The sequence below is a fragment of the Coriobacteriia bacterium genome (assembly GCA_013334745.1).
GTDB lineage: Bacteria > Actinomycetota > Coriobacteriia > Anaerosomatales > JAAXUF01 > JAAXWY01.
Genome location: JAAXWY010000010.1, coordinates 1 through 55,745, shown reverse-complemented (window position 1 = coordinate 55,745; position 55,745 = coordinate 1). Strand labels below are relative to the sequence as shown.

General features: G+C 64.0%; 67 protein-coding genes and 5 tRNA genes. 71 read left to right on the top strand and 1 reads right to left on the bottom strand.

Annotation, left to right across the window (positions count from 1 at the left end; genetic code table 11):
* Positions 1-148 precede the first annotated feature (148 nt).
* The 15 genes from greA to HGB10_04480 all read left to right on the top strand — a co-directional run bounded on the left by greA (position 149) and on the right by HGB10_04480 (position 15,596).
* A complete protein-coding gene (greA, locus tag HGB10_04550; GenBank protein ID NTU71072.1) occupies positions 149-619 on the top strand; it encodes a transcription elongation factor GreA in 471 nt (156 codons plus the stop codon).
* 4 nt (positions 620-623) lie between these two features.
* Positions 624-2,150, top strand: coding sequence for a lysine--tRNA ligase (lysS, locus tag HGB10_04545; protein ID NTU71071.1), 1,527 nt, complete (start codon positions 624-626; stop codon positions 2,148-2,150).
* A 206-nt stretch (positions 2,151-2,356) separates the two neighbouring features.
* A complete protein-coding gene (locus HGB10_04540; protein ID NTU71070.1) occupies positions 2,357-4,924 on the top strand; it encodes an ATP-dependent Clp protease ATP-binding subunit in 2,568 nt (855 codons plus the stop codon).
* A gap of 3 nt (positions 4,925-4,927) precedes the next feature.
* Positions 4,928-6,289, top strand: a complete 1,362-nt coding sequence (gene radA / locus HGB10_04535; GenBank protein NTU71069.1) for a DNA repair protein RadA — start codon at positions 4,928-4,930, stop codon at positions 6,287-6,289.
* A gap of 91 nt (positions 6,290-6,380) precedes the next feature.
* A complete protein-coding gene (gene disA, locus HGB10_04530) occupies positions 6,381-7,442 on the top strand; it encodes a DNA integrity scanning protein DisA (GenBank protein NTU71068.1) in 1,062 nt (353 codons plus the stop codon).
* A 90-nt stretch (positions 7,443-7,532) separates the two neighbouring features.
* Positions 7,533-8,642: a TRAM domain-containing protein gene (locus HGB10_04525; GenBank protein ID NTU71067.1), complete on the top strand. Its 1,110-nt coding sequence runs from the start codon at positions 7,533-7,535 to the stop codon at positions 8,640-8,642.
* Complete coding sequence (ispD, locus tag HGB10_04520) at positions 8,639-9,355, top strand: 2-C-methyl-D-erythritol 4-phosphate cytidylyltransferase (protein NTU71066.1); 717 nt, start codon at positions 8,639-8,641, stop codon at positions 9,353-9,355. Before HGB10_04525 ends, ispD begins: the two co-directional genes overlap by 4 nt.
* 2 nt (positions 9,356-9,357) lie before the next feature.
* Positions 9,358-9,834, top strand: a complete 477-nt coding sequence (locus HGB10_04515) for a 2-C-methyl-D-erythritol 2,4-cyclodiphosphate synthase (protein ID NTU71065.1) — start codon at positions 9,358-9,360, stop codon at positions 9,832-9,834.
* Between the two features lie 92 nt (positions 9,835-9,926).
* Positions 9,927-10,655, top strand: coding sequence for a serine O-acetyltransferase (cysE, locus tag HGB10_04510; GenBank protein NTU71064.1), 729 nt, complete (start codon positions 9,927-9,929; stop codon positions 10,653-10,655).
* A 50-nt stretch (positions 10,656-10,705) separates the two neighbouring features.
* Positions 10,706-12,196 (top strand): cysteine--tRNA ligase, encoded by a 1,491-nt coding sequence (locus HGB10_04505; protein ID NTU71063.1) that lies wholly within the window; start codon positions 10,706-10,708, stop codon positions 12,194-12,196.
* Entirely contained in the window at positions 12,193-12,942 is a 750-nt protein-coding gene (gene rlmB, locus HGB10_04500) for a 23S rRNA (guanosine(2251)-2'-O)-methyltransferase RlmB (protein ID NTU71062.1), read from the top strand. The genes HGB10_04505 and rlmB overlap by 4 nt, the downstream gene beginning before the upstream one ends.
* Positions 12,909-13,454 (top strand): NYN domain-containing protein, encoded by a 546-nt coding sequence (locus tag HGB10_04495; protein NTU71061.1) that lies wholly within the window; start codon positions 12,909-12,911, stop codon positions 13,452-13,454. The genes rlmB and HGB10_04495 overlap by 34 nt, the downstream gene beginning before the upstream one ends.
* Positions 13,455-13,633: 179 nt before the next feature.
* Positions 13,634-14,287, top strand: coding sequence for an RNA polymerase sporulation sigma factor SigH (gene sigH, locus HGB10_04490; protein ID NTU71060.1), 654 nt, complete (start codon positions 13,634-13,636; stop codon positions 14,285-14,287).
* Positions 14,288-14,416: 129 nt separating this feature from the next.
* Entirely contained in the window at positions 14,417-15,496 is a 1,080-nt protein-coding gene (locus HGB10_04485) for an acyltransferase (GenBank protein ID NTU71059.1), read from the top strand.
* Positions 15,497-15,521: 25 nt separating this feature from the next.
* A tRNA-Thr gene (locus tag HGB10_04480) sits at positions 15,522-15,596 on the top strand.
* Positions 15,597-15,654: 58 nt separating this feature from the next.
* Here HGB10_04480 and HGB10_04475 read toward each other — a convergent pair.
* A complete protein-coding gene (locus tag HGB10_04475) occupies positions 15,655-17,223 on the bottom strand; it encodes an adenylate/guanylate cyclase domain-containing protein (protein NTU71058.1) in 1,569 nt (522 codons plus the stop codon).
* 139 nt (positions 17,224-17,362) lie between these two features.
* Between HGB10_04475 and HGB10_04470 the strand changes: the two genes are divergently transcribed.
* From HGB10_04470 to rpsI, 56 genes are all read left to right on the top strand, one after another.
* Positions 17,363-17,776, top strand: coding sequence for a cyclic nucleotide-binding domain-containing protein (locus HGB10_04470; GenBank protein ID NTU71057.1), 414 nt, complete (start codon positions 17,363-17,365; stop codon positions 17,774-17,776).
* Position 17,777: 1 nt separating this feature from the next.
* Positions 17,778-18,410 carry a hypothetical protein gene (locus HGB10_04465; GenBank protein NTU71056.1) on the top strand — a complete coding sequence of 211 codons (633 nt, stop codon included), beginning with the start codon at positions 17,778-17,780 and terminating at the stop codon, positions 18,408-18,410.
* A gap of 133 nt (positions 18,411-18,543) precedes the next feature.
* Positions 18,544-18,628: transfer RNA gene (locus tag HGB10_04460), tRNA-Tyr, on the top strand.
* A 37-nt stretch (positions 18,629-18,665) separates the two neighbouring features.
* A tRNA-Thr gene (locus HGB10_04455) sits at positions 18,666-18,741 on the top strand.
* 38 nt (positions 18,742-18,779) lie between these two features.
* Positions 18,780-18,856: transfer RNA gene (locus HGB10_04450), tRNA-Met, on the top strand.
* 144 nt (positions 18,857-19,000) lie between these two features.
* Positions 19,001-20,188: an elongation factor Tu gene (gene tuf, locus HGB10_04445; protein ID NTU71055.1), complete on the top strand. Its 1,188-nt coding sequence runs from the start codon at positions 19,001-19,003 to the stop codon at positions 20,186-20,188.
* A 165-nt stretch (positions 20,189-20,353) separates the two neighbouring features.
* Positions 20,354-20,503, top strand: coding sequence for a 50S ribosomal protein L33 (gene rpmG / locus HGB10_04440; GenBank protein NTU71054.1), 150 nt, complete (start codon positions 20,354-20,356; stop codon positions 20,501-20,503).
* A gap of 28 nt (positions 20,504-20,531) precedes the next feature.
* Positions 20,532-20,607: transfer RNA gene (locus HGB10_04435), tRNA-Trp, on the top strand.
* Positions 20,608-20,683: 76 nt separating this feature from the next.
* On the top strand, positions 20,684-20,965 hold the full coding sequence (secE, locus tag HGB10_04430) for a preprotein translocase subunit SecE (protein ID NTU71053.1): 282 nt from the start codon (positions 20,684-20,686) through the stop codon (positions 20,963-20,965).
* 4 nt (positions 20,966-20,969) lie between these two features.
* Entirely contained in the window at positions 20,970-21,500 is a 531-nt protein-coding gene (gene nusG / locus HGB10_04425; GenBank protein NTU71052.1) for a transcription termination/antitermination protein NusG, read from the top strand.
* Positions 21,501-21,638: 138 nt separating this feature from the next.
* Complete coding sequence (gene rplK, locus HGB10_04420; protein ID NTU71051.1) at positions 21,639-22,064, top strand: 50S ribosomal protein L11; 426 nt, start codon at positions 21,639-21,641, stop codon at positions 22,062-22,064.
* Positions 22,065-22,144: 80 nt separating this feature from the next.
* A complete protein-coding gene (rplA, locus tag HGB10_04415; protein ID NTU71050.1) occupies positions 22,145-22,858 on the top strand; it encodes a 50S ribosomal protein L1 in 714 nt (237 codons plus the stop codon).
* A 333-nt stretch (positions 22,859-23,191) separates the two neighbouring features.
* Positions 23,192-23,713, top strand: coding sequence for a 50S ribosomal protein L10 (locus HGB10_04410; protein NTU71049.1), 522 nt, complete (start codon positions 23,192-23,194; stop codon positions 23,711-23,713).
* A 79-nt stretch (positions 23,714-23,792) separates the two neighbouring features.
* Entirely contained in the window at positions 23,793-24,173 is a 381-nt protein-coding gene (rplL, locus tag HGB10_04405; GenBank protein ID NTU71048.1) for a 50S ribosomal protein L7/L12, read from the top strand.
* A gap of 209 nt (positions 24,174-24,382) precedes the next feature.
* The gene (locus HGB10_04400) at positions 24,383-27,907 is read left to right on the top strand and encodes a DNA-directed RNA polymerase subunit beta (GenBank protein NTU71047.1); all 3,525 of its coding nucleotides are present in this window, start codon (positions 24,383-24,385) and stop codon (positions 27,905-27,907) included.
* Positions 27,908-27,910: 3 nt separating this feature from the next.
* Positions 27,911-32,158: a DNA-directed RNA polymerase subunit beta' gene (locus HGB10_04395; GenBank protein ID NTU71046.1), complete on the top strand. Its 4,248-nt coding sequence runs from the start codon at positions 27,911-27,913 to the stop codon at positions 32,156-32,158.
* Positions 32,159-32,387: 229 nt separating this feature from the next.
* Complete coding sequence (locus HGB10_04390; GenBank protein ID NTU71045.1) at positions 32,388-32,759, top strand: 30S ribosomal protein S12; 372 nt, start codon at positions 32,388-32,390, stop codon at positions 32,757-32,759.
* A 95-nt stretch (positions 32,760-32,854) separates the two neighbouring features.
* Entirely contained in the window at positions 32,855-33,325 is a 471-nt protein-coding gene (gene rpsG, locus HGB10_04385) for a 30S ribosomal protein S7 (protein NTU71044.1), read from the top strand.
* A gap of 45 nt (positions 33,326-33,370) precedes the next feature.
* Positions 33,371-35,458, top strand: coding sequence for an elongation factor G (fusA, locus tag HGB10_04380; protein NTU71043.1), 2,088 nt, complete (start codon positions 33,371-33,373; stop codon positions 35,456-35,458).
* Between the two features lie 65 nt (positions 35,459-35,523).
* On the top strand, positions 35,524-35,832 hold the full coding sequence (gene rpsJ, locus HGB10_04375; protein ID NTU71042.1) for a 30S ribosomal protein S10: 309 nt from the start codon (positions 35,524-35,526) through the stop codon (positions 35,830-35,832).
* Positions 35,833-35,953: 121 nt separating this feature from the next.
* The gene (gene rplC, locus HGB10_04370; protein NTU71041.1) at positions 35,954-36,574 is read left to right on the top strand and encodes a 50S ribosomal protein L3; all 621 of its coding nucleotides are present in this window, start codon (positions 35,954-35,956) and stop codon (positions 36,572-36,574) included.
* A 37-nt stretch (positions 36,575-36,611) separates the two neighbouring features.
* Positions 36,612-37,235 carry a 50S ribosomal protein L4 gene (gene rplD, locus HGB10_04365; protein ID NTU71040.1) on the top strand — a complete coding sequence of 208 codons (624 nt, stop codon included), beginning with the start codon at positions 36,612-36,614 and terminating at the stop codon, positions 37,233-37,235.
* 1 nt (position 37,236) lies between these two features.
* Complete coding sequence (rplW, locus tag HGB10_04360) at positions 37,237-37,524, top strand: 50S ribosomal protein L23 (GenBank protein NTU71039.1); 288 nt, start codon at positions 37,237-37,239, stop codon at positions 37,522-37,524.
* 146 nt (positions 37,525-37,670) lie between these two features.
* Positions 37,671-38,501 carry a 50S ribosomal protein L2 gene (rplB, locus tag HGB10_04355; protein ID NTU71038.1) on the top strand — a complete coding sequence of 277 codons (831 nt, stop codon included), beginning with the start codon at positions 37,671-37,673 and terminating at the stop codon, positions 38,499-38,501.
* A gap of 18 nt (positions 38,502-38,519) precedes the next feature.
* Positions 38,520-38,798 carry a 30S ribosomal protein S19 gene (gene rpsS / locus HGB10_04350; protein NTU71037.1) on the top strand — a complete coding sequence of 93 codons (279 nt, stop codon included), beginning with the start codon at positions 38,520-38,522 and terminating at the stop codon, positions 38,796-38,798.
* A gap of 5 nt (positions 38,799-38,803) precedes the next feature.
* Entirely contained in the window at positions 38,804-39,145 is a 342-nt protein-coding gene (gene rplV / locus HGB10_04345) for a 50S ribosomal protein L22 (GenBank protein ID NTU71036.1), read from the top strand.
* 7 nt (positions 39,146-39,152) lie between these two features.
* Positions 39,153-39,848 carry a 30S ribosomal protein S3 gene (gene rpsC / locus HGB10_04340; GenBank protein NTU71035.1) on the top strand — a complete coding sequence of 232 codons (696 nt, stop codon included), beginning with the start codon at positions 39,153-39,155 and terminating at the stop codon, positions 39,846-39,848.
* A 6-nt stretch (positions 39,849-39,854) separates the two neighbouring features.
* Positions 39,855-40,280 carry a 50S ribosomal protein L16 gene (rplP, locus tag HGB10_04335; protein ID NTU71034.1) on the top strand — a complete coding sequence of 142 codons (426 nt, stop codon included), beginning with the start codon at positions 39,855-39,857 and terminating at the stop codon, positions 40,278-40,280.
* On the top strand, positions 40,281-40,496 hold the full coding sequence (gene rpmC / locus HGB10_04330) for a 50S ribosomal protein L29 (protein NTU71033.1): 216 nt from the start codon (positions 40,281-40,283) through the stop codon (positions 40,494-40,496).
* Between the two features lie 18 nt (positions 40,497-40,514).
* A complete protein-coding gene (gene rpsQ, locus HGB10_04325) occupies positions 40,515-40,775 on the top strand; it encodes a 30S ribosomal protein S17 (GenBank protein ID NTU71032.1) in 261 nt (86 codons plus the stop codon).
* 103 nt (positions 40,776-40,878) lie between these two features.
* Positions 40,879-41,247, top strand: coding sequence for a 50S ribosomal protein L14 (gene rplN, locus HGB10_04320; GenBank protein NTU71031.1), 369 nt, complete (start codon positions 40,879-40,881; stop codon positions 41,245-41,247).
* A 23-nt stretch (positions 41,248-41,270) separates the two neighbouring features.
* On the top strand, positions 41,271-41,582 hold the full coding sequence (locus HGB10_04315; protein ID NTU71030.1) for a 50S ribosomal protein L24: 312 nt from the start codon (positions 41,271-41,273) through the stop codon (positions 41,580-41,582).
* A 79-nt stretch (positions 41,583-41,661) separates the two neighbouring features.
* Complete coding sequence (gene rplE, locus HGB10_04310) at positions 41,662-42,204, top strand: 50S ribosomal protein L5 (GenBank protein ID NTU71029.1); 543 nt, start codon at positions 41,662-41,664, stop codon at positions 42,202-42,204.
* Between the two features lie 48 nt (positions 42,205-42,252).
* Entirely contained in the window at positions 42,253-42,438 is a 186-nt protein-coding gene (locus HGB10_04305; GenBank protein ID NTU71028.1) for a type Z 30S ribosomal protein S14, read from the top strand.
* A 102-nt stretch (positions 42,439-42,540) separates the two neighbouring features.
* Positions 42,541-42,939: a 30S ribosomal protein S8 gene (gene rpsH, locus HGB10_04300; GenBank protein NTU71027.1), complete on the top strand. Its 399-nt coding sequence runs from the start codon at positions 42,541-42,543 to the stop codon at positions 42,937-42,939.
* Between the two features lie 31 nt (positions 42,940-42,970).
* Complete coding sequence (gene rplF / locus HGB10_04295) at positions 42,971-43,507, top strand: 50S ribosomal protein L6 (GenBank protein ID NTU71026.1); 537 nt, start codon at positions 42,971-42,973, stop codon at positions 43,505-43,507.
* Positions 43,508-43,561: 54 nt separating this feature from the next.
* Complete coding sequence (locus HGB10_04290) at positions 43,562-43,930, top strand: 50S ribosomal protein L18 (protein ID NTU71025.1); 369 nt, start codon at positions 43,562-43,564, stop codon at positions 43,928-43,930.
* An 11-nt stretch (positions 43,931-43,941) separates the two neighbouring features.
* Positions 43,942-44,454, top strand: a complete 513-nt coding sequence (rpsE, locus tag HGB10_04285; GenBank protein NTU71024.1) for a 30S ribosomal protein S5 — start codon at positions 43,942-43,944, stop codon at positions 44,452-44,454.
* A 2-nt stretch (positions 44,455-44,456) separates the two neighbouring features.
* Positions 44,457-44,651 carry a 50S ribosomal protein L30 gene (gene rpmD / locus HGB10_04280; protein ID NTU71023.1) on the top strand — a complete coding sequence of 65 codons (195 nt, stop codon included), beginning with the start codon at positions 44,457-44,459 and terminating at the stop codon, positions 44,649-44,651.
* A gap of 153 nt (positions 44,652-44,804) precedes the next feature.
* A complete protein-coding gene (rplO, locus tag HGB10_04275) occupies positions 44,805-45,254 on the top strand; it encodes a 50S ribosomal protein L15 (GenBank protein ID NTU71022.1) in 450 nt (149 codons plus the stop codon).
* A complete protein-coding gene (gene secY, locus HGB10_04270; protein NTU71021.1) occupies positions 45,248-46,513 on the top strand; it encodes a preprotein translocase subunit SecY in 1,266 nt (421 codons plus the stop codon). The genes rplO and secY overlap by 7 nt, the downstream gene beginning before the upstream one ends.
* Before the next feature lie 22 nt (positions 46,514-46,535).
* Positions 46,536-47,180, top strand: coding sequence for an adenylate kinase (locus HGB10_04265; protein NTU71020.1), 645 nt, complete (start codon positions 46,536-46,538; stop codon positions 47,178-47,180).
* A gap of 7 nt (positions 47,181-47,187) precedes the next feature.
* Positions 47,188-47,937, top strand: a complete 750-nt coding sequence (map, locus tag HGB10_04260) for a type I methionyl aminopeptidase (protein NTU71019.1) — start codon at positions 47,188-47,190, stop codon at positions 47,935-47,937.
* Positions 47,938-48,041: 104 nt separating this feature from the next.
* The gene (gene infA / locus HGB10_04255; GenBank protein NTU71018.1) at positions 48,042-48,263 is read left to right on the top strand and encodes a translation initiation factor IF-1; all 222 of its coding nucleotides are present in this window, start codon (positions 48,042-48,044) and stop codon (positions 48,261-48,263) included.
* Between the two features lie 118 nt (positions 48,264-48,381).
* Entirely contained in the window at positions 48,382-48,495 is a 114-nt protein-coding gene (rpmJ, locus tag HGB10_04250; protein NTU71017.1) for a 50S ribosomal protein L36, read from the top strand.
* Between the two features lie 12 nt (positions 48,496-48,507).
* Positions 48,508-48,882 carry a 30S ribosomal protein S13 gene (gene rpsM, locus HGB10_04245; GenBank protein ID NTU71016.1) on the top strand — a complete coding sequence of 125 codons (375 nt, stop codon included), beginning with the start codon at positions 48,508-48,510 and terminating at the stop codon, positions 48,880-48,882.
* Between the two features lie 3 nt (positions 48,883-48,885).
* Positions 48,886-49,287, top strand: coding sequence for a 30S ribosomal protein S11 (gene rpsK, locus HGB10_04240; GenBank protein ID NTU71015.1), 402 nt, complete (start codon positions 48,886-48,888; stop codon positions 49,285-49,287).
* A gap of 19 nt (positions 49,288-49,306) precedes the next feature.
* The gene (rpsD, locus tag HGB10_04235; protein NTU71014.1) at positions 49,307-49,933 is read left to right on the top strand and encodes a 30S ribosomal protein S4; all 627 of its coding nucleotides are present in this window, start codon (positions 49,307-49,309) and stop codon (positions 49,931-49,933) included.
* A gap of 28 nt (positions 49,934-49,961) precedes the next feature.
* Positions 49,962-50,900, top strand: coding sequence for a DNA-directed RNA polymerase subunit alpha (locus tag HGB10_04230; protein ID NTU71013.1), 939 nt, complete (start codon positions 49,962-49,964; stop codon positions 50,898-50,900).
* Between the two features lie 16 nt (positions 50,901-50,916).
* Complete coding sequence (gene rplQ, locus HGB10_04225) at positions 50,917-51,285, top strand: 50S ribosomal protein L17 (GenBank protein ID NTU71012.1); 369 nt, start codon at positions 50,917-50,919, stop codon at positions 51,283-51,285.
* Between the two features lie 112 nt (positions 51,286-51,397).
* On the top strand, positions 51,398-52,216 hold the full coding sequence (locus HGB10_04220) for an energy-coupling factor transporter ATPase (GenBank protein ID NTU71011.1): 819 nt from the start codon (positions 51,398-51,400) through the stop codon (positions 52,214-52,216).
* Entirely contained in the window at positions 52,207-53,040 is an 834-nt protein-coding gene (locus tag HGB10_04215) for an ATP-binding cassette domain-containing protein (GenBank protein NTU71010.1), read from the top strand. Before HGB10_04220 ends, HGB10_04215 begins: the two co-directional genes overlap by 10 nt.
* Entirely contained in the window at positions 53,040-53,831 is a 792-nt protein-coding gene (locus HGB10_04210; protein NTU71009.1) for an energy-coupling factor transporter transmembrane protein EcfT, read from the top strand. The genes HGB10_04215 and HGB10_04210 overlap by 1 nt, the downstream gene beginning before the upstream one ends.
* A 7-nt stretch (positions 53,832-53,838) precedes the next feature.
* Positions 53,839-54,660, top strand: coding sequence for a tRNA pseudouridine(38-40) synthase TruA (gene truA / locus HGB10_04205; GenBank protein NTU71008.1), 822 nt, complete (start codon positions 53,839-53,841; stop codon positions 54,658-54,660).
* A 174-nt stretch (positions 54,661-54,834) separates the two neighbouring features.
* On the top strand, positions 54,835-55,269 hold the full coding sequence (rplM, locus tag HGB10_04200; protein ID NTU71007.1) for a 50S ribosomal protein L13: 435 nt from the start codon (positions 54,835-54,837) through the stop codon (positions 55,267-55,269).
* A gap of 3 nt (positions 55,270-55,272) precedes the next feature.
* Entirely contained in the window at positions 55,273-55,671 is a 399-nt protein-coding gene (gene rpsI, locus HGB10_04195) for a 30S ribosomal protein S9 (protein ID NTU71006.1), read from the top strand.
* Positions 55,672-55,745: the final 74 nt, after the last annotated feature.

The following is a 55,745-nucleotide window of genomic DNA, read 5'->3' as shown; positions in this document are numbered from 1 at the left end:
CGTCGCCGGGGGTCTCCCTTGCGGCGCCGTCGCATTCATATATACTTTCGTGGACATTCGACGGGCTGTCCGCATCCGCGGGGCAGCCCGCGCGTTACGACAGGACCCGCCCATTACCATCTGGCGGGCACGATTGGGAGTCTCTCGCATGAACAAAGAGGTTGCTCTTACCCCCGAAGGCCAGGCCAAGCTCGAAGAGGAGCTCCGTCATCTCGAGACGGTTCGCCGCCGCGAGGTTGGTGAGCGCATCAAGGAGGCCAAGGAGTTCGGGGACATCTCCGAGAACTCTGAGTACGACGACGCCAAGAACGAGCAGGCGTGGGTCGAAAGCCGGATCATCGAGGTCACTCAGATTCTGGCTCGAGCGACGATCATCGATGCGCCCAAGAAGAACGACAAGGTCAACCTGGGCAGCAAGGTCAAGCTCCGTGACGCGTCCGGTGACGAGCACACGTATCAGGTCGTCGGTTCGGCTGAGGCCGATCCCGCGGACAACAAGATCAGCAACGAGTCGCCTGTCGGTGCCGCCATCCTCGGCCACAAGAAGGGCGAGGTCGTGAAAGTGACCACTCCTTCGGGCAAGGTCATCGATTTCACCGTTGTCTCGATCACGCACTAGTTCGATGGGTGACGAGGAGCGCACGGACGCAACCTCACCTGCGGGCGAGGCGGCCGAGATCATCGAGGACGATCCATTCGTCGTACGCCGAGCAAAGCTCGATGCGTTGCGGGCGTCCGGCGCACAGCCCTACGCCGATCACTGGGATGTCACCGCGAGAGCCGCTGAAATCGAAGCCGCGCATGCGGAGCTTGCGGACGGCGCAGAGACCGAGATCGTCGTCAGCGTGGCCGGCCGACTTGTAGCCAAGCGCGATCAGGGCAAGATCGTCTTCCTCGTCATTCGCGACGCAACCGGCGACCTGCAGCTCTTCACCCGCGTGAACCTTGTCGGTGATGAAGCGTTCGAGGCCATCAAGGATCTCGACCTCGGCGACTGGATCGGTGCCGTCGGCACCGTCATGCGGACACGCCGCGGCGAGTTGTCCGTGGCCCCGACTCAGGTCACGCTTCTTTCGAAGTCGCTCCGGCCTCTTCCCGAGAAGTACCATGGCCTCTCGGACACCGAAACCCGTTACCGCCAGCGCTACGTCGACCTCATCGCGAACCCCGGGGTGCGCGAGGTGTTCACCACCCGGTTCCGCATCATCGGAGCCATCCGCCGCTACATGGACGCGCAGGGCTACCTCGAGGTCGAGACGCCCATGCTGCACGCGATTCCCGGCGGTGCCACGGCCAAGCCGTTCGTGACCCACCACAACGCGCTCGACATGCCGTTGTATCTGCGCATCGCCCCTGAGCTGTACCTGAAGCGGCTGCTCGTAGGCGGCTTTGAGCGCGTCTACGAGATCAACCGTTCCTTCCGCAACGAGGGCATGAGCGTGCGCCACAACCCCGAGTTCACGATGCTCGAGGCGTACCAGGCGTACGGCAACATGGCATCGATGATGGACCTGACGGAGGGAATCATCACCAGCGCCGCAAGCGAGGTGCTCGGCACGCTCGACGTGGAGTATCAGGGCACCACCGTGTCGCTTGCGTCCCCCTGGCGCCGCGCCACGATGACTGAGCTGACCACTGCCGCCGCAGGCGAAGACGTAAGCTTCGCGCGCTCGATCGAGGAGTTGTGTGCGCTGTGCGACAAGCACGAAGTCCCGTTCGAGAAGAGCTTCGGCAAGGGCAAGCTCATCACCGAGCTGTTCGAGAAGCTCGTCGAGCACACGCTCATGGAGCCGACCTTCGTGACCATGTACCCCGCCGAGACGTCGCCCTTGGCGCGACGCAACGACGACGATCCCGAGCTCACCGACCGCTTCGAGCTGATCATCACAGGTCGCGAGTTCGCAAACGCGTTTTCGGAGCTGGTCGACCCGATCGATCAGCGCGGACGGTTCGAGGCACAGGCGGCCGCCAAGGACGCGGGCGACGACGAAGCCATGTGGGTCGACGAGGACTACCTCCGTGCGCAGGAGTACGGTATGCCACCGGCTGGCGGCATGGGTCTCGGTATCGACCGGCTCGTGATGCTGCTTACCGATTCCGCATCCATCCGGGACGTGCTGCTCTTCCCCCACATGCGGCCTGAGGCCTGAGTCCCGCTCTCGCATCAATCGCTCGATGCCCGTCGAATCCCCTTGAATTCGGGGAAATCTAAGTCCGAGTGACTCAGATTCGTGGCACTCTCCTTGCTATTGTTCGTGCACCTGCCGATTCATGTCGGTGCGGCGGGTATACTCCGTCTACAGGTTCATCGAATTCGCGGTTCCTCAGAGAACCGCTGCGATAGGGAGGCGCTCTCATGTTCGAGCGATTCACAGAAAAGGCGCGAAGGGTTGTCGTGTACGCCCAAGAAGAGGCGCGCATGCTCAACCAGAACTACATCGGGACCGAGCACTTGCTGCTCGGGCTGATTCGCGAGCAGGACGGCATCGCCGCCAAGGCGCTCGAGTCGCTCAACATCTCACTCGAGGACGTTCACGCGCAGGTTGAAGATCTCATCGGACGCGGCACGTTCGTTCCGACCGGGCATATCCCGTTCACGCCTCGCGCCAAGAAGGTGCTTGAGCTCTCGCTGCGCGAGGCGTTGCAGCTCGGGCACAACTACATCGGCACAGAGCACATCCTTCTTGGGCTTATCCGTGAAGGCGAGGGTGTCGCTGCGCAGGTGCTGCTCAACCTCGGCGCCGATCTCGACAAGGTCCGCTCGGCGGTCATCCAGCTGCTCTCGGGGCACTACGGCAAGGGTGCCGAGAGTTCCGAGGAGCGTCGCGGTGGGGGTGGAAACGGCTCGTCGATTCTCGATGAGTACGGACGCAATCTCACCCGTCAGGCCCGCGACGGCAAGCTTGACCCCGTGATCGGTCGCGCCAATGAGATCGAGCGCGTCATGCAGATCCTTTCGCGGCGCACGAAGAACAACCCGGTGCTCATCGGTGAACCCGGCGTCGGCAAGACGGCCGTGGCCGAGGGTCTCGCCCAGCGCATCTCCAACGACGAGGTGCCCGAGACCATCAAGGACAAGCAGCTCTACACGCTCGACCTCGCGGCACTCGTTGCCGGGAGCAAGTACCGCGGTGAGTTCGAGGATCGACTCAAGAAGGTCATGAAGGAGATTCGCGAGCGCGGTGACATCATCCTCTTCGTGGATGAGATGCACACACTCGTCGGCGCCGGAGCCGCAGAGGGCGCTATCGATGCAGCGAGCATCATCAAGCCTGCGCTCGCGCGAGGCGAGCTGCAGACGATCGGTGCGACCACGCTCGATGAGTTCCGCAAGTACGTCGAGAAGGATCCCGCACTTGAGCGCCGCTTCCAGCCTATCCAGGTCGGCGAGCCCAGCGTTGAAGAGACCGTCGAGATCCTCAAAGGACTCCGAGATCGCTACGAGGCGCATCACCGCGTCACCATCACAGATGAGGCCATCGAGGCGGCTGCGACACTCGCTGACCGCTACATCTCAGACCGCTTCCTCCCGGACAAGGCCATCGACCTTGTCGACGAGGCTGGCGCCAAGATGCGCATCAAGATGATGACGGCACCTCCGGGCGTCAAGGAGGTCGACGACCGACTGAGGTCTGTTCGCGCCGAGAAGGAAGCCGCGATCGAGGCGCAGGAGTTCGAGAAGGCCGCGAGCATGCGCGACACCGAGAAGCAGATTCTCGCCGAGAAGCGCGAGCTCGAGGAAGAGTGGATGAAGCCGGACAACCGGCGCACGGTCGTCGTTGGCGAGCGCGAGATCGCCGAGGTCGTGTCGATGTGGACCGGCGTCCCGGTCACAGCGCTGACCGAGGAAGAGACCGCCAAGCTTCTGCGGATGGAAACCGTGCTGCACGAGCGGATCGTCGGCCAGGACGAAGCCGTCACCGCCGTCAGCAAAGCTATCCGACGCGCACGCGCCGGCCTCAAGGATCCCAAGCGCCCCTCGGGCTCGTTCATCTTCCTGGGCCCGTCCGGAGTTGGTAAGACCGAGCTCTCCAAGGCCCTCGCAAGCTTCCTGTTCGGCAGCGAGGACTCGCTTATCAGCCTCGACATGTCCGAGTACATGGAGAAGCACACCGTGTCTCGCCTGATCGGTTCGCCTCCGGGCTACGTCGGGTTCGATGAAGGCGGTCAGCTCACAGAGGCCGTCCGTCGCAAGCCGTACTCCGTCATCCTCTTCGACGAGATCGAGAAGGCGCACCCCGACGTGTTCAACGTGCTTCTGCAGGTCCTCGAGGAGGGTCGCCTCACCGATGCTCAGGGTCGCAAGGTCGACTTCAAGAACGCGATCGTGATCATGACCAGCAACATCGGCGCGCGGGACATCGTGAAGCAGGCATCCCTCGGCTTCATGCCGGCGGCCGCCAGCGGTGGCATCGGCTACGACGCGGTCAAGGAGCGGGTGACCGGGGAGCTCAAGAAGCTCTTCCGGCCCGAGTTCCTCAACCGTGTGGACGAGGTCATCGTGTTCCACGACCTCAACACCGAACAGATCGAGCAGATCGTCGATCTCATGGTCGATCGTCTGCGCGTGCAGCTCGGTCAGCAAGGCTTCGGCATAACGATCACCGAAGAAGCACGCAAGTTGCTCGCGCAGGAGGGCTTCGACTCCACGCTGGGCGCCCGTCCGTTGAGGCGCGCGATCCAGCGTCTGCTCGAGGACCCGCTCTCCGAGCAGATCCTCGGCGGGAACTGGCTTGCTGGCGACGTCATCGAGGTCTATGTCGAGGACGGTGCCGCTGCCTTCCGAAAGGGCGAGGGCATCGTCGCGGTTTCGACTCGCGCCGCGACCGAGGAGCCTGAGGTGCCGAGCAAGCCGGCCCCGACTCGTCGCAGTGGTGTGCGAAGCGGTGGCGGCAAGGCCTCCGGCGGCGCGGCTGGCGAGTAGCGCATGGCGAAGACGCGGTCTGTGTGGCGCTGTCAGAACTGCGGCGCGAGTGCGCTCCGCTGGCAAGGACGCTGCAGTGACTGTGGCGAGTTCGGCACAATGGTTGAAGAGATCGAGCAGCCCGTCGGCGATGGTCGGCGGGCTGCGCGTCTGAGTGCGGTTACGCTCGGTCTCGACGAGGTCGGCGCCAGCGAGGCCAAGCGATCGACGACCGGCATCGACGAGCTCGATCGGGTGCTGGGCGGCGGCCTGGTCGCAGGTTCGCTCGTTCTGCTCGGCGGTGAGCCGGGAATCGGCAAGTCCACACTCCTGCTCCAGGCAGCCCAGGCGATCGGATCGACCGGTACCGACGTGCTGTATGTGTGCGGTGAAGAGTCGCCGCAGCAGATCGGTCTTCGCGCGCGGCGACTCGGTGCGACGAGTGAGCGCGTCAAGCTGCTGCCAGAGCTCGACATCACTGTCGTCGAGGAGACTGTGCGGGAGCGCAAACCCGGCGTACTCATCATCGACTCGATTCAGACGGCCTTTGATTCCGAGCTGTCCGGAGCGCCCGGCAGTGTTGGACAGGTCCGCGCATGCACCGCCCGTCTCATGAGGGTGGCCAAGGACCTCGGTGTGACCACGCTCATCGTCGGTCACGTAACCAAGGACGGCGCGATCGCGGGCCCACGAGTCCTCGAGCACATGGTTGATGCGGTCCTGTACTTCGAGGGTGACCGCGACCACGCGTTTCGCATAGTCCGCGCGGTCAAGAACAGGTTCGGCTCGTCAAGTGAGATCGGCATCTTCGAGATGGGGGAGGTCGGGCTTATCGGCGTCGGATCGCCTTCGTCGGCGTTCATCGCCGAGCGAACCGAGGAGGTCGCCGGCTCGGCGGTCATGACAGCGATGGAGGGCACGCGGCCCTTGCTCGTCGAGATTCAGGCGCTTGTGACACCGAGCTACCTGCCTGCGCCGCGGCGACTCGCCACGGGCGTGGACACCGCTCGGCTTCTGCAGGTGCTCGCCGTTCTGGAGCGACGCGCCGGGCTGTCCTTCGCCGGTCAGGACGTCTACGTGTCGGTCGCAGGCGGGTTGCGCATCCTTGAGCCGGCGGTCGACCTGCCGCTGGCGCTCGCACTTGCCTCGGCGTTGAGGGACGTGCCCATCAAGCGTTCGATCGCTTCCTTCGGCGAGCTCGGGCTGACGGGGCAGATCAGACCCGTAGCGCAGGCGGCGTCCCGTGCGAAGGAGGCGTCGCGGTTCGGTTTCGAGCGCGTGCTCGGCGCCGCTCCCGCATCGATGACCGAGGCCGATCGGGGGCCACTCGTCAGCACGACCACGATTCAAGACGCGCTTGCGGCTGCGTTCGGGCAAGGTCACTGAGGTCTTCTCGCGACCAAGTAGGGTTACGCGCGGGCCCAGTCGTGGCAGAATCGAGATAGGCGTTGCATTCACCGACGTGGTGGGAGTCCATGTGATTGACCCAAAGACGAGAGAGTTGCTCCGCGAGGAACTGAAGAAGGTCGCTCCTGGAACGCATCTGCGCGAAGGGCTGGACATGATTCTCGCCGCCAGAACCGGCGCGCTCATCGTCATCGGCGATGAGGCCGGTGTGAAAGGGCTCTGCGACGGCGGATTCATCATCGACACGCCGTTCACGCCGCAGCGGGTGTTTGAGCTCGCCAAGATGGACGGTGCGATCATCTTGGATCAGTACGCGGCTCGTATCATGCGGGCAAACGCCCACCTGCAGCCTGATCCGTCGCTTCCCACCAGCGAGACCGGTATGCGTCACCGCACCGCCGAGCGCGTCAGCCGGCAGACCAAGGCACTGGTCATCTCGGTCTCGCAGCGGCGCCAGATCGTAAGCCTCTACCTGCGAGGACGGCGCATCACGCTCGAGGACACGGAAGTCGTTCTCGCCAAGGCGAATCAAGCGCTCCAGACTCTCCAGAACTACCGCACCCGTCTCGGTGAGGTCATGGAACGCGTCACTCACCTCGAGTTCGATGATCTGGTCACACTCGGTGATGTGGCCGAGGCGATCGGCCGGTTCGAGATGGTGCGCCGGGTTTCGCACGAGGTCGCGCGCTACATCGGTCAGCTCGGGACTGAAGGCCGCCTCGTGCGCATGCAAGCCGATGAGCTCACTGCCGGTATCGACGACCAGTACAACCTCCTGGTCCGCGATTATGCGGCCGACCCCGCATCGCGCAACTGTGCGGCCGTTCGCACGCGCCTCGGCGACCTGCCGCTCGACCGCTTGCTTGAGCCCGATGCGGTCGCGCACGAACTCGGCCTCGACGCCGGCGATCGCGGTGAGCAGCACCTGCGACCGCGTGGCTACCGCGTCCTGGCCCAGATACCGGCGCTACCCTCCACGGTCGTCAATCGCATCGTCGAGCGCTTCTGCTCGCTGCCCGCGATGGTCCGTGCGACCGCGGCCGAACTCGATGACGTCGATGGTGTCGGTACGCGTCGCGCCAAGGCGATCGCGAGCGGTCTGAGCAGGATCCGCGCTCACGCTGCGGTCTAGGGCAGCCGATACCCTCATCAAGGAGAGCCCAGCTGGCCGTGTGCTAGCATCGGTCGGGGGTATGGGTTCGCATCAACGAACCGGGAGGAGGTGGAGGCGAGCGGCACGCGTGCCGTATCCGCTACACCCATGATTGAAGCCATCACCCGAGTCATTCTGGTGACGGGCGGTCTAGTGGGAGGGTATGCGGCGACAGGTCTTGTCGACTGGCAGACAGAGCTCGGCCTTCCTCGTTACTACGTCATCTTTCTATTGATCATTCTTGGGGGAGCGATCGGGTACGTGCTCGGCGGAATCATCGGCCGAGAACTCACGGGAGTCTGGCGTCGCATCGAAGCCCGGATCATCGACACGTCCCCGGCCGACCTACTGCTGTCGACCGCGGGACTCATGGTCGGTTTGGTGATCGCACTGTTCGCCTCATGGCCACTGCGTCTGGTGAAGCCCGCTTGGCTTTCGACGACCGTCACCGTTCTACTCATGATCGTTCTCGCCAATCTGTTCATGCGCGCCGCTCAGTCGAAGCGCCGTGACTTCTCGGCGATGTTCCCGCGTCTGGCTCCGCCTGAGCTCGTCACGGCCGAGCAGCGCGTGGTCCTGCTCGACACGAGCGTCGTCATCGACGGCAGATTCGTCGAGCTCCGGCGCATCGGGTTCTTGCCGGGGACGCTGCGCGTGCCGCGCTTCGTGCTGGCCGAGCTTCAGACGCTTGCTGACTCCGCCGACGATACGCGCCGCGCACGAGGGCGTCGTGGGCTCGACCTGCTCGCATCGCTGCCCACCGAGGACGCGGTCCCGGTGTTTGAGACCGACTACCCCGATACACCGCTCGTGGATGAGAAGCTGATGCGGCTCGCCGTCGACGCGAAAGGGTCGTTGCTGACCGTTGATTACAACCTCCAGAAGGTCGCCAGTGTCCGCGGCATCGAGGTCATGAACCTCAATGAAGCCGCTACGGCGCTTCGGCCGAACTACCTGCCCGGTGAGAGCATCCGTCTGCGCGTGACCAAGCAGGGCAAGGAGCCCGATCAGGGCGTCGGCTACCTCGACGACGGCACGATGGTCGTGGTGCAGGGCGGCAAGGGACTTGTGGGCACCGAGGCTGACATCGAGGTGACGTCGGTCCTGCAGACGTCCGCGGGCCGCATGATCTTCGCTCGGCAATCGCACGCCAACACGCCGATGGGCGACGAGTCATGAGCCCGCACGGCGCCACCGCGATCGTGTGCGCCGGCGGTACCGGGCAGCGGCTCGGACTCGCGGGCGGGAAGCAGCTCACGCTCGTCGCCGGTCGGCCGGTCCTTGCGTGGACGATGGCCGCGCTCGATGCCGCCCCCAGTGTCGGACACATCGTGCTCGTATGCCCGGGGGACCGCTTTGCTGAGTATCGGGCAGCTGCCGTCGAGGGAGTCATCGTGGGTACCCCGGTGACGTTCGCGGCGTCTGGAGACACGCGGCAGGAATCCGTAGCGTCGGGAATCGCCGCCGCTTCGGACGACGCGACAGTTCTCATCGTGCAGGACGGAGCCCGCCCGCTGCTCACGCCGTCGCTGGTAGAGGCGACCGTATCGGCGCTTCAGGCCGACCCGCGCGCGGACGGTGCCGTGGCCGGTCACCCGTCGATCGACACCCTTAAGACGGTGACGGGTGGGGTAGTGGACGGCACACCCGACCGCGCCCGTTACTGGGCCGTCCAGACACCGCAGGCCTTCCGCGCCGAGTCACTTCGCGCCGCCTACGCGCGAGCTGCGAAGGACGGCTTCATCGGAACCGATGATGCTGCCATCGTCGAGCACGCCGGTGGCAGGGTCGTGCTCGTCGAGGGACCCCGAGATAACATCAAAGTGACCGTGGCCGAGGACATCGCCGTGGTCGAAGCGGTACTCTCGTTCCGACGATCGGAAGAGGGGTAGCCGTGCTTCGAGTCGGACTGGGATACGACGTGCATGCATTCGCGGAGGGGCGCAAGCTCATCCTCGGTGGCGTGGAGATCGCACACGAGCGGGGCCTACTCGGCCACTCGGATGCCGATGTTCTCGCCCATGCACTCGCGGACGCAGTACTTGGTGCGTTGCGCGAGGGCGATGTGGGCAAGCTGTTCCCGGACACCGACCCCGCCTACGCCGGCGCTGACTCGCTCGTGCTGCTCGCTGAAGTGGGCGCACTCGCTCGTGAGCGCGGCTTTCGCGTGATAGACGCTGACTGCGTCGTCGTGTGCGAGCGCCCTAGGCTCTCGCCATTCCGCGATGAGATGCGCGCGAACCTCGCTCGAGCGCTCGGCGTCGACGTTTCGTGCGTCGGCGTGAAGGCCACCACGACCGAGCGGCTCGGCTTCGAGGGTCGCGAAGAGGGCATCGCGGCCCAGGCCGTCGTCTTGCTCGAGTGTACGTAGCTACCAGCGCGGGTACGCTCCGCTGCTGGTAGACTGGTGCCGCGCTCGGGCCACCGGGGGCGGCTTCGCCTCGTATCCGACGGGCAGGGACCATGTTTCGACGCATTCAAGCTGATATCAGGGCGGTAAAGGAGCGCGACCCCGCAGCCACATCTGCTGCGAGCGTTCTGTTCAACTACCCCGGTATCCACGCGATATGGGCTCACCGCATCACGCATTGGTTGTGGGAGCATGGCCGCAGGGGGTTCGCACGCTGGCTCTCTGAGGTCGCACGCTTCTTCACCGGCGTCGAGATTCACCCCGGAGCGACGATCGGGAATGGATTCTTCATCGATCATGGCATGGGTGTCGTGATCGGCGAGACGACGATCATCGGCAACGACGTGACCATCTATCAGGGTGTGACCCTGGGCGGCACCGGCAAAGAGACCGGCAAGCGCCACCCCACGCTGCATGACTGCGTCGTGGTCGGCGTAGGCGCGGCGGTTCTCGGCAACATCACGGTGGGTCACGGCAGCAAGGTCGGCGGCGGCGCGGTCGTCATCGACGACGTGCCGCCCAACTGCACGGTTGTCGGCGTGCCCGGGCGTGTGGTGATGCGCGGCGGGTCGCGAGTCAACACGATCGACCTGCATCACGAGGATCTTCCGGACCCCGTCGTCGAGATGTTCCGCTGCCTGCAACGACGCATGGACCGTCTCGAGAAGAAGGTCGTCGAAGGCGGCGGCACGCTCGACGGTGATGGAAGCGACCTCAGCGTGACCGAGGACGACGACGGTTCGATGACCGTTGAGTTCGAAGGATGGACCTGGCAGATATAGCGAGCCCGACGCAGCCTTCTCGGCTGCCGCGCTCTCGCGGAAGGAACGACATGCGCGTCTACAACACGCTGAGCCGCACCAAAGAGGAGTTCGTGCCGCGAGTGGCCGGCACGGTCACGATGTACGTGTGCGGGCCGACCGTCTACAACCACATCCACATAGGCAACGCCCGCACGTTCCTCTCGTTCGACGTCATCCGCCGCTATCTCGAGTACAAGGGCTTCGACGTCCGGTTCGTGCAGAACGTCACCGACGTTGACGACAAGATCATCAACCGGGCCAACGAGGAGGGTCGGACCGCCGCCGAGGTCGCCGAGGAGTACACCGGGGCGTTCATCTCGGCGATGCGCGCGCTCGGCATCAGCGATCCGACCGTTCGCCCGAAGGCCACGGAGACCATTCCCGAGATGATCTCGCTCATCGAGCGCCTCATCGAGTCGGGCAACGCGTATGACTCGGGCGGCGACGTCTACTTCAGCGTCCGCAGCTTCCCGGGCTACGGCAAGCTCTCCGGGCGAGACGTCGACGAGATGGAGAACCAGGCGCGCATCGATCGCGATGACCGCAAGCGCGATCCGCTCGACTTCGCGTTGTGGAAGTCAGCCAAGCCCGGCGAGCCGCACTGGACAAGCCCGTGGGGCGAGGGCCGCCCAGGCTGGCACATCGAGTGCTCTGCGATGTCGGAGATGGAGCTTGGGCTCCCGTTCGACATCCACGGCGGTGGCAGCGACCTCGTCTTCCCGCATCACGAGAACGAGATCGCGCAGTCCGAGGCCGCGACCGGTGTTCCATTCGCGAACTACTGGCTGCACGGCGGCATGCTGCAGATCAACTCGGAGAAGATGAGCAAGTCGCTCGGCAACTTCAAGCTCGCCAAGGATGTGCTTGAGGCCTACTCCGTTCCGATCATCCGGCTGCTGATGCTGCAGACGCACTACCGCAGTCAACTCGACTTCTCAGACACGCGACTCGACGAGACCGGTCATGCCTACGAGCGCCTCGCGAACCTCGTGCGTAACCTGCGCTGGGCGCGCGACCTCGCCGCCTGCGGACTGGGTTGCCCGGGTGACGCACTCGAGGATCTCAAGGCGTCCATCACGGCGGCCAACGACAAGTTCGAAGCCGAGATGGACGACGACTTCAACACCGCCGGTGCACTCGCCGCGGTATTCGAGCTCGCACGCGCCGCGAATCACTTCCTCGCTGAGTATCAGATGGACCTGTGCGAGCCCGACCGTCTCGTGCTGTGCGAAGCCGAGGACACCGTTGTCTCGCACCTTCGCGTACTCGGCATCGAGATCGAGGATGACCAGACGTGCTGCTTCCCGCTCGAGGTCGTCGATCTCGCGGTGGAGGTGGCAGGTTACAAGGGAGACAATCCCGACATCGCGGTCGACGTTCTGCTCGCCGCGCGTTCCGCGGCGCGCGCCGAGAAGGACTGGGGGCGTGCCGATGCGGTCCGAGACGGCCTCTCGGCGCTCGGCTTCGCTATCGAGGACACGCCGCAGGGCGCCCGCGTCATCTTCAAGCCGCAGTCATGACGACGACAGCCATTGAGGGCCGCAACGCGGTCATCGAAGCGCTTCGAGCCGGAGTACCGCTCAAGCGGATTATGATCGCCGAGGGCACCAAGCCCGACCGCTCGCTCGACGAGATCGCGCGGCGTGCCGGCGAGGCCGGTATCGCGCTCGACCGGGTTCCCAAGCGCGCCCTCGACGCTGCGAGCGAACGCGGTGCGCATCAGGGTGTGATCGCGGAGGCGAAGCCCTACGCGTACGCGCGCCTGGATGACGTGCTCGCACGGGCACGGGGCAAGAAGAACTCGCTGATCATCGCACTCGATCACGTGACCGACCCCGGGAACCTCGGTGCGATCGTTCGCACCGCAGAGGTCGTGGGGGCAGACGGAGTGCTCGTCGCGAACCGGCGTGCGGCGGCGGTGACGGCAGCGGCCTACAAGGCATCCGCTGGAGCGTTGTCACACGTCCTCTTGGCGCAGGAGGCCAATCTGGTGCGTTCGCTCGAGCGGTGCAAGAGCGATGCGTCGTACTGGGTGGCCGGGGCCTCGGAGCACGGCTCACAGGTTGCGTGGGACGCTGCCCTTGAAGGCCGCATCGTCTTGGTGATGGGCTCGGAGGGCGACGGGCTTGCCCGACTCACCAAGGAGACTTGCGACTTCCTCGTCCGGCTGCCGCAGGCCGGGAAGGTCGGTTCGCTTAACGTGGCGCAGGCGGCCACGGCGCTTTCGTACGAGTGGCTGAGGCGCTGCTCACTCGCAGGGGAGTGACCGAGGTGCGCGTGCTCATCGTCGATGGCTACAACGTCATTCGCCAGACGCCGCCCTATAGCCTCATCGCCGAGGACGACCTGGATGCTGCGAGGCTTTCGCTCATCTCCGATGTTGCGGCGTTCGCGCACGGAGAATTCTCGGCGACCGTCGTGTTCGACGGGCATCTCAACGCGGGTTCAGACGGGCGGCCGCACAACATCGCGGGCGTCACCGTCATCTTCTCGCGCTTCGGGATGGATGCCGATAGCGTGATCGAAGCGCTCTCGCGCACTTCGCGCGAGGCCGGTAACGACACTGTCGTCGTGACTTCGGACGCACAGACCCAATGGACCGTGCTAGGCGGCACCGTCGCCCGCATGTCCTCGGCGGAGTTCGCCGGAGAGATCCGCGCCGAGGACGCTGAGTGGCGCGATCATGCTCCTGCGGGCAGCTCCAAGGGCCGTCTCGAGGACCGTATAGACCCGGCCGTCCGAGGGCGATTGGCGCGCTGGGCCGTCGGTAAGGAATAGTCGAGCATTCATTTTCGACAAAGTACTTGCGTCGCGGCGAGAGTTGGAGCAAGGTCATGAAACCGAAGGGCATTGGGGATTGCCCTTCCTGAAGCTTCTGGTTTCGGGTTTCAGAGTTCGCATGCCGTGCCGGCGGCGAACCCTCGCTAGGACTGGGGCGAACAAGGGGGTTCTTCAAGTTGCTTCATCACCAAGGGGCGTTTGCGCACCGAACTGGGACGGGGCGCGGAGCAGATGTAGGACTCGTCGTAGCCGCACGCAGCGGTGACCAGGACGCAAGTTGCGAACTGGTACGACGCTACAGGGGACTCATCCGATCCAAGGCGCGTTCGTACTTCCTCGTCGGCGCAGACCGCGACGACGTCATCCAAGAGGGTATGGTCGGCCTGTTCAAGGCCATTCGCGACTACGACCCCACTCGGCAAGCCAGCTTCCACTCGTTCGCTGAGCTGTGTGTGACGCGGCAGATCATCACTGCGGTGAAGTCGGCGACTCGTCGCAAGCACTCACCCCTCAACGGCTACATCTCGTTGTCGCGATCGACCTCCATGGAGGAGGACGGCGAGCGGCTGCTCTCTGACATCCTTGCCGCGAAGGAGATTTGCGATCCCGCCGAGATAGTGATCGCGGCGTGGGAGACCAACTTCATCCGCACCGGGGTCACCGACGCGCTTTCGCCCTTCGAGGCGGAGGTGCTCAAGCTGTACTCCAACGGGCGGTCGTATCAGCAGATCGCTGATTCGCTCGGTCGACACACGAAGGCCGTGGACAATGCGCTCCAGCGCGTCAAGCGCAAGATGGAGACGCAGATTCGGCGCTGTAACGCCTGCTAGAGCGAAGCGGTCCGATCGCTGCTCGATGACACGCGGGAGACCGGTCGCGTAGAGTGGTGGCGCCCCTACGACTCTCGCGCTGCGATTCTGCATGAGAGTCGCCACCGCGCAGAAGCGAGTCGACCCACAGTGCAGCGAGATGATTCGATCGATGCGATTCGCGGCGTCGCCATTGCGATGGTCGTCGTCGGTCATGCCATCGTCACGGCCGCGGTCGTGAGTCACAGCGGACCCGGCTACGCGGAGGTCGCACCGGGAGCGTTCCTCCCGAAGAGCGGAACACAGGGTCTCGTACTGAGTCTGGTCTACTCGTTTCAGATGGCGCTATTTGCCTTCGTCAGTGGAATCCTCATGCGTGGCTCCCGAAAGCGTCCGCTCGCCGAGCAGATCGGGCGGCGCGCCTGGAGCCTGCTCGTCCCCTACGTGCTGTGGTTCGTCATCACTTGGTTCGTCGCCGTCGGAACCTGGCCGCTGCGGTTCGAGGGGCTGGGTGATGCCATGCGTCAGCTCATGCTGGGGACGGGACCGGGGTTGTGGTACCTGTACGCGCTGTTCATCAGCTCGGTCGTCGTGTACGTACTCGAGCGCCTTCCCGCATCCAAGTACCTGCTCGCGGCCAGCGCTCTCGCGGCATGCTGGGTCATGGCGGGCGGCGTGAGGATTCCCGTCTACGCCCATCTGGGCAACCTGCTGTGGATACATCCGTTCATCGTCTTTGGCTACCTCATGGCACCCGCTCGCGAGTGGGTGATCCGTCATCGCTGGCCGCTCGCGCTCGGGTCCTTCGTGGCGTTTGTCGCCACGTTTCGGCTGCGGCACCCGTACCACGTCCCGAAGCGTCAGCACATGCGTCGCGTTGCCGAGAAGCTCGGTGAGATCGGTCTGCCGATCGGCGTGGTGCTGACGCATGCCGTCTACTACCTGTGCGGAGCGGCGGGCAGCATCGCCGTCTACGCGCTCTACATCGGGCGCACCGGTCGCCTGATCAGGCTGCAGGCGTGGTTCGGGAGGCGCAGTCTGGGCATCTATGCCGTGCACAGTGCGCTCCTGCCGATCTTCATCAGGGCGCACATCGCCAATGCACCGGTGATCGCTCTCGTCTCGTTCTTCTCGGCCGCGGGGCTCACGTACCTGCTCGAGCGCACGCCGATTCTCGGCGACGTCCTCCTTGGGCAGCGAACGCACCGTCGCGGAGTGCTGGTATCATGACTGCGCTCCCCGTAGGGCGCATCGTGCTGGCGTAGCTCAATGGCAGAGCAACTGATTTGTAATCAGTAGGTTGCGGGTTCAACTCCTGTCGCCAGCTCCAAGCACGCAAGAGGGGTCCGGTGGATTGCCGGACCCCTTCGCATTTCCTCGATCAGATGCTACGCGTCGTCGTCGAGCACGGGCGCGCCCGCTACGCGCGGGTCGTGCGGACGCTGGTCGGGCTCCCACAGGATCTCGACGATCTCGACGGGCTTGGCGATGTTCTTGAGTTCGAACTCGCCGAACGACGTGGGCGTCACGCCGGCGTTTGCGGCGGCGCTCGCCACATCGGAGGTCGCAAATACCTGGCCGCCATCGGCAAGGTTCATCACGCGGGCGGCAAGGTTCAGGCCCGTACCGATGAAGGGTCGGCCACCCTTATCCATGACGACCTCGCCGTACGCCATACCGATACGCACGAAGATCTCACGGTCGTCGGAGTGGGCGGTGTTGTGTGCTCCGAGCGTGCGCTGCATGTCGGCAGCGGCCATCAGGGCGTCTGCCGAAGACTCGAAGGCGGCCACGAGACCGTCTCCGCCCGTGGACTTCCCGGCGCCGTTGTAGCGCTGTATGACCGGAAGCAGGAGGTCGCGGTGGCGCTGGATGGCCTTCGCGGACGCGACGCTGCCATCCTCCTCCGTCATGCGCGAGAACGACTTCATGTCGGTGATCATCACGGTTCGCTGGCTCGTGTGGTTCGTCGCGAGCTGGTCCTCGGCGGTGGCGATGAGCCTCAGGAGCTCGTCGACGTCCGCATCCTCCGTCGCCATCGTCATGCGTCGGGGTGCCTTGGACACTACCTTTACCCGGGGGAAGAGCCTCTCCCACACAGCAGCGAAGATGATCACCAGAACGAGCGAGGACGCGATGGACGTCGCGACCCACTGCCAGATCACGGGCATGCCCAGCGCCATGCTGACCGCAGCGCTGCCGAGGCCTCCTACAAGAACACCCGCACTCACTGCCACGATGCTCAGCATCAGACTGCGCTTCTTGCGCGCGACATCTTGCAGAAGGCCGGCGGTCGCCGCCCCAAAAGCCCACGCCCACGGCTGCAGGAAGAGCGCAAGCGGGTGCGAGAGCTTGGTCACGCTGTCGAGGGTCTTGGAGACTGACTTGGCGTCCAGCGAGGTGAACGCGTTTGCGACCCACTGCGAGGACAAGAGCGTCGCCGGCATCTTTGTGAAGTCGATGATGGCGTGCGCTGGGCCGCCGGTCCACGTTGCACCGATCATCGTGCGTCCCAGGCCGACTCCCGTCGCCTCGACGAGTAGGCACGCCACGACTGCGACGAGCGCGCCCTCTCCGGCGCCCAGCAGATAGCCGGCCAAGGCGAGCCCGGCCCACACAGGGCCGATGAACGCGCCGAGCAGCGAGATGCCCAAGATCAGGAAGCCTCGTCCGCCTTGCGCACCGAGGAACCGCACCGATGCGACAAGGATGATGAGCAGGGCAAAGCCGAGAACCGGTTGCACCGCGATCACAGGTACGGAGAAGGCCATCACCGCAACCAGCACGGCGAGCTCTGTTGAGGCGAGTGCGATCCCGCCCACAACCGCGGCCACGGCGAGCGGGAGTGAGACCGGCCGCGCGTGCATGGCCGTGAGCGCGGCGGCGGTGATGATCGCCATCCCAACCGCACGCAGCACCACCAAGACCCTCTCGTTCTTGCGTCGTTGCTGGGCCACGCTGTCCTCCCTGTCTGATGCTTCCCCCGCGGAATGGATACCCCTGTGGCCATTGTGCCGTAACGAGCGCGTCCCGTCTGCGCTAGACTACGGGGCAGGGGGGCGCGGCTTCGCGCCGGAATCAGAGGAGGCACCGCACATGGCTAATGAGGAATTCCTCGCGCGCGTTCCCATCTTTGCGAACTGCACCGGTGAAGAGATAGCTGCTATCGCCGGCGTCGCACAGGAAGGGTACTTCCAGCCTTCGCAGGTCATCGTGACCCAAGGCACCCCCGGTCAGGCGTTCTACTTGGTACTCAGCGGACGGGTTGAGATCCTGCGAGACGGCACCTCCTTGGGCGCATTTGGCCCCGGCGACTTCTTTGGGGAGATGTCGCTGCTCGACCAGGCGCCGCGATCCGCCACCATCCGAGCACTCGATCAGACCACCTGCCTCATGCTGTCGAGTTGGGACTTCAAGTCGCTGCTCGAGCGCCACCCTTCAATCGCAATCAAGCTCCTCGAGGTGCTCAGCCGCAGACTACGGGTCGCCGACGAGCGAATCGGCCGCTGACATGCCCGCCGAGGCGGGGGACCTCACGATCCTGCAGCAGGCCGCTGAGCGGATCATCTCGCGGTACCTGCTCACGAACGGTGCGGTGCGCGCGGATGTCGTTTCCCACGCTACGGGTGTTCACGGCGTGGGCGTTGACATCGTTGTCGTCGAGGGATCGCTTGCCCGCCGCCTCAAGGTGAAGGCAGATCCCTACTGCGGTACCGACTCGGCGCTCATTGCCGACCGTGACCTCGCACTGTACAGGCCCGATGCGCAGTGCTTTGCACTCGAGTCCGTCGCGAACACGCAGACGCGTGAACCGGGATGGACCCTGGCATCTGAAGCGATGGACCTCTACTACTACTGCCTGGCGATCGCGCAACCGGCAGAGGAAGTGGCGGCGCTTCTGGCCGAGCCCGACGATATCCTCATCGGCGAACTCGCCGTAGCCACCGACCAACTGTTCGTCATCCCCATGTCGCCGCTGTCCGAGTGGTTTGCCGCGCACTTCCAAGAGTATGCGCCCCGGCCGGTCACGACCGACGGTGTCCCGTCGTGGTACCGACTGGTGCCGAGAGGCGATGTCGCCGGCGGACTTGAGCAGGGGATGGTGCGCGATCTGGGTCACATCTTCGCGAGCTTGCGAGGGTAGAATCGTGGTGCGATACGCCCGGCACCGTGGTCGGCGTTGACACTCGGCAAGGCGATGACCTACTATCCCTATGCCTTTCGCAAGGCGTCGCAACTTGAAAAGCGTACAGAGGGTCATTTTTTTTGTGTTTCGCGGGGGTGTGCCCGAGTGGCTAAAGGGGACGGGCTGTAAACCCGTTGGCTACGCCTACCCAGGTTCGAATCCTGGCGCCCCCACCACGAAACCGCAGACGGGTCGTTTCGACCCGCATGGAACGCCCACATAGCTCAGCAGGTAGAGCACTTCCTTGGTAAGGAAGAGGTCACCGGTTCAAGTCCGGTTGTGGGCTCCACTACAATCCACCGCTCTCACTTGAGGGCGTAACGTTATGGCGGTGTAGCTCAGCTGGTCAGAGCACTCGGTTCATACCCGAGTTGTCGCTGGTTCGAGTCCAGCCACCGCTACCAAGGGCGCCACGCGTCGCGCAAGTGACGCTGCACGGTTGAAGCACACGAATCCACATCGCGAGTGCATGCATCTAGAATGGGACGACGATTGTTCGCAGATGACTGCGGCGGTCGCGTCGAAGAGGTTTTCGAAGGAGGAGACTCATGGCGAAGCAGAAGTTTGAGCGCACTAAGCCGCACGTCAATATCGGTACGATCGGTCACGTCGACCACGGCAAGACCACCCTCACCGCCGCCATCACGAAGCGCCAGGCCGAGAAGGGCTTCGCGGACTTCACCCCGTTCGATCAGATCGACAAGGCGCCGGAAGAGCGCGAGCGCGGTATTACCATCGCCATCGCGCACGTCGAGTACGAGACCGAGAATCGTCACTACGCTCACGTCGACTGCCCGGGTCACGCTGACTACGTCAAGAACATGATCACCGGTGCAGCCCAGATGGACGGCGCGATCCTCGTCATCGCCGCCACCGACGGCCCCATGGCCCAGACCCGCGAGCACATCCTGCTCGCCCGTCAGGTCGGCGTCCCCTACATCGTGGTCTTCCTGAACAAGTGCGACATGGTCGACGACGAAGAGCTCATCGAGCTCGTCGAGATGGAAGTTCGCGAGCTGCTCAACGAGTACGAGTTCCCGGGCGACGACACCCCGATCGTTCAGGGTTCGGCTCTCAAGGCGCTCGAGGGCGACGAGGCGTGGGTCGGCAAGATCGACGATCTCATGGCTGCCGTCGACTCCTACATCCCGATGCCGGAGCGCGACATCGACAAGCCGTTCCTGATGGCCATCGAAGACGTCTTCACGATCACCGGTCGCGGCACCGTTGCCACCGGCCGTGTCGAGCGTGGCGTGGTCAAGGTCGGCGACGAGATTGAGATCGTCGGTATCCACGACGAGACCAAGAAGACCGTCGTTACCGGCGTCGAGATGTTCCGCAAGCTGCTCGACCAGGCGCAGGCCGGCGACAACGTGGGCGTCCTGCTCCGCGGTATCGCCCGCACCGAGATCGAGCGCGGCCAGGTTCTCTGCAAGCCGGGTTCGGTTACGCCGCACACCGAGTTCATGGGCCAGGTCTACATCCTGACCAAGGAAGAAGGCGGCCGTCACACGCCGTTCTTCGATGGCTACCGTCCGCAGTTCTACTTCCGTACGACTGACGTGACGGGCGTTGCCCACCTTCCCGAGGGCACCGAGATGGTCATGCCGGGCGACAACGTGGTTGTCCGCGGCGAGCTCATCCAGCCGATCGCCATGGAGGACGGCCTCCGCTTCGCTATCCGCGAGGGCGGCCGCACCGTTGGTTCGGGTCGTGTCATCGAGATCATCAAGTAGCACCCTCTGAACGCTGGCGAAATGCACGGGGCCCGGCTTGTCGCCGGGCCCCGTTTCGCCGCCTTTCAGCTGCTCCGCCGAGTTTGACAGTGCCGAAAATCGGGTGCTAAGGTACCCTTCCGCGCCTAGCCGCTCTGACGGCTGGGGCGGTCCACAGGAGGATCCATGCGAACCCTGGTTACGCTGGCGTGCACCGAGTGCAAGCGCCGCAACTACACCACCAACAAGAACAAGCAGAACAATCCCGAGCGGATTGAGTACAAGAAGTACTGCAAGTGGTGCAAGACCCACACGCTTCACAAAGAGACCCGCTAGCCTTCGGGCACTTCGGGTCGCATGATGCAGGCCAGTAGCTCCAATGGTAGAGCGCCGGTCTCCAAAACCGGATGTTGGGGGTTCGAGTCCCTCCTGGCCTGCCAGATTGATCTCGTCGCGGGACACCCTGCGGCGTTTACTGCGGGCGATCGCTACCGGTCGCCGGGAATGAACGGGTGAATGATGGCTAAGGCAACAACCTCTGACGAGGTAGTCAAGACGAATAAGCCGGGCAAGGCGGCCGCGGCTCCCAAGCCGGGCTTCTTCGCTCGCATCGGGAACTACTTCCGCGACGTGCGCTCCGAGATGAAGCGCGTCGTGTGGCCGAGCCGCTCGGAGGTCATCAACTCCAGCGTCGTCGTCATCGTGACGCTCATCTTCTTCTCGGTGTTCATTCTCGCTGTCGACCTCGTCGTACAGCAGGTCGTCACCGCGCTCGGCTCCATCCGGATCGGCGGCTAGCCACATGGCGAAGAAGTGGTACGTCATCCATACCTACTCGGGGTACGAGAACAAGGTCAAGACCAACCTGCTCCACCGCATCCAGTCGATGGGCATGGACGAGAAGATCTTCAAGGTTGAGATTCCCACCGAGACCGTGACCGACCTCAAGGAAGGTGGCCGTCGGGTCACCTCCGAGAAGAAGGTCTTCCCGGGCTACATCCTCGTGCAGATGGAACTCGACGATGAGTCGTGGTACGTCGTGCGCAACACCCCCGGCGTCACCGGCTTCGTCGGTTCGCAGGGCAAGCCGGTACCGCTGTCGCGTGATGAGTTCCAGCGCATCATGAAGCGCACCGAGGGCGGACCGAAGCAGCGTACGTCGACCGATCTGGTCGAGGGACAGGCCGTCAAGGTCACATCGGGTCCGTTGGCCGACTTCGACGGCACGATCTCCGAGGTCAATCCCGATGCCGGCAAGGTCAAGGTCATGGTCTCGATCTTCGGCCGCGAAACGCCGGTCGAACTCGGCTTCGACCAAGTGGCGAAGCTCTAACGAGGAACCACCCGGCACCGATCCGCCGGCGGTTGTGGAGCCGCAACGGAGCTTCTCGGAAACGGTGTCGTGAGGGATAGAAACCGAACATGCGGCTCGCACGTGACCGCAGACAGATAAGGGACGGTTCGAACAGACATGGCCAAGAAGGTTGTCGGCTTCATCAAGCTGCAGATCCCGGGCGGCCAGGCCAATCCGGCGCCGCCGGTCGGTCCTGCGCTCGGTCAGCACCAAGTCAACATCATGCAGTTCTGCCAGGCGTTCAACGCCGCCACGGCGGACAAGAACGGCACGATCATCCCGGTCGAGATCTCGGTCTACGAGGATCGTTCGTTCGACTTCATCACCAAGACCCCGCCGGCGGCGGTGCTCATCAAGCAGGCCCTGAGCATCGAGTCCGGTTCTGGCACCCCTAACCGTGCCAAGGTCGGTGAGCTGTCGCAAGATCAGCTCCGCTCGATCGCCGAGACCAAGATGCCCGACCTCAACGCCAATGACGTCGAGGCCGCCATGAAGGTCATCGCCGGCACCGCCCGCTCCATGGGCGTTACGGTCGCCGAGTAGTACAACCGGAGTCATCGCGGCATGGTGCCGCGTGATGTGGGAGGGCCGGCCGGCCCGCTTACCACGAGAGGAACGAAGATATGGCCAAGTTGAGCAAGAGTCAGCGCGCTGCGTCTGAGAAGATCGACGCGCACAATCTCTACACTCCGCTGCAGGCGATGAGCCTGGTGCAGGAGGTCAAGACCGCCAAGTTCGATGAGACCGTCGAGGTCCACTTCCGACTTGGCATCGACACCCGCAAGGCCGACCAGCAGGTTCGCGGCTCGGTGTCACTCCCCAACGGCACCGGCAAGGACGTTCGCGTCGCTGTGTTCGCCGAGGGTGACAAGGCGCGTGAGGCCGAGGCCGCCGGCGCCGACGTCGTTGGTAGCGACGATCTCGTCGAGAAGATCCAGGGTGGGTTCCTCGACTTCGACGCAACGATCGCGACGCCCGACATGATGAGCAAAGTCGGCAAGCTCGGTAAGATCCTCGGTACCCGCGGCCTGATGCCGAACCCGAAGCTCGGGACGGTCACCACGGATGTGGGCAAGGTCGTCGGCGAGCTCAAGGCCGGTAAGGTCGAGTATCGCGCCGACAAGTTCGGTATCTGCCACGTGGGTATCGGCAAGGCCTCGTTCGAGACCGCCAAGCTCGTCGAGAACTACGGCACTGTGCTCGACGAAATCCTTCGCGCCAAGCCTTCCAGCGCTAAGGGCAAGTACATCAAGTCCATCACCATCGCCACCACGATGGGCCCCGGGGTCAAGGTCGATCCGTCCAAGACCCGCGGTCTGCTCGAGGATAGCGAGTAGTTCCAGTCGCCCTACGCAGGGGTGCTTGACGGTTCGTCGTCGGGCGTGGATACTCCTGCGCTGCATTTGAAAACATCACATGCGCACGAATCACTGCCGAAGACAGCCGGTGTCCGGGCTCCGGGCCTAAAGCGATGCGAAAGCATCACGCCTGCCGAGGTGGTCGCAACGACGTCACTTCAAGTGACGTCACGAGCACAAAACGCTCGCGGCCTCCGCTGCTTCATCGGCGGGGGCCGTTTTGTCTTCCGGGATCGTCCGGTCGCGCACGGCCCGCGCAGCGGCCTCAGTGGTCGCAATCGGGACGTGCGCATACGGAAAGGAGGGAAGTGCATGCCAACAACTGAGAAGGAAACTCTCGTAGTCGAGATCAAGGAACGGCTCAACGATGCCGGCGCCTTGCTGCTCGCCGACTACCGAGGGCTGACCGTCAAGGAGATGCAGGAGCTGCGCAATCAGCTTCGTGCTGCCGGAAGTGAGCTCAAGGTCTACAAGAACTCGCTGACCGAGATCGCAATCCGTGAAATGGCGCTGCCGAACCTTGATGCGTATCTCGAGGGTCCGACCGCCATCATCTTCACCGGCGAGGATCCTGTGGCTCCGGCCAAGGCTCTCACCGCGTTCGCCAAGGCCCACAAGGCCTTGGAGCTCAAGGGTGGTCTGGTAGAGAACCAGGTCGTCGACGCCAGCGGCATCAATGCCATCGCTATGCTGCCGTCACGCGAGGAGCTCATCGCCAAGCTGCTCGGCACCATGCTCAATCCGCTCACCGGCTTCGCTCGCGTACTCAACGGGCCGGTCGAGGCGTTCGCCCGCACCGTTGCTGCGGTCGCGGACCAGAAGAACGCCGCGTAACACCACCCGTCAGGTACGAAGTAGTGGCGTCTCGGGACGAACCCGGTGACGCGAAACGAAACAGAAGGAGAACCGAGAAATGGCTGCACTTACCAACGAAGAGATCCTTGAGGCTATCAAGGTCAAGCCCGCCCTTGAGCTGTCTGAGCTCGTCAAGATGATGGAGGAGACCTTCGGCGTCTCCGCCGCTGCCCCCGTGGCCGTGGCTGCTGCCGGCGGTGCCGTCGAGGCTGAGGCCGCCGAGGAGAAGACCGCGTTCGACGTCATCCTCGATGGTTTCGGTGACAACAAGATCGCCGTCATCAAGGTCGTCCGTGAGCTCACCGGTCTCGGTCTCAAGGAGGCCAAGGACCTCGTCGAGGGCGCCCCGAAGCCTGTCCTTGAGGGCGCTGCGAAGGACAAGGCCGACGAGGCCAAGGGTAAGCTCGAGGATGCCGGCGCTGCCGTCTCCGTCAAGTAGCTTTCCCGCGTAACCGATTGAACCCGGACCCGTCGGCCCTTTTCGCCGGCGGGTCCGGAACGCAGGAAGGCCGGGACTGAGGGGTCCCGGCCTTTCGCACCCTCTTGCAAAGCCGACAGAAATGTGTTGACGCCTCTAGGGGCGTTGACTATCCTATTCATTTGCGACTATTGTCGGCAGCTTCAACCCTTTGAAGGAGGAATCGCCTGGTGCCCCGTGGAACAGGTTCCCCCGTCGTCAGCGCCGCTCGGCGCGAACGCCGAAGCTTCGCCAAGATCCCAGAAGTACTCGATGTCCCTAACCTCATTGCGATTCAGCGCAAGAGCTTTGACTGGTTCCTCGCAGAGGGCCTGAGGGACACCTTCCATGACATCTCGCCCATCGAAGACTTCACCGGCACACTCGCCGTTGAGTTCGGTGCGCACGAGTTCGGCGACCCCAAGTACTCCGTAGAGGAGTGCAAGGAAAAGGACATGTCCTACCAGGCGCCGTTGTTCGTGGAAGTTAGGTTCGTCAACAAGGAGACCGGTGAGATAAAGGAGCAGCAGGTCTTCATGGGCGATTTCCCGCTCATGACCGACCGAGGCACCTTCGTCATCAACGGCACCGAGCGCGTTGTCGTCTCCCAGCTCGTCCGTTCGCCGGGCGTGTACTACGCCGAGGAGCTCGACAAGACCTCCGACAAGATCATCTACACCGCAAAGGTCATCCCCGCGCGCGGAGCGTGGCTTGAGCTTGAGACCGACCGCCGCGACATCGTCTCGGTTCGTGTCGACCGCAAGCGTAAGCAGCCTGCGACCGTGCTGCTCAAGGCGCTCGGTATCGCCGAGACGCGCGAAGAGATCCTCGAGATGTTCAACAACTCCGAGGCTATTCAGCGCACCCTCGATCGCGACTTCACCGAGACCCGCGAAGAGGCACTCATCGAGATCTACAAGCGCCTGCGTCCGGGCGAGCCGCCCACGGTGGAGTCAGCGCGTGCGCTCCTCGACGGGCTGTTCTTCAACCCGCAGCGCTACGACCTGGCCAAGGTCGGTCGCTACAAGGTGAACAAGAAGCTCAGCCTCAGCCTGCCCGACGAGCAGTCGACGCTGACCGCTGAGGACATCAAGGCGGCCATCGGCTATCTCGTGAACCTGTGGGAGGCCACCGACGGCTACCAGATCGACGACATCGACCACTTCGGTAACCGCCGCATCCGCAGCGTCGGCGAGCTGATCCAGAACCAGTTCAGGATCGGTCTTGCTCGTATGGAGCGCGTCGTGCGCGAGCGCATGACCACTCAGGATGTCGACGAGATCACGCCGCAGTCGCTCATCAACATTCGCCCGATCGTCGCCTCCATCAAGGAGTTCTTCGGTTCGAGCCAGCTCTCGCAGTTCATGGACCAGACCAACCCGGTCGCCGGCCTGACGCACAAGCGTCGCCTGTCGGCGCTCGGTCCCGGTGGTCTGTCCCGTGAGCGCGCCGGCTTCGAGGTCCGCGACGTACACCCCAGCCACTACGGCCGTATGTGCCCCATCGAGACGCCTGAAGGCCCGAACATCGGCCTGATCGGATCGCTCGCGACCTTCGCGCGCATCAATCCGTACGGCTTCATCGAGACGCCGTACCGTCGCGTCATCAAGGGCAAGGTCACCGACGAGATCGACTACTTGACCGCCGATGAGGAAGAGCGTCACATCATCGCGCAGGCCAACGAGCTCTTCGATGCCAAGACCGGCAAGTTCGCTCGGCCCAAGGTTCTGTGCCGAGTGAAGGGTTCCAACGGCGACTTCGGTGAGCCGGAGGAGAAGATCCCGGCCGACGTTGACTACATGGACGTTTCGCCGCGCCAGATGGTGTCCGTCGCCACCGCGCTCATTCCGTTCCTCGAGCACGACGACGCGAACCGCGCCCTCATGGGCTCGAACATGCAGCGTCAGGCTGTGCCGCTCCTGCGTCCGTCGGCCCCGCTCGTGGGCACCGGGATGGAGCACCGCGCCGCTGTTGACACCGGCGAGATCATCACCGCCAAGCGTGGCGGCGTCGTCGAGGTCGTTGACGCCGATCACATCGCGGTGCGCGCCAAGGACGGCTCGCTCGACGAGTACCACATGCCCAAGTTCATGCGCAGCAACCAGGGCACCTGCATCAACCACCGCCCGCTGGTGCGCGAGGGTGACAAGGTCGTCGGTCCGGTCGGCGAGCGCGCCGGCACGGTTCTGGCCGACGGTCCGTCGACCGAAGAGGGAGAGCTCGCTCTGGGCCAGAACCTCCTCGTGGCATTCATGCCATGGGAAGGCTACAACTACGAAGACGCGATCATCCTCTCCGAGCGCGTTGTGAAGGACGATCTCCTCACCTCGATTCACATCGAGGAGTACGAGGTCGAGGCTCGCGACACCAAGCTCGGACCGGAAGAGATCACTCGCGAGATTCCCAACGTTGGTGAAGATGTGCTTGCCAACCTCGACGAGGACGGCATCATCCGCATCGGCGCCGAGGTGTTTCCTGGCGACGTTCTTGTCGGCAAGGTCACCCCGAAGGGCGAGACCGAGCTCACCGCAGAGGAGCGCCTCCTGCGCGCCATCTTCGGCGAGAAGGCCCGTGAAGTCCGCGACACATCTCTCAAGGTGCCGCACGGCGAGACCGGCCGCGTCATCTCTGTGCGCACGTTCAGCCGCGAGAATGGCGACGATCTGTCGCCGGGTGTCAACGAGCTCGTGCGCGTGTACGTCGCTCAGAAGCGCAAGATCAACGAGGGCGACAAGCTCGCCGGCCGCCACGGCAACAAGGGTGTCATCTCCAAGATTCTGCCGATCGAGGACATGCCGTTCCTCGCCGACGGAACTCCGGTCGATGTCATCTTGAACCCGCTGGGCGTCCCGTCTCGAATGAACATCGGCCAGCTGCTCGAGACGCACCTCGGCTGGGCGGCGTCGATGGGTTGGAGTGACGACCCCAAGTCCAAGGTCGGCGTAGATGGTCCGATGCCCGTCGCGACACCGGTGTTCGACGGTGCGCGCGAAGAGGAGATCTCCGACGTTCTGCTTGCCGCAAACCGCAACCTCGTCATCAAGAACGAGGAGCGCTTCGGCAAGAAGTCCATGCGGGCGTTCATCCCCGAGGTGTCTCGCTCCGGCAAGTCGGTCCTGTTCGACGGTCGCACGGGTGAGCCGTTCCGCGAGCCGGTCACCGTCGGCCAGATCTACATCCTCAAGCTCCTCCACCTTGTCGACGACAAGATCCACGCCCGTTCGACCGGCCCGTACTCGCTCATCACCCAGCAGCCGCTCGGTGGTAAGGCGCAGTTCGGTGGTCAGCGCTTCGGTGAGATGGAAGTGTGGGCCCTGTACGCGTACGGCGCCGCCTACGTGCTCCAGGAGATCCTCACGATCAAGTCCGACGACATCGTTGGTCGCGTGAAGGCGTACGAGGCCATCGTCAAGGGCGAGAACATCCCCGAGCCGGGTATTCCTGAGTCGTTCAAGGTCCTCGTCAAGGAGATGCAGTCTCTGTGCCTCGACGTCGAGATCATCGGCGAGAGCGGCGAGGAGATCGAACTCAAGGAAGAGGACGAGGACATCTTCAAGACCGCCGAGGAGCTCGGACTGGACCTTGGTTCGGACGAGCCGCGTACCGACCTTGAGTCGGTCGAGGATCTCGAGAACCTTCTCGAGAGCGACGTGTCTGCACTTGATATCGCCGGCGAGCCCGATGCCGGTTCCGCACCGACGGACGAGGGGGAGTAACCGTTGCTCGACGTCGACGTCAACAACTTTGATCGGCTGCGCATAGGCCTGGCGAGCTCGGAGCAGATTCGCCAGTGGTCGCGCGGTGAGGTCAAGAAGCCCGAAACCATCAACTATAGGACCCTGAAGCCTGAGAAGGACGGACTCTTCTGCGAGAAGATCTTCGGTCCGACGAAGGACTGGGAGTGCAACTGCGGCAAGTACAAGCGCGTGCGCTTCAAGGGTATCGTCTGCGAGCGCTGCGGCGTTGAGGTCACGCGTGCCAAGGTGCGCCGCGACCGCATGGGTCACATCGAACTCGCAGCTCCGGTCAGCCACATCTGGTACTTCAAGGGCGTTCCTTCGCGCATGGGCTATCTGCTCGATATCGCGCCCAAGGACCTTGAGAAGGTGCTGTACTTCGCTTCGTCCATCATCACGTCGGTCAACGACGAGGACCGCGAGGCCGACATCGCCGAGCTCAAGGACGAGCTCACCGCCGATCTCGAGCAGCTCGACGCCGAGATGAAGGAAGAGCTCGAAGAGGTCGTGTTCGAGCGTGATCGCCTCATCGCCGTCGCCAAGGGCGAGGCGGAGCCCGAGGAGGGCGACGACCTCGACGAGGACACGAGCGCTGAGGATCGCATCAAGAAGGCCAACAAAGAGGCCGACCGCGACATCAAGGACATCGAGGAGGAGTACGCCGATCGTAAGGCGCTCTTCCAGGAGGCCTTTGACACCTTCGTGAAGCTGTCGGTCAAGACGCTCATCAACGACGAGACCCTCTACCGCGAGATGAAGCTGCGCTTCGGCGACTACTTCCGCGGTGGCATGGGCGCCGAGGCGGTCAAGGATCTGCTCGCGCAGCTCGACCTCGAGGCACTCGCCGAGGAACTGCGCGTCACGATCCGCGACGGCAAGGGTCAGAAGCGCCAGAAGGCAATCAAGCGCCTCAAGGTCGTTGACGCCCTGCGTCGCTCGGACAACAAGGCTGAGTGGATGATCCTGGACGCGATCCCGGTCATCCCGCCGGACCTTCGTCCGATGGTCCAGCTCGACGGTGGCCGATTTGCCACGTCGGACTTGAACGACCTGTACCGCCGCGTCATCAACCGCAACAACCGCCTCAAGAGGCTTCTGGACCTCGGCGCGCCTGAGATCATCGTCAACAACGAGAAGCGCATGCTTCAGGAGGCCGTCGACGCTCTGTTCGATAACGGCCGTCGTGGTCGCCCGGTAACGGGCCCCGGCAACCGCCCCCTGAAGTCCATCTCGGACATGCTCAAGGGTAAGCAGGGTCGTTTCCGCCAGAACCTGCTCGGCAAGCGCGTCGACTACTCGGGCCGTTCGGTCATCGTGGTCGGACCGGAGCTCAAGCTTCACCAGTGCGGTCTTCCCAAGAAGATGGCCCTCGAGCTCTTCAAGCCGTTCGTCATGAAGCGTCTGGTCGACCTCGACCACGCGCAGAACATCAAGAGCGCCAAGCGCATGGTCGATCGTGGTCGTGACGTGGTCTGGGACGTCCTCGAAGAGGTCATCCGTGAGCACCCCGTCATGCTCAACCGCGCGCCGACCCTGCACCGCCTCGGCATTCAGGCCTTCGAGCCCATCCTGGTCGAAGGTAAGGCCATTCGCATCCACCCGCTCGTCTGTACCGCATTCAACGCGGACTTCGACGGTGACCAGATGGCTGTCCACCTGCCGCTCTCGACCGAGGCGCAGGCCGAGGCCCGCACACTCATGCTCTCCACAAACAACGTCAAGTCGCCGGCTCACGGTCGCCCGCTGACCACGCCGACGCAGGACATGGTCATTGGTCTGTACTACCTGACCGCCGACCGTGACGGCATGCCCGGCGAGGGTCGCCCGTTCATGAGCGCCGAAGACGCCATTCTGGCGTACGACAACCGCGCCGATCTCGACCTGCAGGCCAAGATCTTCGTGCGCCTGTCGGAAGACACCGTCGTGCAGGTCAAGCCGGGTCAGCTCGAGGAGCGCGCCGCCGGCGAGCGTATCGAGACCACCGTCGGTCGCATCACGTTCAACCGCGGCCTTCCGGACGATCACGCTTTCATCAATCACGAGATCGACAAGAAGGGTGTCAGCCGCATCGTTGAGGAGTGCACCACCAACTACTCCACGACGCAGATGGCCGAGATCCTCGACGAGCTCAAGCGCCTCGGCTTCCACTACGCGACGCGTGCCGGGGTGACCGTCTCGGTCTACGACGCAATCATTCCCAAGGAGAAGCCGGCGATTCTTGCTGCCGGTGACGACAAGGTCGCCAAGATCGAGGGCCAGTACGAGACCGGACTCATCACCCGCGAGGAGCGCCACCGTCAGATCGTCGACGTGTGGACTCGTGTGACCGACGACGTCGGTGACGCGATGGGTGAGAGCTTCGAGAAGTTCAACCCCATCTACATGATGGCGTACTCGGGAGCCCGAGGTAACATCAAGCAGATTCGTCAGCTGGCGGGTATGCGAGGCCTCATGGCCAACCCGAAGGGCGACATCATCGACCGCCCGATCAAGGCGAACTTCCGCGAAGGCCTGACCGTTCTCGAGTACTTCATCTCGACGCACGGCGCTCGTAAGGGTCTCGCCGACACCGCGCTTCGTACCGCCGACTCCGGTTACCTCACCCGTCGTCTCGTCGACGTTGCGCAGGACGTCATCGTCCGCGAGCCGGACTGCGGTACCGACGAGGGTGTCGCGTTTGCAGTGCTCAAGGACGACGGAGCCGTCGATCACAACCTCATCGGGCGCTGCCTGCTTCAGCCGGTGGCCCACCCGAAGACCGGCGAGGTGCTTCTCGACGCAGGTGACTACATCGCTTCCGATGAGGTCGCGCAGTCGCTTGCCGACGCGGGCGTCAAGGAAGTCGTCGGCCGCACGGTCATGACCTGCCACGCCAAGCACGGCATCTGCCAGGCTTGCTATGGCTGGGACCTCGCGAGCAGCCGTCCCGTCGATATCGGCACCGCGGTCGGCATCATCGCCGCCCAGTCGATCGGCGAGCCGGGCACGCAGCTCACCATGCGTACCTTCCACACCGGTGGCGTCGCAGGTGAGGACATCACCCACGGTCTGCCGCGTGTCACCGAGCTCTTCGAGGCCCGCAAGCCTAAGGGCCAGGCGATCCTTGCCGAGGTCGAGGGTAAGCTGACCATCGAGGATGGCGACAAGACCCGCACGCTCACGGTCACGGACGCCGAGAAGCACGAGAAGGTCTACGCGGTCTCCCGTCGCGCGACTCTGCTCCCGGGTACCATCCATGGCGCGAAGATCGAGCTCGGTCAGCAGCTCACCAAGGGTTCCGTGAACCCGCACGACCTGCTGGCCCTCAAGGGCCCGAACGAGACGCTTCGCTACATCGTCGAGCAGGTCCAGGACGTCTACCGTTCGCAGGGCGTCGACATTAACGACAAGCACATCGAGGTCATCAGCCGACAGATGCTGCGCAAGGTCTCGGTCACGGAGCCGGGCGATACCGACTTCCTGCCGGGCCAGCTCGTTGACCGTCTTGACTTCGCTGCCTCCAACGATGCAGCTCTCGCCTCCGGCGGAGAGCCCGCGAATGGTCACCCGACCCTTCTCGGCATCACGAAGGCCTCATTGGCCACCGACAGCTACCTGTCGGCAGCTTCCTTCCAGGAGACGACGCGCGTGCTTACCGACGCCGCCATCGCTGGCAAGGAAGACAACCTGCTGGGCCTGAAGGAGAACGTCATCATCGGTAAGCTCATCCCGGCTGCAACCGGTATGAAGCGCTACCGCGGCGTTGCGCTGACCTACAAGGGTCAGCACATCGAAGCCGAAGGTGCGAGCGAGGGAGCGCTTCCCGAGTGGGCACCGTCCGAGCTCAAGGAGATCGAGGCGCTTCTGCCTGCGGCTCCCGAGCCGTCGGTTCTCTCGGAGGCCGACTTCGAAAGCGCCTTCGCGGATCTCGATCTCGAGGACGGCGATATCGACGTCAGTTCGCTCATCGGCGTCACGTTCGACCCGAATGCGGAGCTCGCCGCACCTGGCGGCCTCGTCATTGAAGAGGTCGATCTGGCCGGCTCCGAAGACGCCATGTCGCTGCCGCTGTCCGAGATCGGCGTGTCGGCCCGTTGGGTCAACAAGTTCGAAGACGCCGGAGTCGTGGTCCTTGGCGACCTTGTGGGCAAGTCGGAGGACGAACTCCTCGACCTTCCGGGAATCGGCCAGAAGGCCGTCGAAGAGGTCAAGGCGGGGCTCACCGCAAGCGGGTTGAGCATCCTCAGCTAGGTATCGTTACCAGACGCCCCCACTTGCTGCTGCGAGTGGGGGCGTCTGTGTGTGACGGGTTGTGAACGTTGCGGCCCGAGTGGACGGCAAGGTATGGATACGCCCGGAGGCGTTGCGTTTGACACGCACCACCGACGTTGGTAGAGTTCCACCTTGTGACTTCATGCGCGGAGGTCCGCATGCGTGCGTGCCCCGTGCTAACGCATCAGACGAACGAAGGAGAGCAGCGTTGCCTACGATCAACCAGCTGGTCCGCAAGGGCCGCAAGCAGGCAGCCGAGAAGAGCAAGACCCCGGCGCTGAAGGGTAACCCGCAGAAGCGGGGCGTGTGCACTCGCGTGTACACCACCACCCCCAAGAAGCCGAACTCGGCGCTTCGAAAGGTCGCCCGTGTGCGCCTGACCAACCAGATGGAGGTCACGGCATACATCCCCGGCATCGGCCACAACCTGCAGGAGCACTCGATCGTGCTCGTGCGTGGCGGCCGTGTTAAGGACCTCCCGGGTGTGCGCTACAAGATCATCCGAGCGGCACTCGACTGCGCTCCCGTGAACAACCGCGCCCAGGCGCGTTCGCGCTACGGCGCAAAGAAGCCTAAGTAATCACCTGAATCGAGCAGACAGCGCAAGCGCTGCTGCTCATTCGGCGGTGCCCCAAGTGGGGTGCGCTCAGTGTCACTCAGTAGAGGAGAAACGGAATGCCCAGGCGCGCAGCTGCTGTCAGGCGTGAGATCGCCCCGGACAGCGTCTACAACAACAGGCTCGTCACCCAGCTGATCAACAAGATCCTGCTGGATGGCAAGAAGTCGACCGCCGAGAACATCGTCTACGGCGCGTTCAAGATCATCGAGGAGAAGAGCGCCCAGGATCCGCTGGCGACCTTCAAGAAGGCCATGGACAACGTCCGCCCGACCCTCGAGGTTCGCCCGAAGCGTGTCGGTGGCGCCACCTACCAGGTGCCGGTCGAGGTCAACAGCCGTCGCTCCACCACGCTGGCTATCCGCTGGATCGTCGGCTTCTCCCGCAAGCGTCGCGAGAAGACGACCGCCGAGCGCCTCGCCAACGAGATCTTGGATGCCTCCAACGGCCTGGGTTCCTCGGTCAAGAAGCGCGAGGACCTGTTCAAGATGGCCGAGTCCAACCGTGCGTTCTCGCACTACCGCTGGTAACAGCGGCTCCTACCTGTAGCAGACGAGATAGAGGTCCAGAGCCACATGGCCACTCAGTACTCTCTCGCCAAGACCCGCAATATCGGGATCATGGCCCACATCGACGCCGGCAAGACGACCACCACCGAGCGCGTCCTGTACTACACAGGCAAGACGCACAAGATTGGTGAGGTCCACGACGGCGCCGCCACCATGGACTGGATGGTCCAGGAGCAGGAGCGCGGCATCACCATCACGTCGGCCGCGACGACTGCATTCTGGAAGGACCACCGGATCCAGATCATCGACACGCCCGGTCACGTCGACTTCACGGTCGAGGTCGAGCGTTCGCTTCGCGTTCTTGACGGTGCGGTCGCGGTGTTTTGCGCGGTCGGCGGAGTCGAGCCGCAGTCCGAGACGGTCTGGCGTCAGGCCGACACCTACGGTGTCCCGCGTATCGCCTACATCAACAAGATGGACCGCTCGGGTGCCGACTTCTACAACGTCGTCTCGATGATGAAGGAGCGCCTCGGCGCTCGTCCCGTGCCCATCCAGCTCCCGATCGGCGCCGAGGACCAGTTCACCGGCATCATCGACCTGGTCGAGATGCACGCGGTCTTCTTCAACGAGGATGACAAGGGCATCAACCCCACCGTCGGCGAGATTCCCGCCGATATGGCCGATGACGCCGAGATGTACCGCGACGAGCTCGTTCACATCGCCGCCGACTACGATGACGGTCTGATGGAGAAGGTCCTCATGGAAGAGGAAGTCTCCACCGACGACATCAAGAACGCCCTGCGCAAGGGCTGCATCGCCTGCGGCGTCACGCCGGTCACGGTCGGCGCCTCGTTCAAGAACAAGGGCGTTCAGCCGCTGCTCGACGCGGTCATCGACTTCCTGCCCTCGCCGCTCGACGTTCCCGCCATCATGGGTGTCGACCTGAAGACCGACGAGGAAGTCGCTCGTCCGTCCGACCCCAAGGCGCCGTTCGCAGCTCTCGCGTTCAAGGTCATGACCGACCCGTTCGTCGGTCGCCTGACCTACTTCCGCGTCTACTCCGGCACGCTGAACTCAGGCTCCTACGTCCTGAACTCCACCAAGGGCAGCAAGGAGCGCATCGGCCGCCTGCTTCAGATGCACGCCAACCACCGCGAGGACATCGACATCGTCTCGGCCGGTGACATCGTCGCGGCTGTCGGCCTGAAGAACACCACCACCGGTGACACGCTGTGCGCCGATGACGCTCCGGTGCTCCTCGAGTCGATGGTCTTCCCGGACCCGGTCATCGACATCGCGATCGAGCCCAAGACCAAGGCCGAGCAGGACAAGCTGGGTAACGCGCTTGCCAAGCTCGCCGAGGAGGACCCGACGTTCCGTGTCCGCACGGATACCGAGACTGGCCAGACGATCATCGCCGGCATGGGCGAGCTGCACCTCGAGGTCATCGTCGACCGCGTGCTGCGCGAGTTCAAGGTCGAGGCGAACGTCGGCAAGCCGCAGGTCGCGTACCGTGAGACCGCCGGCCGTCAGGTCGACAAGCTCGACATGAAGTTCGCCCGCCAGTCCGGCGGTCGTGGCCAGTACGGCCACGTCGTCATCAACCTGGTTCCGCAGGAGCCGGGCGCTGGCTACGCGTTTGAGAACAAGACCACGGGTGGCTCGATCCCCAAGGAGTACATCCCGTCGGTCGACAAGGGCATCCAGGAGTCACTGGGTTCCGGCGTCCTCGCCGGCTTCCCGATCGTCGACATCAAGGTCGAGCTCATCGACGGCTCGTACCACGAGGTCGACTCCTCGGAAATGGCGTTCAAGATCGCCGGCTCGATGGCGATCAAGGAGGCCATGCGCAAGAGCTCGCCGATTCTTCTCGAGCCGATGATGGCCGTCGAGGTCGTCACCCCCGAGGAGTTCATGGGCGATGTCATCGGCGACCTCAACCGCCGCCGTGGTCACATCGACAGCATGGAGCCTCGCGGCAACGCGCAGGTCGTCCGTGCCAAGGTGCCGCTGTCCGAGATGTTCGGCTACGCGACCGACGTCCGTTCCAAGACGCAGGGTCGTGCCGCCTACACCATGCAGTTCAAGGCCTACGAGCAGGTTCCGAAGTCCGTGGCCGAGGAGATCGTGAGCAAGTCCGGCGGCAACGCCTAGCAACGACGACGTACGGAGGCCCGGACGACTCGTCTCGGGCACCGCATCTGACGGAGGGTAGAGAGTTGGCGAACCAGAAGATCAGGATCCGCCTCAAGGGCTACGACCACGAGATCGTGGATCAGTCCACGAAGCTGATCGTGGATACGGCGCAGAAGACGGGCGCGAAGGTGTCGGGACCGATCCCGCTGCCGACCGAGCGCAGCCTCTACTGCGTCATCCGCTCGCCGCACGTGAACAAGGACAGCCGCGAGCAGTTCGAGATGAAGACGCACAAGCGCCTCATCGACATTCTCGAGCCCACGCCCAAGACGGTCGACTCGCTCATGCGTCTCGACCTTCCGGCCGGCGTGGATATCGAGATCAAGCTCTAGTTTCTGGTAACATCGTCGGTCTGCGCGCCATGCGCGCCGACGTGGTAAGGCGCGGTCCACTGGGGAGCTGCACACGGGGTGCGGCGACGGGTCCTACGACCGCCTGAGGTGAGGATGGAAGATGGTTACGACGATACTCGGCCGCAAGCTGGGCATGACGCAGGTATGGAGCGAGGACGACAAGCTCCTGCCGGTCACCGTGATCGAAGCGGGCCCGTGCGTGGTCACACAGGTCAAGACCGACAAGCGCGACGGCTACCGTGCCGTGCAGATCGGTTTTGGCGACATCAAGGAGTCCAAGGTCAACAAGCCGATGGCCGGCCACTTTGCCAAGGGCAAGGTCGAGGCCAAGAAGCATCTCGCCGAGGTTCGCCTCGCTGAGGGCGATGACCTGAAGATCGGCCAGACCATTACGGTCGAGGCCCTCGAAGGCGCCAAGCACGTTCACGTCACCGGCACGAGCAAGGGTAAGGGCTTCGCCGGTGTCATGAAGCGCTACAACTTCAAGGGTGGTCCGGGTGGACACGGTTCGCACTTCCACCGTGCGCCGGGTTCCGTCGGTCAGTGCGCCACCCCGTCCCGCGTGTTCAAGGGGCTCAAGCTCCCGGGCCACATGGGTTCGGAGACGGTCACGGTCAAGAATCTCGACGTCGTCAAGATCGACGCCGAGCAGAATCTGCTCATCGTGAAGGGCGCCGTCCCCGGCGCCAAGGGCGCGCTGCTGACCATTCGTATGGCCTAAGCGCGCGGCACCGGGAACAGTCAAGGAGACTACTGAGATGGCCAAGATCGAAATCAAGGACGCAAGCGGCAAGAAGGTCGGTTCCGCCGATCTCGCCGACGGCGTCTTCGGCATCGAGCCGAACACGTTCGCAGTACACCAGGTGGTGCGCAGCCAGCAGGCGTCGCGCCGAGCAGGCACGCACAGCACTCTCACCCGCGGCCGGGTTTCCGGCGGTGGCAAGAAGCCGTGGCGCCAGAAGGGCACCGGTCGCGCCCGCCAGGGTTCGACGCGTTCCCCGCAGTGGGCGGGCGGCGGCGTGGTCTTCGGACCGCATCCGCGCAGCTACGCCTTCAAGGTTCCGAACAAGGTTGTGAAGCTCGCGATGCGCTCGGCGCTCTCCGCCAAGCTCGCCGACGAGGCGCTCTACGTGATTGACGGCTTCACGTTCGAGAAGCCCTCCACCAAGCAGGCCGAGGCGATCATCAAGTCCCTCGACATCAAGGGCCGCTTCACCGTGGTCATCGAGAACGACGACATCAACACCTACCTGTCGTTCCGCAACCTGCCCAAGGCCCGCGTGATCTTCGCATCGGAGTCCAACACGTACGATCTCGTGGACAACGCCGCGCTGATCTTCGCCAAGCCGGCCCTTACGTGGCTCGAGGGGGTGCTGTCCTAACATGTACGATCCCCGCGATATCATCATCCGCCCGGTCATCTCGGAGAAGTCCTACGACATGATCGCGCTGAACCGCTACACCTTCGAGGTCGCCAAGACCGCGAGCAAGCCTCAGATCGCTCAGGCTGTGACCGATATCTTCGGTGTCACGGTCACGAGCGTGAACACGATGAACGTCACCGGCAAGCCGCGTCGCGTGCGCGTTGCCAAAGGCAAGACGCGTGACTGGAAGAAGGCCGTTGTCACCCTGAAAGAGGGAGACTCGATCGAGTTCTTCCAGGCCCACTAGTAAGAGGGCGATCGTAGCCCAACGGGTGCTGGCATTCGGCTCACAATGGAGCCGCCCGGCACCGTGGTAGTCCGGCGTTGGAGTCGTCGGCGGGGAAGTTCCCGCCAGTCCCAGACGACACCGGCCATCGGACGGAAGGAGAAAAGATGGGACTGAAGCAGTACAAGCCGACCTCCCCGGGACGGCGATTCCAGACGGTGTCCGACTTCAAGGAGATCACGTGCACCACTCCTGAGAAGTCGCTTCTGGAGCCGCTGCCCAAGAAGGGTGGTCGCAACAACAACGGCCGCATCACCACGCGGCACCAGGGCGGCGGGCACAAGCGCCGCTACCGCGTGATTGACTTCAAGCGCAAGAAGGACGTCGTGCCGGCCAAGGTCGCCACGATCGAGTACGACCCGAACCGCTCGGCGCGTATCGCTTTGCTGCACTACGCCGATGGCGAGAAGCGCTACATCCTGGCGCCGAAGGGCCTCACGGTCGGCGATACCGTCACGAGTGGCCCGGGTTCCGACATCAAGCCGGGCAACACGCTCGCGCTGTCGGACATCCCGGTCGGTACCGTGGTCCACGCGGTCGAGCTCCAGCCCGGTAAGGGTGCGGCGCTCGCTCGCTCTGCAGGAACGTCCATCCAGCTGATGGGCAAGGAGGGCGACTACGCGATCCTGCGTATGCCGTCGTCCGAGATGCGTCGCGTGCTCGTGACCTGCCGCGCCACCATCGGCGAGGTCGGTAATGCCGAGCATGGCAACATCAAGATCGGTAAGGCCGGTCGTGCCCGTTGGATGGGCATTCGCCCGACCGTCCGTGGTACCGCCATGAACCCGGTCGACCACCCGCACGGTGGCGGCGAGGGCAAGAACAAGTCGGCCGGTCGTCACCCGGTCACCCCGTGGGGCGTGCCGACGAAGGGTCACCGTACCCGCAGCAAGAAGAAGGCCTCGAGCCGTCTGATCATCCGCCGCCGTAAGAAGTAGTAGGGAGCTGAAACGACAGTGAGCAGAAGCCTCAAGAAGGGCCCGTTCGTCCAGCCTCGCCTACTCGAGCGTATCCACGCGATGAACGAGGTCGGCGAGAAGAAGGTCATCAAGACGTGGTCGCGTTCGTCCACCATCTTCCCGGAGATGGTCGGCCACACGATCGCCGTGCACGACGGCCGCAAGCACGTCCCGGTGTACGTCACCGAATCGATGGTTGGTCACAAGCTCGGCGAGTTCTCGCCGACACGTACCTTCCGCGGTCACAAGGCCTCGGACAAGAAGGGCAAGAGGTAGAGCACATGGAAGCCAAGGCAGTTGCACGCTACGTGCGGGTAAGCCCGCGCAAGGCACGGCTGTTGGTCGATCTCATCCGCGGCAAGTCCGTCGCAGATGCGCAGGCGATTCTGAAGTTCTCGCCTCGAGCAGCAGCCGAGATCGTAGAGAAGGTTCTCAATAGCGCGGTGGCCAATGCGGAGCGCAACCTCCACATCAAGGCCGACGAGCTGTTCGTCGGGAGCACCTTCGTAGACGAGGGTCCGACCCTCAAGCGTATCCAGCCGCGGGCCATGGGCCGCGCGTTCCGGATCAACAAGCGCACCAGCCACATCACCGTCGTCGTCAAGCAGCGAGAGGGGGCGTAGGAACCGCATGGGACAGAAAGTAATGCCGATCGGCCTGCGTCTAGGCATCACGGAGAACTGGCGCTCGCGCTGGTACGCCGGCAAGGACTACGCGAAGACGCTCGAGAGCGACCTCAAGGTTCGCGCATATCTCGGCAAGCGTCTTCGCCGTGCGGCCCTGAGCAAGATCGATATCGAGCGCAAGGGTGACAAGACGATCGTCGAGCTGTGGACCGCCCGTCCCGGCATCGTCATCGGCAAGAAGGGCGCCGAGGTCGACGTGCTCCGCAAGGAGCTCGAGAAGATCACCGGTGGCACCGTTGCCGTCAACATCGTCGAGATCAAGCGCCCGGAGCTCGATGCGACTCTGATCGCTCAGAGCGTCGCCGAGCAGCTCGAAGGTCGCGTGGCGTTCCGTCGCGCGATGCGCAAGGCAGTGACGTCGGCCACCAAGAGCGGGGCTCTCGGTATCCGGATCCAGTGCTCGGGTCGCCTCGGCGGCGCCGAGATGGGTCGCCGCGAGTGGTACCGCGAGGGTCGCGTGCCGCTGCACACGCTACGCGCCAAGATCGACTACGGCACCGCCGTCGCCAGGACGTCCATGGGCGCCTGCGGCGTGAAGGTATGGGTGTACCACGGCGAGGTTCTGCCTGGCCAGGATGCCCCGAATCCGGCTCTCGAGGGCGCGCGCTCGTCGCGTGGCCGTCGCGGTGAAGGGAGATAGTGAACGATGCTCCTGCCGAAGCGAGTTAAGCACCGCAAGGTGCAGCGTGGTTCCCGCAAGGGTATCGCCAAGGGCGGAACGCAGGTCCATTTCGGCGAGTACGGCCTCAAGGCCCTCGAAGCCGCTTGGATCACGAACCGCCAGATTGAGGCGGCCCGTATTGCGATGACCCGTTACATGAAGCGTGGCGGTAAGGTCTGGATCAACATCTTCCCGGACAAGCCGATCACGCAGAAGCCGGCCGAGACCCGCATGGGCTCGGGCAAGGGTAACCCCGAGAAGTGGGTTGCCGTCGTCAAGCCGGGCCGTGTCATGTTCGAGCTCTCGGGTGTTCCTGAGGAAGTAGCGAAGGAAGCCCTGAGACTGGCGGCTCATAAGCTGCCGATCAAGACCAAGTTTGTTACCCGTGGCGATTCAGGCGGGGAGGCGTAGATGAACGCAACAGAGATCAAGGGTCTGGCCGACGCAGAGTTGGCTCAGAAGCTGAAGGACACCCGCGCCGAGCTGTTCAACCTGAGGTTCCAGCTCGCAACGGGTCAGCTCGACAACACCGGTCGCATCGCGATCGTGAAGAAGGACATCGCGCGCCTGCACACTGAGCTGCGCGCCCGCGAGCTTAGCGCCCAGCGCGAAGCGGCCGCGTCGTAAGGACTGGTGAGGAGAAGCATGACTACCGATCGTAACCGCAGGAAGATGCGCCAGGGTGTCGTCGTCTCGACGGCCGGCGACAAGACCTGTGTGGTCAAGGTCGAAGAGCGCAAGAAGCACCCGCTCTACGGCAAGATGATCACGAGCTCGACGAAGTTCCACGCGCACGATGAGAACAGCGATGCTGGCGTCGGCGACACCGTCTCGATCATGGAGACGCGTCCGCTGTCCAAGCTGAAGCGCTGGCGTCTTGTCGAGATCGTGGAGAAGGCCAAGTAATGACGCATCAAGCGGACGGCGTTGCCGCCGCTTATGCGCCGGAGCATGTGCGCCACGTGTGTGGGCGCACCGCTGCTGCGGCAGTCTGTAACCGGAGGAAGAGATGATTCAGGCAGAGACACGGCTCAAGGTCGCCGACAACTCTGGTGCACGTAAGGTCCTGTGCATCAAGGTGCTCGGCGGTTCGAAGCGCCGCTACGCCTACGTCGGCGATGTCATCGTCTGCACCGTGAAGGAAGCGATTCCCAACGGTGCCGTCAAGAAGGGCGACGTCGTCAAGGCGGTCGTCGTTCGCTGTACGAAGGAAGTCCGTCGTGCCGACGGCAGCTATATCAAGTTCGATGACAACGCTGCTGTCATCATCGACGCGCAGGGCAACCCGCGTGGCACGCGCATCTTCGGCCCGGTCGCTCGTGAGCTTCGCGACCGCAAGTACATGAAGATCGTGTCGCTCGCGCCTGAGGTGCTCTAAGGAGGATGGCAAATATGACGAAGATGAGCATCCGCACGGGCGATAAGGTCAAGGTCATCGCCGGCAAGGACAAGGGCAAGGAAGGCAAGATCCTGTCCGTCCTCGCTTACAAGGAGCGCGTGATCGTTGAGCGCGCCAACATGATGAAGAAGGCCACTCGCGCGTCGCAGAAGAACCCGAACGGCGGCATCATCGAGATCGAGGCTCCGATCCACGTCTCGAACGTGATGATTGTCTGCCCGAGCTGCTCGCAGCCTACGCGTATCGGTCGTCGCCGCGAAGATGGCGCTCGCGTTCGTGTGTGCAAGAAGTGCGGCAACGACATCGACAAGTAGTTAGCAACAATGGCTCCCGGCAGAGGTCGGGAGGCGTGGGGTCGGAATCCCACGCTGAGAACCCCATGGAGGACACAGCATGGCACCGCGTCTGAAGGAGAAGTACATCAGCCAAGTGGCTCCCGCACTCAAGGAGACGCTCGAGCTGACGAACGTCAACGAGGTCCCGCGCCTCGAGAAGATCGTTGTGAACATGGGCGTTGGCGCTGCGGTACAGGACGCCAAGCAGCTCGATGCAGCGGTCGAGGACCTGCGTATCATCACCGGCCAGGCGCCGACGATCACGCGGGCCAAGAAGTCGATCGCCGGCTTCAAGATTCGTGAGGGTATGCCGATCGGCGCGAAGGTCACCCTTCGTGGCGACCGTATGTGGGAGTTCTTCGATCGACTGCTGTCGACCGCCATCCCGCGTGTTCGCGACTTCCGCGGCTTGAACCCCAAGTCGTTCGACGGTCGCGGCAACTACTCGATGGGCGTCACCGAGCAGCTCATCTTCGCGGAGATCGACTACGACAAGGTCGACCGCACCCGCGGCATGGATATCACGTTCGTCACGACCTCGAAAACCGACGAGGGCGCCAAGGCCCTGCTCGAGGGCTTCGGTTTCCCGTTCAAGCGATAGAAAGCGCCTAATCGGTGACCACAAGGTCACCGTGGCAAGGAGGATGAAGTGGCTAAGAAGTCGATGATCGCCAAGGCACAGCGCCAGCCGAAGTTCAGCGTGCGGCAGCACAACCGCTGCAACCGCTGCGGCAGGCCCCGCGCGTTCTACCGCCAGTTCGGCATGTGCCGAATCTGCGTGCGCGAACTCGCGGCCCGCGGCGAGCTTCCCGGCGTCCACAAGGCCAGCTGGTAGTCGCTGACCCGGACTGTCGGAGAGACCTGCCCCGAGAGGCGCGATCGCCACGGGTGAGCGCGAACCGCGGAGTAGGACATCCCGAACCATAGGAGGAAACACATGAGCATGACCGACCCCATCGCCGATATGCTGACTCGCATTCGTAATGCGAACTCAGCGTACAAGGCGTCCACCACGATGCCGAGCTCCAAGAAGCTTGTGGAGATCGCTCGCATCATGAAGCAGGAGGGCTACATCGCCGACTATGTCGTCGTCGATGGTGACCCCCAGGCGAGCCTCGAGGTGACGCTCAAGTACGGTGCCAAGAAGGAGCGCACCATCACCGGCATTCGTCGCATCAGCAAGCCGGGCCTGCGCGTGTACGCGAAGAAGGACGAACTCCCTCGCGTTCTCGGCGGCCTTGGTATCGCAGTCATTTCCACTTCCAGCGGGGTCATGACCGACCGCGCGGCGCGCAAGGCTGGCGTCGGCGGCGAAGTCATCGCCTACATCTGGTAACCGGACCGGACAAGGAAAGGAGCGAGTAGCCGTGTCACGTATCGGCAAGCAGCCCATCCCGGTCCCGTCCGGGGTAGAGGTCAAAATCGATGGCTCGACCCTCGTGGTCAAGGGCCCCAAGGGTGAACTCACCCAGACGTTCTCCGACGTCCTCACCATCTCGATGGAAGACGGCGTCATCAACGTCACGCGTCCGGACGAGTCGCGCACCGCGCGCTCGCTGCACGGTCTGACCCGCACGCTCGTCTCGAACATGGTGACGGGTGTTTCGGAGGGTTACGCGAAGAACCTTGAAATCGTCGGCGTTGGTTATCGCGCCGCGATGAAGGGCAAGGACATCGAGCTTCAGCTCGGGTTCAGCCACCCGGTTCTCGTCGTCGCCGAGCCAGGCATCGAGTTCGAGGTGCCCGCGCCGACCAAGATCACCGTCCGCGGTATCGACAAGCAGCGTGTCGGCCAGGTAGCGGCCGACATCCGCAAGTGGCGCAAGCCCGAGCCCTACAAGGGCAAGGGTGTTCGCTACGAGGGCGAGAAGGTTCGTCGCAAGCTCGGTAAGGCCGCCAAGTAACACGGACACCATCCGGCCTGATCGGCCGGTGCGATCGAGGAGAGTAGTGAGGACATGGATAAGCTGAAGGCGAAGCAGGCGGGGCTCGAGCGCCGGCAGCGCAGGGTGCGTGGCAAGATCAGCGGTACCGCGGAGCGTCCGCGCCTGCGGGTCACGCGCACGAGCGGCCACATCTACGCGCAGGTCATCGACGACGTGAGCGCCACAACCTTGGCGTCCGCTTCGACGGTCGAGCCTGAGCTGAACAAGGATCTGAAGAACGGTGCAAACATCGACGCCGCGCGTGCGGTGGGCGAGGCCATCGGCGCGCGTGCGAAGGCTGCGGGCGTTACGACGGTTATCTTTGACCGCGGAGGCCGCATCTATCACGGCCGTGTCAAGGCTCTGGCGGACGGCGCTCGTAGCGCCGGCCTCGAGTTCTAGGGAGGAACAGCATGGCCCGCAGGGAAGCCCCTGTCTCCGAACTTCAGGAGAAAGTCGTATACATCAACCGAGTGTCGAAGGTCGTCAAGGGTGGTCGCCGCTTCGCGCTGACCGCGCTTGTGGTCGTCGGCGATGGCGCCGGCAACGTCGGCGTCGGGATGGGTAAGTCCCAGGAAGTCCCGCTTGCCATCAAGAAGGGCATCGAGGACGCCAAGAAGAACATGTTCAAGTTCCCGCTGACCAAGCACAACACCATCCCGCACGAGATCATCGGCGAGTATGGTGCGGGTCGCGTGCTGCTCAAGCCGGCCGCGCCGGGTACCGGTATCATCGCCGGCGGTCCCGTGCGTGCGCTGCTCGAGCTCGCAGGCATCACCGACGTGCTGAGCAAGTCGCTCGGTAGCGACAACGCGCTCAACATGGTCAAGGCCGCTGCTCAGGGGCTGCAGTCCCTGGCCAGCCCGCAGGACATCTCGCGTCGTCGCGGCCTGTCTGTCGCCCAGATCTACGGGTGGGAGGAGTAACCATGGCCAAGAAAGCCGAGAAGAAGCTGCGGATCACGCAGATCAAGAGTGGGATCGGATTCCCCGCCGACCAGAAGCGCACCGTTCGCGCCCTGGGACTCAAGCGGATGAATCACACGGTCGAGCAGGCCGACACTCCCGTCATCCGCGGGATGGTCTTCAAGGTCAAGCACCTCGTCAAGGTCGAGGAGATCTAGACCCCATCACGTTGCTCTTCCAGGACCCGGCCACATGCGCCGGGTCTCGGGTTTCGGGTACTATGCCCGAAGTGTCAGTCAGCCGGCGGCGAGCGGCCGGCAGCGCGGCGACGAGTGTCGTCGCGTCAAGCGAATGAGAAGGAGTACCAAGAGATGCAGATTCACGACTTGTTTCCTGCGCCCGGTTCTCGCAAGAACCGCAAGCGCGTAGGCCGCGGTAACGGCAGCGGCCACGGTTCCACCGCCGGTCGCGGCGATAAGGGCCAGGGTTCGCGCGCAGGCGGAACCAAGGGCGCCGGTTTCGAGGGTGGCCAGACGCCGCTCGCGATGCGTCTGCCGAAGCTCCCGGGCTTCAAGAACCGCAACCGCGTCGAGTACTCGGTCGTCAACGTGTCGCGACTCGACGAGATTTTCGCTGATGGCGATGTCGTCGATGGCGAGGCGCTGAAGGCCAAGGGTGTCATCAAGTCCGCGTCGGAGCCCGTCAAGGTGCTCGGCAACGGCGAGGTCACCAAGAAGCTCACCATCAAGGTCGACAAGATTTCCACGCCCGCGAAGGCCAAGATCGAAGCAGCAGGAGGGACGGTCGAGGCGCCGTGCTAAACGCGATCTCCAACGCATTCCGGGTACCGGAGCTGCGCAAGAAGATCCTGTTCACGCTCGCGATGATTGCCGTGTACCGTCTCGGGGCATACATCCCCGTCCCGGGAGTCGACGTGAAGGTCGTTCAGGCCCAGGTCAGCGGCAACGCTGCGCTCGGTCTGCTCGGTCTGTTCTCGGGTGGTGCACTGGAGCAGTTTGCCGTGTTCTCCCTGGGGATCATGCCGTACATCACGGCGTCGATCATCATGCAGCTGTTGCAGGGAGTCATTCCCAAGGTCGAGCAGTGGGCCAAGGAGGGCGAGACCGGGCAGCGTAGGATCACGCAGATCACGCGGTACCTCACGCTGGGTATCGCGCTGCTGCAGTCCATCGCCATGCTCGGGCTGTTCCGCCAGGCGATCGTTCAGGTGACGGGCCCCGGCATGCCGCCGCGAATCTTCACCGACATCGTCATCGTGGTCACGCTCATAGCGGGTACCGCGTTCATCATGTGGATGGGCGAGCTCATCACGCAGCGCGGTATCGGCAACGGTATGTCGCTGCTCATCTTCGCGAGCATCGTGTCGCGCTTCCCGTCGGCGATCGTGCAGTCGTTCACGTTTGCGAACGGCTTCCTCACGCTGACGCTGCTGCTCATGACCGGGTTCATCGTCGCTGCGATCGTGACGATGGAGCGCGCACAGCGCCGCATCCCGGTGCAGTACGCCAAGCGCGTCGTCGGTCGCCGCGTCTATGGCGGCACCGGCACCTACATCCCGCTGAAGATCAACGGCGCCAACGTTGTGCCGATCATCTTCGCGTCGGCCATCCTGTTCTTCCCGTCGCAGATCGCGACGCTGGCGAACATCCCGTGGCTGACCACGGTGGGCAACATGCTTGCCACCGGGCCGCTCAACTGGACGCTTGAGTTCATCCTCATCGTCTTCTTCACGTACTTCTACACGGCCCTCGTCTTCAACCCGATGGACCTCTCGGATAACCTGCGCAAGAACGGCGGGTTCATCCCAGGCGTGCGACCGGGCTCTGCGACGACGCGCTATATCGAGAACGTGCTCAACCGCATCACGCTGCCGGGAGCCATCTTCCTCGGCGTCATCGCGGTCGTTCCGAGCATGGTGTTCTCGGCAACGAACGACCCGCTCGTGTCCGCGTTCGGTGGTACTTCGATCCTGATCATGGTCGGCGTTGCGCTTGAGACCATGACGCAGCTCGAGAGCCAGCTGAAGATGCGTCACTACGACGGCTTCTTCAAGGCGTAGGCAGATAGGGGAGGACCTGAGTATGAACATCGTCTTGCTGGGGGCTGCCGGTGCCGGCAAAGGCACGCAGGCCGCGAAACTGATAGAGGTGTTCGGGCTTACCCACATCTCGACAGGAGACATCTTCCGCAAGAACGTCGCCGAGGGCACCGAGCTCGGCGCCGAGGCGAAGCGCTACATGGACGAGGGCCAGCTCGTACCCGACTCCGTCGTCATCGCGATGGTCAAGGACCGCCTGTCGCAGCCCGACTGCGACGCCGGTTTCATGCTCGACGGTTTTCCCCGCACGCTGCCGCAGGCCGAGGCTCTTGATGGCGCGCTCGTGGAGATGGGCAAGAAGCTCGACTCCGTGGTCGCGATAGAGGTTCCTCGTGACGTCCTCATGGGACGGCTCACCTCTCGGCGTCAGTGCCGTGGGTGCGGTCGCATCTACAACGTCATGGGCGAGATGCCTGCGACCGAGGGCTCGTGCGACACATGCGGTGGCGAGGTCTACCAGCGTGACGACGACACCGTCGAGGCTGCGACCAAGCGCCTCAACGATTACGATGCGATCACGTCGCAGCTGGTCCCGTTCTACTCGAAGCAAGGTATTCTGCGCAGCATCGACGGCAACCGTCCGGTTGACGCGGTGTTCGCAGACGTCCGAGCGGCTCTGGAGGGCTAGTCACCAGGTGATCGTCCGCAAGTCTGCAGCCGAGATCGAACTCATGCGAGAGGCCGGGCGCGTCAGCGCCCGGGCTCTTCGTCTTGTTGGGGACGCGGTCAGGCCCGGTGTGACCACCGAGGAGCTCGATGCGCTCGCCGAGGAGGCGATCCGCGCCGAGGGCGGCGTCCCGGCATTCAAGGGCTACCACGGCTTCCCCAAGACGCTGTGCACCTCGCTGAACTCCCAGGTGGTACACGGCATACCCTCCGAGCTGATCGAGTTGGTCGAGGGGGACATCCTCTCGGTCGATGTAGGCGCGATCGTGGGTGGGTACTACGGCGACAACGCCGCGACGTTCGCCGTCGGCACCATCTCGGATGGCGCGCAGCGGCTGCTCGATGCGACGGCGGCGTCTCTCCAAGCCGGAATCGCCGAGTGTGTCCCCGGCAAGCGGCTGTTCGACATCGGGTACGCCGTTCAGACGGTGGCCGAGGGAGCGGGCTTCGCGGTGGTACGCGAGTATGTGGGCCACGGTATCGGCCGCAACATGCACGAGCACCCCAACGTCCCCAACTACGGGGTGCCGGGCAAGGGCCCCAAGCTCGAGGTCGGGATGGTTCTGGCCATCGAGCCGATGGTGAACTTCGGTGGCGCTGAGGTGGAATCGTTGCCGGATGGCTGGACCGTCGCCACCCTGGACGGATCGCTTTCCGCGCATTTTGAGCACACTGTGGCCATCACGGCTGACGGCCCACTCGTTCTAACGACGGAGTAACCGACCCGATTCGGGTCTTCGCAGAAGAAACTGCTGGACTCGGGTGTAGTGACTAAGATAGAATACCCTCTTGCGTGTTCGCCCCCTGTGAGGAGCAGCCCTTAGTGACCAAGCGTGACGATGCCATAGAACTCGAAGGCACGGTGGTCGAGCCGTTGCCCAATGCCATGTTTCGCGTGGAATTGGAGAATGGCCACAAGGTGCTGGCTCACATCTCAGGGAAGATGCGTATGCACTACATCCGCATCCTGCCGGGGGACAAGGTCGTGGTGGAGCTCTCACCGTACGACCTTACGCGGGGCAGGATCACCTACCGATACAAGTAGGACCCTCTTCCGGAAGCGGAAGTGGACACTCCCGGTACCGTGTACCGGCTGACTTGGACAAGCGACGCCTGCGGCTGGGCGTGCAGATAGATTACGTACAGCACCGAAAGGGAGAACGATGAAGGTACGTCCTTCGGTCAAGAAAATGTGTGATAAGTGCAAGGTCATTCGGCGCCACGGCCGGGTTCTCGTGATTTGCGAAAACCCGCGCCACAAGCAGCGCCAGGGCTAGGAGGGAGCACGCGTGGCCCGTATCGCAGGTGTCGACCTCCCGCGCGAGAAGCGCGTTGAGATCGGCCTGACCTACATCTATGGAATCGGTCTTACGACCAGCAAGACGATTCTTCGCGAGACCGGCATCGGTCCGGACACCCGCGTTCGTGATCTCACCGAGGAAGAAGTCGTACGCCTCCGTGAGTTCATCGACCGCAACCTGAAGATCGAGGGTGATCTTCGTCGCGAAGTCTCACAGAACATCAAGCGCCTCATGGAGATCGGCTGCTATCGCGGCCTTCGTCACCGCAAGGGCCTCCCGGTCCGCGGTCAGCGCACGCACACGAACGCGCGTACCCGTAAGGGTCCGCGTCGCCAGATCGGCGCAAAGAAGAAGGGCAAGTAAGCGATGGTAGCCAAGAAGAAGAATGTGCGTACTCGCCTCAAGCGTTCTGAGCGCAAGAACATCGCGGTGGGTCAGGCACACATCAAGAGCACGTTCAACAACACGATCATCAGCATCACGGACCCCACAGGCAACGTGATCTCCTGGCAGTCGGCTGGCACCGTGGGCTTCAAGGGCTCGCGTAAGTCAACGCCGTTCGCCGCCCAGATGGCTGCGGAAGCGGCCGCCAAGATGGCTCAGGAGCACGGCCTGCGCAAGGTCTCCGTATTTGTGAAGGGTCCGGGTTCGGGTCGTGAGACTGCGATTCGTTCGCTCCAGGCTGCTGGGCTTGAGATCGCCAGCATTCAGGACTGCACCCCTGTCCCTCACAACGGATGCCGGCCGCGCAAGCGCCGTCGCGTGTAACTCGGGAGGACTTCTACACATGGCTCGATATACCGGGGCGGACTGTCGTCTGTGCCGCCGTGAAGGCATCAAGCTCTTTCTGAAGGGCGACCGCTGCTACTCCGACAAGTGCGGAGTGGAGAAGCGGCCGTATCCGCCGGGAATGGCGGGCAAGAAGCGCCCGCGTGACTCGGAATACCGTGTGCAGCTTCGTGAGAAGCAGCGCACCAAGCGTATCTACGGCCTGCTCGAGAAGCAGTTCCGCGGCTACTACGTGATCGCCAGTCGTCAGACCGGCATCACGGGTGAGAACCTGCTGCGTATCCTCGAGAGCCGTCTGGACAACGTCGTGTACCGTCTCGGCTTCGCCAAGTCTCGCGACGAGGCTCGCCAGGTGGTTCGCCACGGTCACATCACCATCAACGATCGTCGCGTCGACATTCCGTCGTACCGCGTTCGTCCGGGTGAGGTCGTGGCTGTGGGCACCAAGTCCAAGGACCTGCTCGTGATCAAGACCTCGCTCATCGCCTCGGAGAAGATCGAGGTTCCGGGCTGGCTTGAGGTCGACATCGAGAAGCTGCAGGGCAAGATCCTGTCGCTGCCGACGCGTGATCAGATCGATGCGCCGGTTCGCGAGCAGCTGATCGTCGAGCTCTACTCGAAGTAATCGACCGGGAAGCCAAGGAGGCTGTTTGATGACAGAGTTCAAGAGGCCCCAGGTCACGGTGGACCGCATCGACGATCGCGTCGCGCGTTACGTCGTAGAGCCGCTGGAGCGCGGTTTCGGCTACACGCTGGGCAACTGCATGCGCCGCGTCCTTCTCTCTTCACTGGAGGGCGCAGCGGCCACCTCGATTCGTATCGAGGGGCAGCAGCACGAGTTCGCGACGATCGACGGCGTCCGTGAGGACGTCACCGACATCGTGCTCAACATCAAGGGTCTTGTGTTCCGCGAGACCGGTATCGGTGCCGGCCAGGGCGTCGCGACGCTTTCGGTCGCCGGCCCCGGCACCATCACAGGTGCCGATCTCAAGGTTCCGTCCGAGTTCGAGCTCGTTAACCCCGAGCACATCATCGCGACCCTGAACAAGGGTGCGAGGCTCGAGATGAGCATCGAGATCGGCGTCGGCCGTGGCTACGTGTCGGCCGACCGCAACAAGAAGCCGGAGCATCCCATCGGCGTCATTACCGTCGACTCGCTGTTCTCGCCGATCACGCGTTGCACCTACGTGGTCGAGAACACGCGTGTGGGACAGCGCACCGACTACGACATGCTCACTCTCGAGGTCGAAACCAACGGTTCCGTCGACCCGAGCGATGCCGTCGCGCGCGCCGGCCGTGTCATCGACGAGCACATGATGCTCTTCGTCGACCAGGCCGCAACCGCTCTATCCGAGGAGGGCATCTTCGCTGCCCCCACCGACGAGGGCGAAGGCGTGCTCGACACCCCGATCGAGGAGCTCGACCTTTCGGTCCGCTCGTACAACTGCCTGAAGCGTCAGGGTGTGAACACCATCGGTCAGCTGACCGAGTGTTCCGAGAACGATCTTCTCAACATCCGGAACTTCGGCGCCAAGTCGATCGAAGAAGTCAAGGACAAGCTCCAGGGCATGGGCCTGGGCCTCAAGCAGTAACGGGAGACCTTAGAAAATGAGACACCAGAAGAAGGGTCGCAAGCTCGGCACGGATGCGTCGCACACCAAGGCGATTCTCCGCGGCCTGGCCATCGCGCTCCTCGAGAACGGTCGCATCAAGACGACCGAGACCCGCGCCAAGGAGCTTCGCGGCTTCGTGGAGCCGGTCATCACCCGCGCCAAGAAGGGCGACGTGCACGCTCGTCGCATCGCCATGGCGCAGCTCGGTGACTACAAGTTCCCCAAGAACGACGCCGGCAAGGACCTGTTCGCCGATCTCGGCGAGCGCTTCGAGGGTCGCGATGGTGGCTACACCCGCATCCTGAAGCTCGGTCCCCGCAAGGGCGACGCTGCCCCCATGGTCATCATGGAGCTCGTCGACTAGATCGGCTTTCGTTCGCTCATGGGCGAACAACAAGTACGATGTGAGGGCCTCCCACGGGAGGCCCTCTTCGTGTCCGCAGCCCCGTCACACCCGCCGATACACCCGGGGGACCATGCTTCGCTTCGATGACATCGTGTTCGGTTACCACGGCGTGCCGGCAGGCGGTCGTGCGCTCGATGGCGTCTCATTGCAGGTCGCATCGGGCGAGCAGGTCGCGGTTGTCGGCGCGAATGGATCGGGCAAGTCCACCTTGGCGCGGATGGCCAACGGCATCCTGCTGCCAAACGCCGGCACGGTCACCATCGACGGCATGTCAACGGACGAGGAAGAGCGCATCCGCGACATCAGGCAGCGCGTGGGGATGGTGTCGCAGCATCCCGACGACCAGATCGTGGCGACTTCGGTCGAGGACGATGTGGCGTTTGGGCCGGAGAACCTCGGTGTCGCGCGCGACCAGCTGCGCGAGCGGGTCGACGCCGCGCTGGCTGCAGTGGGGCTGACCGGCTTCGAGGCGCGTGAGCCTCACCTGCTCTCGGGAGGGCAGAAGCAGCGGCTCGGTATCGCGGGCGCGCTCGCGATGCAGCCGGCGTACCTCGTGCTCGACGAGCCGACGTCGATGCTCGATCCCGAGGGTCGCGCCGACGTGCTGCGTATCGTGGCAGAGCTCGTCGCCGGTGGCCGCGGCATCCTACACATCACACATGACCTGGCAGACATCGCGTCGGCCGACAGGGTAGTGGTCCTTGATGCCGGGCGCGTCGCGTTCTCGGGACCGGTTGCAGAGCTGTTCGGCAGGCATGACGTGCTCGCCGCGTGCGGTCTCGAGCTGCCGCGGGTGTCCATTCTCGCTGCACGCCTGAGCGAGGGCGGCGCATCCGCCAGGGCGAGCGCGACGACCCCCGAGTCACTCGTGGAGGCGCTGTGGCGCTGATACTCGACAACGTCGGCTATACCTACTCGCCTGATACGTCGTTTGCCGTGGCAGCGCTCTCCGGCGTCAGCGTGTCGGTCGAGCCGGGCGAGCTGGTGCTGGTGCTCGGCGCGACGGGTTCGGGCAAGTCCACGGCGCTGCGCCTGTGTGCGGGACTGCTTGCCGCGAGCGAAGGCGCGGCCTCGGTCGATGGCGCCCCTCTGACGCGCGCGACGGCTCGCGGTGTTGTCGGACTCGTCTTCCAAGACGCCGAGTCGCAGCTCTTCGCCGAGACACTCCTTGACGACGTGGCGTTCGGACCACGAAACCTCGGCACACCCGTTGCAGACGCGGCGACCGCCGCGAAGGATGCGCTGCTCCGAGTAGGGCTCGATCCCGCTCGGTACGCGGAGCGCTCGCCGTTCACGCTCTCGGGTGGCGAGGCGCGTCGGGCGGCGATCGCGGGCGTCATCGCGATGCGCCCGCGCTACCTGCTGCTCGACGAGCCGACCGCCGGTCTCGACGCGCGCGGGCGGGCCGACGTTCGCGCCATCGTGCAGGCCGCACGCGCCGAGGCCGGTGTTGTGGTCGTCAGCCACTCAGCGCAGGAGTTCTTGGGTGAGGCGGACCGCGTGCTGGTGCTCGGTGGCGGGCGACCCGTGTTCGCCGGCGATGCGAGCGCGCTGGTGGCCGACCCCGCCCCGTTCGCGTCCGCCGGTCTCATCGCGCCGGACGTGCTGCGATTCCAGATGCTCGCGCGTGAGCGCGGCATCGACGTCGGACCGTTCACCCTGGACCCCGTCGAGGCGGCCGATCGCGCACTTGCGGCAGGGGGGTGGCGCTGATGGCGGTCCCGGTTCCGTTCGGGCAGTTCGTCCCGGGTGACTCGGCGGTGCACCGTCTCGACCCACGCGTCAAGCTCGGCCTGACCGCTGCGTACTCAATCGCGTTGTTCGCGTTCGATGGCTGGAAGGGCTTCGTCGTGGCGGCCGTGCTCGTGGTGCTCGCCGTGGGCCTTTCGCGCGTGCCGCTCCGGCTCGCCCTGCGCGGCCTTCGCGCCGTGTCCCTGCTGCTCGCGTTCACACTCGTTGCCAACGCCGTGCGGTGGCAGCCGGTCGAGGCGGCGCTGCGGCTCGGTCCTCTCGGGATATCGCTCGATGGGCTCATGACAGGCGCGTTCTTCGTCGTGCGCATCGTGCTGCTCGTGGTGGGCACGTCGTTGCTCACCCTCACGACCTCGCCGGTCGCGCTCACCGACGCGCTCTCGCGCGTGATGCGTCCGCTACGGATCGTGCGGGTGCCCGTCGACGACGTTGCGACGATGTTCTCGATCGCACTGCGGTTCATCCCCACGACCGCCGAGGAGGCCGAGAAGATCGTCGTCGCACAGTCGGCGCGCGGAGCCGTGTTCGACGAGGGCGGTCCGGTACGCCGTGCCAAGGCCTGGGTGCCGGTTCTTGTGCCGCTGTTCGTGAGCCTGTTCCGCCGAGCCGATCGGCTTGCCGTGGCCATGGAGTCGCGCTGCTACACGGGTGCGGGTCGCACGCGGCTGCACGAGCCGGTGATGCGGGGCACCGACTGGCTGGTCCTCGCGACCGGTGTGACCGTCGCGACGATGACGGCGATACTGTTCTAGCGGCACCATGCCGCAATCACATCGCAGGAGGAGTGACCGCGTGACCGCACATTCGCACCCCGGCACGACCGCGCTGGTCGTCGCCTACGACGGCTCCGGCTTCGCCGGCTTCGCCCGGCAGCCCAACGCCCGCACCGTGCAGGGCGAACTCGAGTCCGCCCTGACCACAGCGCTGCGACGGCCCATCGAGCTCGTCTGCGCGGGCAGAACCGACGCCGGCGTGCACGCGCTCGGTCAGGTTGTCAGCTACGGTGCCGCCGAGGGCGATCTCGACGCGAGGACTCTGCTGCGGTCGCTCAACGCGCTGACGGGCGAGGGCGTCGTGGTCCGAGAGGTCCGTCGGGCGCGCGAGCGGTTCTCGGCGAGGACCAACGCGATCGGCCGAGAGTACCGCTACCGGATCGTGGCCGGTCGGGTGCCGCCCATGTTCCTCGACAGGGTCGCCTGGCACTGCGTCCGAGAGCTCGACGTCGAGGCGATGCGAGAGGGAGCAACGCACTTGCTGGGCGAGCGCGACTTCAAGTCGTTTTGCGTGACGGTGTCGGCCGAGGGCAAGACGACGATGCGACGCGTCGATGCGGTCGACATCGGCTACGAGGAGCATCTGGGCGAGCAGTGCCTCGTCGTCAGGGTGCTGGGCAACGCGTTTCTGCATTCGATGGTGCGCGTGATGGTCGGCACGCTCGTGGAGGTGGGCACGGGTAGGCGCGATCCCGCGTGGGTCAAGACCGCGCGTGAGGCGTGCTCGCGTGATGCCGCAGGCGCAACCGCCCCTGCTCACGGACTCACGTTGTGGCGGGTCGAGTACCCGGATGAGGTGTGGCGCTAGCCCCATGCCATGGCGCGAGAACGCGCTCGCGGCCGGGTCGAACGGGGTAGGACACACCCGGCGGCGTGTGCTCGTTGACGCATCTTCGCGGCGCGGCTACTATGTGAGGGTTCGTTTCAGCAGCCCCGTGAAGGTTCGAACCGAACATATCTGGAATCGTCCGTTGGAGGACTTGTGAAGACCTACCACGCAAAGCCCGGTGAAGTCGAGCGCGAGTGGCTCGTAGTCGACGCCACCGACGTTGTGCTTGGCCGACTTGCCAGTCAGGTGGCTCAGATCCTGAAGGGCAAGAACAAGCCGCAGTACACCCCGCACGTCGATACCGGTGACTTCGTCATCGTTATCAACGCCGAGAAGATCCGTCTGACGGGTAACAAGGCGTTCACCAAGAACTACTACAGCCACAGCGGTTTCCCCGGCGGCCTCAAGGAGGTCTCGTTCCAGCGGATGCTCGCAAAGCACCCGGAGCGGATCATCGAGAAGGCCGTCAAGGGCATGCTCCCGAAGAATACGCTCGGTCGTGCGATGAACCGCAAGCTCAAGGTCTACGCTGGACCGAATCATCCGCACGAGGCGCAGAAGCCGCGTCAGATCACGCTGGAGGGCTAACGCATGGCTGAGAACAAGGCCACCTACTACGGCACCGGCCGCCGCAAGACCTCGGTCGCTCGCGTCCGTCTGGTCCCGGGTACCGGCGTCATCACCGTGAACAAGAAGCCCGCGCTGCAGTTCTTCGGCCGCGAGGCGCTCGTCAACTTCGTGCTCACTCCGTTCAAGGCGACCGAGACCGAGGGTCGCTTCGACGTCATCGCTCAGTGCCATGGTGGCGGCGTGTCCGGCCAGGCCGGCGCGATGCGTCACGGTATCGCTCGTGCACTCCTTGAGGCCGGCGACGAGTATCGTGCCGAGCTCAAGAAGGCAGGGTACCTGCGTCGTGACCCCCGTATGGTCGAGCGCAAGAAGTACGGTCTGAAGAAGGCCCGCAAGAAGCCGCAGTTCTCCAAGCGCTAGGAAGCAGCGGCTCTACGTTCGAACCGACCGGGGCTCGCCGCACGCGCGGCGGGCCCCGTTTCTTTGATGAGGGG

Bases quoted from the DNA above. Each gene is read 5' to 3' on its own strand.
- greA (NTU71072.1), top strand. From the start codon at position 149: ATGAACAAAGAGGTTGCTCTTACCCCCGAAGGCCAGGCCAAGCTCGAA.
- lysS (NTU71071.1), top strand. From the start codon at position 624: ATGGGTGACGAGGAGCGCACGGACGCAACCTCACCTGCGGGCGAGGCG.
- HGB10_04540 (NTU71070.1), top strand. From the start codon at position 2,357: ATGTTCGAGCGATTCACAGAAAAGGCGCGAAGGGTTGTCGTGTACGCC.
- radA (NTU71069.1), top strand. From the start codon at position 4,928: ATGGCGAAGACGCGGTCTGTGTGGCGCTGTCAGAACTGCGGCGCGAGT.
- ispD (NTU71066.1), top strand. From the start codon at position 8,639: ATGAGCCCGCACGGCGCCACCGCGATCGTGTGCGCCGGCGGTACCGGG.
- cysE (NTU71064.1), top strand. From the start codon at position 9,927: ATGTTTCGACGCATTCAAGCTGATATCAGGGCGGTAAAGGAGCGCGAC.
- HGB10_04505 (NTU71063.1), top strand. From the start codon at position 10,706: ATGCGCGTCTACAACACGCTGAGCCGCACCAAAGAGGAGTTCGTGCCG.
- rlmB (NTU71062.1), top strand. From the start codon at position 12,193: ATGACGACGACAGCCATTGAGGGCCGCAACGCGGTCATCGAAGCGCTT.
- HGB10_04470 (NTU71057.1), top strand. From the start codon at position 17,363: ATGGCTAATGAGGAATTCCTCGCGCGCGTTCCCATCTTTGCGAACTGC.
- HGB10_04465 (NTU71056.1), top strand. From the start codon at position 17,778: ATGCCCGCCGAGGCGGGGGACCTCACGATCCTGCAGCAGGCCGCTGAG.
- tuf (NTU71055.1), top strand. From the start codon at position 19,001: ATGGCGAAGCAGAAGTTTGAGCGCACTAAGCCGCACGTCAATATCGGT.
- rpmG (NTU71054.1), top strand. From the start codon at position 20,354: ATGCGAACCCTGGTTACGCTGGCGTGCACCGAGTGCAAGCGCCGCAAC.
- secE (NTU71053.1), top strand. From the start codon at position 20,684: ATGATGGCTAAGGCAACAACCTCTGACGAGGTAGTCAAGACGAATAAG.
- nusG (NTU71052.1), top strand. From the start codon at position 20,970: ATGGCGAAGAAGTGGTACGTCATCCATACCTACTCGGGGTACGAGAAC.
- rplK (NTU71051.1), top strand. From the start codon at position 21,639: ATGGCCAAGAAGGTTGTCGGCTTCATCAAGCTGCAGATCCCGGGCGGC.
- rplA (NTU71050.1), top strand. From the start codon at position 22,145: ATGGCCAAGTTGAGCAAGAGTCAGCGCGCTGCGTCTGAGAAGATCGAC.
- HGB10_04410 (NTU71049.1), top strand. From the start codon at position 23,192: ATGCCAACAACTGAGAAGGAAACTCTCGTAGTCGAGATCAAGGAACGG.
- rplL (NTU71048.1), top strand. From the start codon at position 23,793: ATGGCTGCACTTACCAACGAAGAGATCCTTGAGGCTATCAAGGTCAAG.
- rpsG (NTU71044.1), top strand. From the start codon at position 32,855: ATGCCCAGGCGCGCAGCTGCTGTCAGGCGTGAGATCGCCCCGGACAGC.
- fusA (NTU71043.1), top strand. From the start codon at position 33,371: ATGGCCACTCAGTACTCTCTCGCCAAGACCCGCAATATCGGGATCATG.
- rplC (NTU71041.1), top strand. From the start codon at position 35,954: ATGGTTACGACGATACTCGGCCGCAAGCTGGGCATGACGCAGGTATGG.
- rplD (NTU71040.1), top strand. From the start codon at position 36,612: ATGGCCAAGATCGAAATCAAGGACGCAAGCGGCAAGAAGGTCGGTTCC.
- rplW (NTU71039.1), top strand. From the start codon at position 37,237: ATGTACGATCCCCGCGATATCATCATCCGCCCGGTCATCTCGGAGAAG.
- rplB (NTU71038.1), top strand. From the start codon at position 37,671: ATGGGACTGAAGCAGTACAAGCCGACCTCCCCGGGACGGCGATTCCAG.
- rplV (NTU71036.1), top strand. From the start codon at position 38,804: ATGGAAGCCAAGGCAGTTGCACGCTACGTGCGGGTAAGCCCGCGCAAG.
- rpsC (NTU71035.1), top strand. From the start codon at position 39,153: ATGGGACAGAAAGTAATGCCGATCGGCCTGCGTCTAGGCATCACGGAG.
- rplP (NTU71034.1), top strand. From the start codon at position 39,855: ATGCTCCTGCCGAAGCGAGTTAAGCACCGCAAGGTGCAGCGTGGTTCC.
- rpmC (NTU71033.1), top strand. From the start codon at position 40,281: ATGAACGCAACAGAGATCAAGGGTCTGGCCGACGCAGAGTTGGCTCAG.
- rpsQ (NTU71032.1), top strand. From the start codon at position 40,515: ATGACTACCGATCGTAACCGCAGGAAGATGCGCCAGGGTGTCGTCGTC.
- rplN (NTU71031.1), top strand. From the start codon at position 40,879: ATGATTCAGGCAGAGACACGGCTCAAGGTCGCCGACAACTCTGGTGCA.
- HGB10_04315 (NTU71030.1), top strand. From the start codon at position 41,271: ATGAGCATCCGCACGGGCGATAAGGTCAAGGTCATCGCCGGCAAGGAC.
- rplE (NTU71029.1), top strand. From the start codon at position 41,662: ATGGCACCGCGTCTGAAGGAGAAGTACATCAGCCAAGTGGCTCCCGCA.
- rpsH (NTU71027.1), top strand. From the start codon at position 42,541: ATGAGCATGACCGACCCCATCGCCGATATGCTGACTCGCATTCGTAAT.
- HGB10_04290 (NTU71025.1), top strand. From the start codon at position 43,562: ATGGATAAGCTGAAGGCGAAGCAGGCGGGGCTCGAGCGCCGGCAGCGC.
- rpsE (NTU71024.1), top strand. From the start codon at position 43,942: ATGGCCCGCAGGGAAGCCCCTGTCTCCGAACTTCAGGAGAAAGTCGTA.
- rpmD (NTU71023.1), top strand. From the start codon at position 44,457: ATGGCCAAGAAAGCCGAGAAGAAGCTGCGGATCACGCAGATCAAGAGT.
- rplO (NTU71022.1), top strand. From the start codon at position 44,805: ATGCAGATTCACGACTTGTTTCCTGCGCCCGGTTCTCGCAAGAACCGC.
- HGB10_04265 (NTU71020.1), top strand. From the start codon at position 46,536: ATGAACATCGTCTTGCTGGGGGCTGCCGGTGCCGGCAAAGGCACGCAG.
- rpmJ (NTU71017.1), top strand. From the start codon at position 48,382: ATGAAGGTACGTCCTTCGGTCAAGAAAATGTGTGATAAGTGCAAGGTC.
- rpsK (NTU71015.1), top strand. From the start codon at position 48,886: ATGGTAGCCAAGAAGAAGAATGTGCGTACTCGCCTCAAGCGTTCTGAG.
- rpsD (NTU71014.1), top strand. From the start codon at position 49,307: ATGGCTCGATATACCGGGGCGGACTGTCGTCTGTGCCGCCGTGAAGGC.
- HGB10_04230 (NTU71013.1), top strand. From the start codon at position 49,962: ATGACAGAGTTCAAGAGGCCCCAGGTCACGGTGGACCGCATCGACGAT.
- rplQ (NTU71012.1), top strand. From the start codon at position 50,917: ATGAGACACCAGAAGAAGGGTCGCAAGCTCGGCACGGATGCGTCGCAC.
- HGB10_04220 (NTU71011.1), top strand. From the start codon at position 51,398: ATGCTTCGCTTCGATGACATCGTGTTCGGTTACCACGGCGTGCCGGCA.
- HGB10_04210 (NTU71009.1), top strand. From the start codon at position 53,040: ATGGCGGTCCCGGTTCCGTTCGGGCAGTTCGTCCCGGGTGACTCGGCG.
- truA (NTU71008.1), top strand. From the start codon at position 53,839: ATGCCGCAATCACATCGCAGGAGGAGTGACCGCGTGACCGCACATTCG.
- rpsI (NTU71006.1), top strand. From the start codon at position 55,273: ATGGCTGAGAACAAGGCCACCTACTACGGCACCGGCCGCCGCAAGACC.